Source organism: Bacillus sp. PAMC28571 (assembly GCF_014250435.1).
In the GTDB taxonomy this organism is placed as follows: Bacteria; Bacillota; Bacilli; order Bacillales; family Bacillaceae; genus Bacillus; species Bacillus safensis.
Genome location: NZ_CP060191.1, coordinates 2,125,923 through 2,183,386 on the forward strand (window position 1 = coordinate 2,125,923; position 57,464 = coordinate 2,183,386).

Annotated in this window: 64 protein-coding genes, 1 pseudogene and 2 other annotated features (2 of these 67 cut by a window edge); of the genes and pseudogenes, 14 read left to right on the forward strand and 51 right to left on the reverse strand. The window is 40.9% G+C overall.

All coding sequences use genetic code 11. The annotated features are described in order from the left end of the window. Positions 1-556 carry the 3' portion of a GntR family transcriptional regulator gene (locus tag H7F25_RS10720; RefSeq protein WP_034622791.1) on the forward strand. The gene continues 533 nt to the left of window position 1, outside the view, so 556 of the gene's 1,089 nt are visible here — the last part of the coding sequence; its start codon lies off the left edge, out of view; the stop codon is at positions 554-556. A gap of 144 nt (positions 557-700) precedes the next feature. Here H7F25_RS10720 and H7F25_RS10725 read toward each other — a convergent pair whose 3' ends face one another. The 9 genes from H7F25_RS10725 to H7F25_RS10760 all read right to left on the reverse strand — a co-directional run bounded on the left by H7F25_RS10725 (position 701) and on the right by H7F25_RS10760 (position 6,714). Beyond that, positions 701-1,426 (reverse strand): DsbA family oxidoreductase, encoded by a 726-nt coding sequence (locus H7F25_RS10725; protein ID WP_185853705.1) that lies wholly within the window; start codon positions 1,424-1,426, stop codon positions 701-703. 140 nt (positions 1,427-1,566) lie between these two features. Then, positions 1,567-2,124 carry a 6-phospho-3-hexuloisomerase gene (gene hxlB, locus H7F25_RS10730; protein WP_024423079.1) on the reverse strand — a complete coding sequence of 186 codons (558 nt, stop codon included), beginning with the start codon at positions 2,122-2,124 and terminating at the stop codon, positions 1,567-1,569. After that, entirely contained in the window at positions 2,121-2,753 is a 633-nt protein-coding gene (gene hxlA / locus H7F25_RS10735) for a 3-hexulose-6-phosphate synthase (protein WP_024423080.1), read from the reverse strand. The genes hxlB and hxlA overlap by 4 nt, the downstream gene beginning before the upstream one ends. A gap of 239 nt (positions 2,754-2,992) precedes the next feature. Beyond that, a complete protein-coding gene (locus tag H7F25_RS10740) occupies positions 2,993-3,349 on the reverse strand; it encodes a transcriptional activator HxlR (RefSeq protein ID WP_029708013.1) in 357 nt (118 codons plus the stop codon). Between the two features lie 72 nt (positions 3,350-3,421). Beyond that, positions 3,422-4,291: an alpha/beta hydrolase gene (locus H7F25_RS10745; protein WP_073206409.1), complete on the reverse strand. Its 870-nt coding sequence runs from the start codon at positions 4,289-4,291 to the stop codon at positions 3,422-3,424. A 213-nt stretch (positions 4,292-4,504) separates the two neighbouring features. Then, positions 4,505-4,867 (reverse strand): YxiJ family protein, encoded by a 363-nt coding sequence (locus tag H7F25_RS10750; protein WP_185853706.1) that lies wholly within the window; start codon positions 4,865-4,867, stop codon positions 4,505-4,507. Positions 4,868-5,394: 527 nt separating this feature from the next. Continuing rightward, positions 5,395-5,682, reverse strand: a complete 288-nt coding sequence (locus tag H7F25_RS19335; RefSeq protein ID WP_240503393.1) for a hypothetical protein — start codon at positions 5,680-5,682, stop codon at positions 5,395-5,397. Positions 5,683-5,702: 20 nt separating this feature from the next. Further along, positions 5,703-6,047, reverse strand: coding sequence for a hypothetical protein (locus H7F25_RS19340; RefSeq protein ID WP_226340818.1), 345 nt, complete (start codon positions 6,045-6,047; stop codon positions 5,703-5,705). Positions 6,048-6,111: 64 nt separating this feature from the next. Beyond that, the gene (locus H7F25_RS10760; RefSeq protein ID WP_185853707.1) at positions 6,112-6,714 is read right to left on the reverse strand and encodes a TetR/AcrR family transcriptional regulator; all 603 of its coding nucleotides are present in this window, start codon (positions 6,712-6,714) and stop codon (positions 6,112-6,114) included. Positions 6,715-6,843: 129 nt separating this feature from the next. On the opposite strand from H7F25_RS10760, the gene cyoE reads away from it, so the two are divergent. Further along, positions 6,844-7,749 carry a heme o synthase gene (cyoE, locus tag H7F25_RS10765; protein ID WP_103131916.1) on the forward strand — a complete coding sequence of 302 codons (906 nt, stop codon included), beginning with the start codon at positions 6,844-6,846 and terminating at the stop codon, positions 7,747-7,749. 20 nt (positions 7,750-7,769) lie between these two features. On the opposite strand, the gene blaBPU is transcribed toward cyoE, so the two are convergent. Beyond that, complete coding sequence (blaBPU, locus tag H7F25_RS10770) at positions 7,770-8,513, reverse strand: BPU family class D beta-lactamase (RefSeq protein WP_232624210.1); 744 nt, start codon at positions 8,511-8,513, stop codon at positions 7,770-7,772. Positions 8,514-8,683: 170 nt separating this feature from the next. Next, complete coding sequence (locus H7F25_RS10775; protein WP_185853708.1) at positions 8,684-9,847, reverse strand: acyl-CoA dehydrogenase family protein; 1,164 nt, start codon at positions 9,845-9,847, stop codon at positions 8,684-8,686. Between the two features lie 144 nt (positions 9,848-9,991). Between H7F25_RS10775 and H7F25_RS10780 the strand changes: the two genes are divergently transcribed. The 4 genes from H7F25_RS10780 to H7F25_RS10795 are packed head-to-tail and all read left to right on the forward strand — an operon-like array spanning position 9,992 to position 13,034. Then, positions 9,992-10,756 (forward strand): amino acid ABC transporter ATP-binding protein, encoded by a 765-nt coding sequence (locus H7F25_RS10780; RefSeq protein WP_185853709.1) that lies wholly within the window; start codon positions 9,992-9,994, stop codon positions 10,754-10,756. Then, positions 10,753-11,613: an amino acid ABC transporter substrate-binding protein gene (locus H7F25_RS10785; RefSeq protein ID WP_185853710.1), complete on the forward strand. Its 861-nt coding sequence runs from the start codon at positions 10,753-10,755 to the stop codon at positions 11,611-11,613. The genes H7F25_RS10780 and H7F25_RS10785 overlap by 4 nt, the downstream gene beginning before the upstream one ends. Further along, a complete protein-coding gene (locus tag H7F25_RS10790; RefSeq protein WP_185853711.1) occupies positions 11,610-12,308 on the forward strand; it encodes an amino acid ABC transporter permease in 699 nt (232 codons plus the stop codon). Before H7F25_RS10785 ends, H7F25_RS10790 begins: the two co-directional genes overlap by 4 nt. A 12-nt stretch (positions 12,309-12,320) precedes the next feature. After that, on the forward strand, positions 12,321-13,034 hold the full coding sequence (locus tag H7F25_RS10795; RefSeq protein ID WP_025092843.1) for an amino acid ABC transporter permease: 714 nt from the start codon (positions 12,321-12,323) through the stop codon (positions 13,032-13,034). A 35-nt stretch (positions 13,035-13,069) separates the two neighbouring features. Here the strand turns inward: H7F25_RS10795 and H7F25_RS10800 are convergent, their stop codons facing one another. The 6 genes from H7F25_RS10800 to H7F25_RS10825 form a co-directional block, all read right to left on the reverse strand. Then, the gene (locus tag H7F25_RS10800) at positions 13,070-13,900 is read right to left on the reverse strand and encodes a manganese catalase (RefSeq protein ID WP_185853712.1); all 831 of its coding nucleotides are present in this window, start codon (positions 13,898-13,900) and stop codon (positions 13,070-13,072) included. Positions 13,901-14,025: 125 nt separating this feature from the next. After that, a complete protein-coding gene (locus H7F25_RS10805; protein WP_025092841.1) occupies positions 14,026-15,066 on the reverse strand; it encodes a 2,3-butanediol dehydrogenase in 1,041 nt (346 codons plus the stop codon). 70 nt (positions 15,067-15,136) lie between these two features. Next, positions 15,137-16,357, reverse strand: coding sequence for an MFS transporter (locus H7F25_RS10810; RefSeq protein WP_185853713.1), 1,221 nt, complete (start codon positions 16,355-16,357; stop codon positions 15,137-15,139). 52 nt (positions 16,358-16,409) lie between these two features. After that, positions 16,410-16,650 (reverse strand) — a binding site (T-box leader). Between the two features lie 78 nt (positions 16,651-16,728). After that, positions 16,729-17,478, reverse strand: a complete 750-nt coding sequence (locus tag H7F25_RS10815) for an SDR family oxidoreductase (RefSeq protein WP_185853714.1) — start codon at positions 17,476-17,478, stop codon at positions 16,729-16,731. A 129-nt stretch (positions 17,479-17,607) separates the two neighbouring features. Beyond that, a complete protein-coding gene (locus tag H7F25_RS10820) occupies positions 17,608-18,771 on the reverse strand; it encodes an iron-containing alcohol dehydrogenase (protein ID WP_185853715.1) in 1,164 nt (387 codons plus the stop codon). After that, a complete protein-coding gene (locus H7F25_RS10825) occupies positions 18,768-20,219 on the reverse strand; it encodes an alanine/glycine:cation symporter family protein (RefSeq protein WP_185853716.1) in 1,452 nt (483 codons plus the stop codon). The genes H7F25_RS10820 and H7F25_RS10825 overlap by 4 nt, the downstream gene beginning before the upstream one ends. Before the next feature lie 139 nt (positions 20,220-20,358). On the opposite strand from H7F25_RS10825, the gene H7F25_RS10830 reads away from it, so the two are divergent. After that, on the forward strand, positions 20,359-21,252 hold the full coding sequence (locus tag H7F25_RS10830) for a LysR family transcriptional regulator (RefSeq protein WP_185853717.1): 894 nt from the start codon (positions 20,359-20,361) through the stop codon (positions 21,250-21,252). A gap of 135 nt (positions 21,253-21,387) precedes the next feature. On the opposite strand, the gene H7F25_RS10835 is transcribed toward H7F25_RS10830, so the two are convergent. The 6 genes from H7F25_RS10835 to H7F25_RS10860 all read right to left on the reverse strand — a co-directional run bounded on the left by H7F25_RS10835 (position 21,388) and on the right by H7F25_RS10860 (position 28,053). Next, positions 21,388-22,509 (reverse strand): ABC transporter permease, encoded by a 1,122-nt coding sequence (locus tag H7F25_RS10835; RefSeq protein WP_185853718.1) that lies wholly within the window; start codon positions 22,507-22,509, stop codon positions 21,388-21,390. Then, complete coding sequence (locus H7F25_RS10840) at positions 22,502-23,668, reverse strand: ABC transporter permease (RefSeq protein WP_185853719.1); 1,167 nt, start codon at positions 23,666-23,668, stop codon at positions 22,502-22,504. The genes H7F25_RS10835 and H7F25_RS10840 overlap by 8 nt, the downstream gene beginning before the upstream one ends. Before the next feature lie 19 nt (positions 23,669-23,687). Beyond that, a complete protein-coding gene (locus H7F25_RS10845; protein WP_185853720.1) occupies positions 23,688-24,632 on the reverse strand; it encodes an ABC transporter ATP-binding protein in 945 nt (314 codons plus the stop codon). Positions 24,633-24,962: 330 nt separating this feature from the next. Beyond that, positions 24,963-25,736 (reverse strand): class I SAM-dependent methyltransferase, encoded by a 774-nt coding sequence (locus H7F25_RS10850; protein ID WP_056767935.1) that lies wholly within the window; start codon positions 25,734-25,736, stop codon positions 24,963-24,965. Positions 25,737-25,834: 98 nt separating this feature from the next. Continuing rightward, a complete protein-coding gene (fdhA, locus tag H7F25_RS10855) occupies positions 25,835-27,049 on the reverse strand; it encodes a formaldehyde dehydrogenase, glutathione-independent (protein WP_024423097.1) in 1,215 nt (404 codons plus the stop codon). 401 nt (positions 27,050-27,450) lie between these two features. Then, complete coding sequence (locus H7F25_RS10860; protein WP_024427897.1) at positions 27,451-28,053, reverse strand: class I SAM-dependent methyltransferase; 603 nt, start codon at positions 28,051-28,053, stop codon at positions 27,451-27,453. Positions 28,054-28,321: 268 nt separating this feature from the next. Here H7F25_RS10860 and H7F25_RS19520 point away from each other — a divergent pair, with 268 nt between their 5' ends. Further along, the gene (locus H7F25_RS19520; RefSeq protein WP_008342643.1) at positions 28,322-28,447 is read left to right on the forward strand and encodes a YjcZ family sporulation protein; all 126 of its coding nucleotides are present in this window, start codon (positions 28,322-28,324) and stop codon (positions 28,445-28,447) included. A gap of 43 nt (positions 28,448-28,490) precedes the next feature. Here H7F25_RS19520 and H7F25_RS10870 read toward each other — a convergent pair whose 3' ends face one another. From H7F25_RS10870 to H7F25_RS10900, 7 genes are all read right to left on the reverse strand, one after another. Beyond that, positions 28,491-28,652, reverse strand: a complete 162-nt coding sequence (locus H7F25_RS10870; RefSeq protein WP_155267112.1) for a hypothetical protein — start codon at positions 28,650-28,652, stop codon at positions 28,491-28,493. A gap of 159 nt (positions 28,653-28,811) precedes the next feature. Next, a complete protein-coding gene (locus H7F25_RS10875) occupies positions 28,812-28,946 on the reverse strand; it encodes a YrzI family small protein (protein WP_065214597.1) in 135 nt (44 codons plus the stop codon). Positions 28,947-29,395: 449 nt separating this feature from the next. Beyond that, positions 29,396-29,626 carry a YrhC family protein gene (locus H7F25_RS10880; RefSeq protein WP_034624035.1) on the reverse strand — a complete coding sequence of 77 codons (231 nt, stop codon included), beginning with the start codon at positions 29,624-29,626 and terminating at the stop codon, positions 29,396-29,398. Positions 29,627-29,698: 72 nt separating this feature from the next. Further along, positions 29,699-30,847, reverse strand: coding sequence for a bifunctional cystathionine gamma-lyase/homocysteine desulfhydrase (locus tag H7F25_RS10885; protein WP_024423100.1), 1,149 nt, complete (start codon positions 30,845-30,847; stop codon positions 29,699-29,701). Between the two features lies 1 nt (position 30,848). After that, positions 30,849-31,772 (reverse strand): PLP-dependent cysteine synthase family protein, encoded by a 924-nt coding sequence (locus H7F25_RS10890; protein WP_024427895.1) that lies wholly within the window; start codon positions 31,770-31,772, stop codon positions 30,849-30,851. A 46-nt stretch (positions 31,773-31,818) separates the two neighbouring features. Beyond that, on the reverse strand, positions 31,819-32,514 hold the full coding sequence (gene mtnN, locus H7F25_RS10895) for a 5'-methylthioadenosine/S-adenosylhomocysteine nucleosidase (protein ID WP_024423101.1): 696 nt from the start codon (positions 32,512-32,514) through the stop codon (positions 31,819-31,821). A gap of 15 nt (positions 32,515-32,529) precedes the next feature. Beyond that, positions 32,530-33,171, reverse strand: a complete 642-nt coding sequence (locus H7F25_RS10900; RefSeq protein WP_056767938.1) for a class I SAM-dependent DNA methyltransferase — start codon at positions 33,169-33,171, stop codon at positions 32,530-32,532. 186 nt (positions 33,172-33,357) lie between these two features. Between H7F25_RS10900 and H7F25_RS10905 the strand changes: the two genes are divergently transcribed. Beyond that, a complete protein-coding gene (locus H7F25_RS10905; protein ID WP_039183233.1) occupies positions 33,358-33,561 on the forward strand; it encodes a DUF2536 family protein in 204 nt (67 codons plus the stop codon). Between the two features lie 218 nt (positions 33,562-33,779). Here H7F25_RS10905 and H7F25_RS10910 read toward each other — a convergent pair whose 3' ends face one another. The 3 genes from H7F25_RS10910 to greA form a co-directional block, all read right to left on the reverse strand. Further along, on the reverse strand, positions 33,780-34,445 hold the full coding sequence (locus tag H7F25_RS10910) for a YrrS family protein (RefSeq protein WP_025092411.1): 666 nt from the start codon (positions 34,443-34,445) through the stop codon (positions 33,780-33,782). A 67-nt stretch (positions 34,446-34,512) separates the two neighbouring features. Beyond that, positions 34,513-36,255 (reverse strand): peptidoglycan D,D-transpeptidase FtsI family protein, encoded by a 1,743-nt coding sequence (locus H7F25_RS10915; RefSeq protein ID WP_171464539.1) that lies wholly within the window; start codon positions 36,253-36,255, stop codon positions 34,513-34,515. Between the two features lie 50 nt (positions 36,256-36,305). Then, positions 36,306-36,779, reverse strand: a complete 474-nt coding sequence (gene greA / locus H7F25_RS10920) for a transcription elongation factor GreA (protein WP_008358505.1) — start codon at positions 36,777-36,779, stop codon at positions 36,306-36,308. 525 nt (positions 36,780-37,304) lie between these two features. On the opposite strand from greA, the pseudogene H7F25_RS10925 reads away from it, so the two are divergent. After that, positions 37,305-37,466, forward strand: a pseudogene (locus tag H7F25_RS10925) (Ig-like domain-containing protein); the annotation flags it as partial. 52 nt (positions 37,467-37,518) lie between these two features. On the opposite strand, the gene udk reads toward H7F25_RS10925, so the two are convergent. The 13 genes from udk to H7F25_RS10990 form a co-directional block, all read right to left on the reverse strand. Continuing rightward, the gene (gene udk, locus H7F25_RS10930) at positions 37,519-38,151 is read right to left on the reverse strand and encodes a uridine kinase (protein ID WP_024423106.1); all 633 of its coding nucleotides are present in this window, start codon (positions 38,149-38,151) and stop codon (positions 37,519-37,521) included. Positions 38,152-38,158: 7 nt separating this feature from the next. Next, positions 38,159-39,427, reverse strand: coding sequence for a peptidase U32 family protein (locus tag H7F25_RS10935; RefSeq protein WP_056767949.1), 1,269 nt, complete (start codon positions 39,425-39,427; stop codon positions 38,159-38,161). 20 nt (positions 39,428-39,447) lie between these two features. After that, complete coding sequence (locus H7F25_RS10940; RefSeq protein WP_034622436.1) at positions 39,448-40,377, reverse strand: peptidase U32 family protein; 930 nt, start codon at positions 40,375-40,377, stop codon at positions 39,448-39,450. Beyond that, entirely contained in the window at positions 40,374-41,039 is a 666-nt protein-coding gene (locus H7F25_RS10945; protein ID WP_024423109.1) for an O-methyltransferase, read from the reverse strand. The genes H7F25_RS10940 and H7F25_RS10945 overlap by 4 nt, the downstream gene beginning before the upstream one ends. Before the next feature lie 211 nt (positions 41,040-41,250). Next, complete coding sequence (mltG, locus tag H7F25_RS10950) at positions 41,251-42,333, reverse strand: endolytic transglycosylase MltG (protein WP_044331713.1); 1,083 nt, start codon at positions 42,331-42,333, stop codon at positions 41,251-41,253. Between the two features lie 73 nt (positions 42,334-42,406). After that, positions 42,407-43,495: an acetyl-CoA C-acyltransferase gene (locus tag H7F25_RS10955; RefSeq protein WP_044331711.1), complete on the reverse strand. Its 1,089-nt coding sequence runs from the start codon at positions 43,493-43,495 to the stop codon at positions 42,407-42,409. After that, positions 43,483-44,943 carry an acyl-CoA synthetase gene (locus H7F25_RS10960; protein ID WP_185854542.1) on the reverse strand — a complete coding sequence of 487 codons (1,461 nt, stop codon included), beginning with the start codon at positions 44,941-44,943 and terminating at the stop codon, positions 43,483-43,485. The genes H7F25_RS10955 and H7F25_RS10960 overlap by 13 nt, the downstream gene beginning before the upstream one ends. Further along, positions 44,943-45,509, reverse strand: coding sequence for a biotin transporter BioY (locus H7F25_RS10965; protein ID WP_041107025.1), 567 nt, complete (start codon positions 45,507-45,509; stop codon positions 44,943-44,945). The genes H7F25_RS10960 and H7F25_RS10965 overlap by 1 nt, the downstream gene beginning before the upstream one ends. Before the next feature lie 154 nt (positions 45,510-45,663). Then, positions 45,664-45,945 carry a DUF1292 domain-containing protein gene (locus H7F25_RS10970; RefSeq protein ID WP_024423112.1) on the reverse strand — a complete coding sequence of 94 codons (282 nt, stop codon included), beginning with the start codon at positions 45,943-45,945 and terminating at the stop codon, positions 45,664-45,666. 15 nt (positions 45,946-45,960) lie between these two features. After that, positions 45,961-46,377 carry a Holliday junction resolvase RuvX gene (ruvX, locus tag H7F25_RS10975; protein ID WP_025092420.1) on the reverse strand — a complete coding sequence of 139 codons (417 nt, stop codon included), beginning with the start codon at positions 46,375-46,377 and terminating at the stop codon, positions 45,961-45,963. A gap of 3 nt (positions 46,378-46,380) precedes the next feature. Then, positions 46,381-46,647: an IreB family regulatory phosphoprotein gene (locus H7F25_RS10980; RefSeq protein ID WP_008358522.1), complete on the reverse strand. Its 267-nt coding sequence runs from the start codon at positions 46,645-46,647 to the stop codon at positions 46,381-46,383. An 89-nt stretch (positions 46,648-46,736) separates the two neighbouring features. Continuing rightward, positions 46,737-49,373 carry an alanine--tRNA ligase gene (gene alaS / locus H7F25_RS10985; RefSeq protein WP_185853721.1) on the reverse strand — a complete coding sequence of 879 codons (2,637 nt, stop codon included), beginning with the start codon at positions 49,371-49,373 and terminating at the stop codon, positions 46,737-46,739. Positions 49,374-49,453: 80 nt separating this feature from the next. Further along, positions 49,454-49,661 (reverse strand) — a binding site (T-box leader). 44 nt (positions 49,662-49,705) lie between these two features. After that, on the reverse strand, positions 49,706-50,770 hold the full coding sequence (locus tag H7F25_RS10990; RefSeq protein WP_024423115.1) for an AI-2E family transporter: 1,065 nt from the start codon (positions 50,768-50,770) through the stop codon (positions 49,706-49,708). A 230-nt stretch (positions 50,771-51,000) separates the two neighbouring features. Here H7F25_RS10990 and H7F25_RS10995 point away from each other — a divergent pair, with 230 nt between their 5' ends. The 4 genes from H7F25_RS10995 to H7F25_RS11010 all read left to right on the forward strand — a co-directional run bounded on the left by H7F25_RS10995 (position 51,001) and on the right by H7F25_RS11010 (position 53,951). Beyond that, on the forward strand, positions 51,001-51,729 hold the full coding sequence (locus tag H7F25_RS10995) for an amino acid ABC transporter ATP-binding protein (RefSeq protein ID WP_024423116.1): 729 nt from the start codon (positions 51,001-51,003) through the stop codon (positions 51,727-51,729). A 13-nt stretch (positions 51,730-51,742) separates the two neighbouring features. Further along, positions 51,743-52,552, forward strand: coding sequence for a transporter substrate-binding domain-containing protein (locus tag H7F25_RS11000; RefSeq protein WP_281237027.1), 810 nt, complete (start codon positions 51,743-51,745; stop codon positions 52,550-52,552). A gap of 79 nt (positions 52,553-52,631) precedes the next feature. Next, positions 52,632-53,285 (forward strand): amino acid ABC transporter permease, encoded by a 654-nt coding sequence (locus H7F25_RS11005; protein ID WP_024423118.1) that lies wholly within the window; start codon positions 52,632-52,634, stop codon positions 53,283-53,285. Between the two features lie 15 nt (positions 53,286-53,300). Beyond that, the gene (locus tag H7F25_RS11010; protein ID WP_024427867.1) at positions 53,301-53,951 is read left to right on the forward strand and encodes an amino acid ABC transporter permease; all 651 of its coding nucleotides are present in this window, start codon (positions 53,301-53,303) and stop codon (positions 53,949-53,951) included. Between the two features lie 103 nt (positions 53,952-54,054). Here the strand turns inward: H7F25_RS11010 and H7F25_RS11015 are convergent, their stop codons facing one another. The 5 genes from H7F25_RS11015 to H7F25_RS11035 all read right to left on the reverse strand — a co-directional run. Beyond that, complete coding sequence (locus H7F25_RS11015) at positions 54,055-54,186, reverse strand: YrzQ family protein (protein WP_003216198.1); 132 nt, start codon at positions 54,184-54,186, stop codon at positions 54,055-54,057. 20 nt (positions 54,187-54,206) lie between these two features. Next, positions 54,207-54,398: a hypothetical protein gene (locus tag H7F25_RS11020; RefSeq protein WP_003216308.1), complete on the reverse strand. Its 192-nt coding sequence runs from the start codon at positions 54,396-54,398 to the stop codon at positions 54,207-54,209. A 13-nt stretch (positions 54,399-54,411) separates the two neighbouring features. Next, positions 54,412-54,930, reverse strand: coding sequence for a PRC-barrel domain-containing protein (locus H7F25_RS11025; protein ID WP_185853723.1), 519 nt, complete (start codon positions 54,928-54,930; stop codon positions 54,412-54,414). Between the two features lie 73 nt (positions 54,931-55,003). Then, complete coding sequence (locus H7F25_RS11030; protein ID WP_133744249.1) at positions 55,004-57,388, reverse strand: SF1B family DNA helicase RecD2; 2,385 nt, start codon at positions 57,386-57,388, stop codon at positions 55,004-55,006. A 19-nt stretch (positions 57,389-57,407) separates the two neighbouring features. Beyond that, positions 57,408-57,464, reverse strand: partial view of a tetratricopeptide repeat protein gene (locus H7F25_RS11035; protein WP_056767976.1) — the 3' portion only. It continues 597 nt past the right edge of the window; the window shows 57 of its 654 coding nt (coding positions 598-654); its start codon lies beyond the right edge, outside the window — the gene reads right to left on this strand; it ends in the stop codon at positions 57,408-57,410.

Here is a 57,464-nt window from a genome sequence, read left to right on the forward strand (position 1 = left end):
AGAGGTTCCTTTTCTCTGTTTGGATGATGTAAAATCCAGCTATTTAGCCACAAAAGAGCTGATCACCTCGGGCCATCAACAAATTGGGCTTATTTCAAAAACAGATGATTTACAGGGAAAATATCGGATGAAGGGCTATATTCAAGCGCTAGGTGAAGCTAAGCTTAATTTCCTGCCTGAGCATGTGCTCTTTTTCGATACAGAATCAAAGCAGCATTTGGGGGAGCAAATTAACACATTTCTAATGGCGCACCAGCATGAGCTGACTGCCCTTGTTTGCTATAACGATGAGGTGGGATTAGAAGTCGCCAATGTATGCAGCGAAATCGGGCTGTCCATTCCAGATGATCTCTCGATTATTGGACAGGATAATTCGTATATCGCCCAGAAAAATGCCCATGTGAAGCTGACAACACTGACCCATCCACAGGAGCAAATGGGCCGTGATGCAGCAGACTGGATGATTAAAAAAGTACAAGGAAAAAAGAATCTCCCTGATCAAACGTTTTACGAGCCTGAATTGGTTCCAGGTGAAACGATCAAACGAATAAAATGAGCCCCTACTCCAAGTGGCTCATTTTATTTTAGATTCCAGCATAAGGCGTGAATGGGTCGGATCGCTGAAATGAAAGACATGGGTTTCCCCTCATCCTTAAACAATAAAAATCCCCATCTTATAAAAAGATAGGGAACATATCTATTACGCCTCTTCTTTAGGGGAAGGCACCGCACATACGTCATCTGCACATGCCGCTTCAAACGCATTGTCAGGAGCTTTCTCTGCTTGAGCTGCTTCCTCTTTCCAAGCTGTTTCAAGTGCACCCAGGAACGTATCGGCTGGCTGCGCACCTGCAACTGAATACTTGTCATTGATCAAGAAAAACGGAACAGCATTGATCCCAAGCTGTCTCGCTTCTTGTTCATCTTTTCGGACATGATCGCCAAATGCTTCGCTGCCCAAAACTTGCTGTACTTCCTTCACATCAAGACCTGCTTTTTCTGCAATCTCTAAAAGGGTTTGACGGTCCCCAACATGCTTTCCATCTGTAAAATACGCTTGAAACAGCTCTCCCATAACGAAATCGCCTTTCCCCATTTGACCAGCATATTGTGCCAATCGATGAGCATCAAAGGTGTTTGTCAACACGAGCGGATCAAATTGAAAATCGATTCCTTTCTCTTTGCCGGCCTGCTTCACCTGCTCATTCATCGCCATGGCCTGGCTGCGGCTCATGCCATATTTTTTGACGAGCATATCATGAACGTCATGATCGACATCAACAGGTGCGTGGGGATCAAGCTCAAAGCTTTTAAACTCTATCTCTACCTGATCCTTCTCTGGGAATTGTTCTAGCGCTGTTTCCAGCTGTTTTTTTCCTATATAACAAAAAGGACAGGCGATATCTGACCAAATTTGTACTTTCATGTTCATCTTCCTTCCGTGTTTACGCTTTTTCTTCAACGATGTAACAATTATAGTTACACCAAATAGAAGATGTCAAGATTCTGATCTTGGTTGAAATGAAAAAGCCTCTCCTTCTAAGAAAGGAAAGGCTTTGAAAATGACTATTCTAAATTTGCATGGTGACCGTACATTGTATGTGTGTCGAGCTCTTTTATTTCCATTAACCTTAAAATGACCGCATCGTATGTCAGAAGAAGCGACTGCTCAAATAGTGAACCCATTGGCTGAATGGTATGATGGTTTCCATCCTGTTGATCCTTCGGTGCACCCGACAATAAGATGACTTCATCCGATAGATCAGCTAAAGGTGACTCAGCAGAAAGCGTGAACGCTGCCACTTTTCCGCCAATTGCTTTTGCCTTTTTTGCAAGGACCAGTAAAGACTCTGTACGGCCAGAGCCGCTCCCCACAATCAAAAGATCCTCTTCTGTAAAGGAAGGCGTATTCGTTTCTCCAATTACATATGCCTTGACGCCAATATGCGTAAGTCTCATCGCAAACGATTTTCCCATCAAGCCAGATCTGCCTGCACCTGTCACAAAGACTTTTTGTGCAGATAAAATACTTGTGACCAGGCGCTCTGCTTGTTCGTCTTGAATGGCAGACGAATGATCAGAAAGCTCATTTAAAATGGCTTTCACATAGTCGCTGGTTTTCATGATTGTGCGATCAGCTGCTTCATTTGTGCAGCCACTTCTGCTTTATTGTCCTGGCTTGCGATACCGCCGCCTACAATGATTAAATCAGGGTTTAATTTCACGACTTCAGGTAACGTATCAAGCTTAATTCCACCTGCAATCGCTGTTTTTGCCTGCTTGACAACTTGTTTAATCGTCATAAGATCGGCAAATGAGTTTTGACCAACCGCTTGCAGATCATAGCCTGTATGCACACAAATGTAATCGACTCCAAGCGCATCCAGCTCTTTTGCACGGCCTGCGATATCTTTGATACCAATCATATCAACTAGAATTTGTTTTCCTCTTGCTTTCGCTTCTTTCACCGCTCCTTGAATGGACATATCTTCTGCCGCTGCAAGAATGGTGACGATATCTGCTCCTGCTTCGGAGGCCTGCTGCACTTCATAACCGGCAGCATCCATAATTTTCAGATCAGCGAGTACACGTAAATTCGGAAAAGCCTGCTTGACTTCTTTTACAGCACGAAGCCCTTCGTTAATCACAACAGGTGTCCCAATTTCGACCACATCAATGGATGCTTCTACTTCTTTGATCAGCTCAATCGCTTCTGGTATATTCACTAAATCTAATGCTAATTGTAATTTCATCAACTTTCACTCCCGTTTATCATCTCATCTTCAAGAGCTCCGCGGATGATGCATCTTGAACGATGAAATGAGTATAACAACAGGAATAACGCAATCCAAGTACGCACTTTTTTTTTACATACTATACTTTTCCGCATATGGTTACAAAAAAGATACTGTCTTTTGGCCAGTATCTCAGGGTAAAGGCAAAGGGCTAAAATAAAGTTATTTTAGCCCTTTGCCTACAATCGGTCATCTTTCTATTTATCATCTTTTAAGAAATTGCTGTCGAGATATTGTTTTCCCCAATCATACATCGCCTCTAAAATCGGCATTAAGCTTTCTCCTAGTTCTGTGAGAGAATACTCAACCTTTGGCGGGACGACAGGATAAACCTCCCGGTGCACAATGTGATCTTCCTCTAATTCTCTTAGCTGATTGACAAGCATTCTTTGCGTAATCCCAGGCATTAACGACTTTAACTCACCAAAACGTTTTGTCCCTTCTCTGCCTAGATGCCATAAAATCAGCATTTTCCACTTACCGCCGATAATATTCAGCGTCAGCTCTTTTTCGCAGTTGAACACTTTATTTTCCATTCGTGATGACAACAACATACACTCCTTTAATTTCAAACCACTTTATCATTATACTGCGGCAAAAAGAATTGCCCGAGCATACGGTCTTCGTTATTGATTTTGTTTTTTGACAAAAGCCATCACAGCCTCTGTCATTTTTTGTGCTTCTTTTGGCGCTCTGTCTGATCCAAACCATTTGTTCAGGTCACTATGGCTTAGCGTATGAACCCGAAAAACAAACCGAGAGCCTTTATCATGATTTAGTTTTTCTGCAAATCGGTACACCTCAGGATTTTCCCAGCCCGTCACCAAATAGACAGGCGGTACATTCGCTTGATTCATATAAGTGACAGGTGATGCCTTTGTCCAGTTCTTCTCTTGTTTGCCAAAGACTTTTTTGTACGATGGGATGGCTTGTATAAATTGATTGAGGTTTAACGGCCCATCTAAAATCACGATGGAATTGATCGCTTTTGGCGACAGCCCCACACGTTTTAAGTAGGTCGAATCTGTGGCAACCAGCGCCGTCAAATGACCGCCCGCTGAGTGACCCATGACATTGATTTTTGATGAATCAATTTGATATTCATCCGCATGATCCTTCACCCATTTAATGGCGTTTGCTGTATCATCTGCCATCTGCTCGTAATTAGCATCAGGGTGAAGCCTGTAATTCATCGAAACAAACACATACCCTTGACCTGTAAAATAATCAGCCTTTGAAGCGACTCTATTCTTATCGCCGCCTGTCCAGCCTCCGCCATGGAGATAGATCATCACAGGATGCTTCTTCTTTTTGTCTTCATCTTTGCCCTTTGGCATGTACATATCGAGTGTTTGCTGTTTATTTTGTGTGTCTGCATAATGGATATTGGTTGTCGGCTTAGGCTGGTTGAAACGGAACACAAAGAATGCGCATACCAATAAACCAGCGATGACCGCCACAAATAAGAGCCATTTCATGATTCGATTCAATGTCATTGCACCTTTCTGTGTTGGGATGGGGGAGCATGAGTAGCAGATATGTAGAGAAACTAGCACGATTCAATCAATACTAAATTCATATGGGATGTGCACGTGCAAAACAATTGGTCAAGTCGTAATATTTATTATACTCCTTAAAGTGGTGAAATTCATTGATTTGCTCTAAAGGGTTGACATCGAAATCGGGAATTAGATTCTGGATTTTTCCATCTAAAAATCAATGTCATAGCTTATAAATGCAATGATTCGTTTTCTTGTTTCTTCATGGTACTGAATATAGGAATGTAATAAAGGATACGATTCAAGGATGTGTTGAAATGATTTGATTTGAGGGTATTGCTCTTCAAATGACTGACGCAGCACGTTTAACTGTTTTTTTGGTATGCGTTTATGATCGATCACATAACTTAAGCTGCCTGTCACAAGAGTGAAAAATTCATAAAAATCATCGGACCACAGACCAGTTTCCTCCTCAAAAGATAGGATCTCTTCAGGGTAATCTGAATGAAAACAATATTGATAGCGCTGCTTCAAATCATTGATTAATGCTGTTTTATCTTGGCTGATGTTCATGGATCTTTACACCTTTCTCTCAATGCTTTTAAGATAATCAGTCTTTCAATTTTTTTTATAAAGTATGAATATCGTTAGTTTACATTCAAATGTATTGTTGATTCCAGTTCTTTTTTAATTTACATTAATTACCTTCTCTCTAAAACAGAATGACGAAAAATCAACTTTTTCTTATATTTTCTCCAATATTTGAGCGAACTATAGAATTTATATTTGATAATTTCCTCCATTAACATACCTTTAAAATATAAAGAAAAAATGCTTTCAATAGTGTATTTGCTAAATCTACCATCAGGTTAAAAAATTTAGTCATTTTTGGATCAGTAACCTCTAAGACCATAAAGAGACATGCTCAGTAACCTCCTAGAATTACATTCATCATTGGTTATCATTTATTTCTTTAATTGATTAACTAAAAATATGCCTTATATTGAATATCATAATATAAGGCACATTTCCAATAATACTTATTTGTATTTTTCACAATTACACCCTGAATTTTCCCCTCGACTTCTACACGGTCTTTCCTATAATCGTATACTTGTATAAACTGTTTTATGTGCACGTTTGAAAAGTGCCACTTCATTATCCGTTAGCCACTTAAACTCTCGCATATGATACGAAATTTCTTCTAAGTAGGTATCGGTTTCAGCAATTAATTTTTTATCTAAGATATTTCTTTTATTGTCTTCAACTACAAGATAAAGAGTAAACTGCTTTAAATCTAATTCAATAAGTGGGTAAGCTTTCTTTTTTTTATCGGTACTCAGTTTTGTTTTGCCTTTAATTTCCGATTTATATTCCTTCTCTTTCATTTTCTTAAATGTAGCTTTGACTAGCTGACTATCCCATTTTTTAATTCACACAGATATAGCAACGATTTTTCCAAAGTATCAGCTAAGATTTTTTTCTTATTGGTTGCATTTTCAAATTCACTATAACTAAAGGGTACTTCCAGCTCGTACGTATTTTTTAAAAATAAGATGTCAGGTTCATCTTTTGAAGTACTAATTAATTTGTAGTCTTTAAAAGATCCACAAATCAAAACAATAGCCTCACAATCTTTCGTTTGAAATTTCTTTTCTAATTCGTATAAAAACATTTCAGTAATACAAAGGGATTGGCTAGCTAAAATTCCACGATCGTCATCTGACATTAATTGTAAATTTTCCAAATACACTTCTTAAAATCCCCCTTTCTAGAATCACTATCTCCACCACATTCAAACTAAGGAAATTTAATTTCTATTTAGAGGAAATTATTCTTTTTAAAGATTTTTCTAATAAATCATGTGGTATATGGTCTTGACTAATAAAGTGAAATATTGCTATTCCATTTTCCAATGAAAGAATTGTCCATGCCATTTCCTCAGATGAAAGAGTAGATGTAAGGTTCTCTTTATTTATTAAATTCTCAATGGATTGAGAGATTTGTTTTACCGATTGTAAGATCATATTTGACCACTGACGCCTTGCTTCCTCATTTCTCATTGAATACAAAAGAAATTCCATATTTAGCAGGCTCCACGTCCGATTTTCTTCACGTCTTTGAATAGACTGTTGATTCATTTTTTCAGGAAAGTGCAAAAGAGAAGGCTGTTCTGCTAATAAAGCATTGATTTTTTCTACATGTAATTGCATTTGTTGTTCCAATAGAGCCAAAAAGATCTCTTCCTTTGAATGAAAATGCGCATAAAAGGCCCCTTTGCTAAATCCCGCACATTCTGCCAATTTATCAATGGAGACCCCATGAAAACCATACTTGGCGAAATTCTCAACTGCTGAATTTATGAGTAATTTTCGTGTTTCATCTTTCCTTTCACTTTGCCTTTTTCTTTGTATAATCATTCCTTAACCTCCTTATATTGACAATCACGCCATATAGAATTAATATACCAATTAGTATATAAGTTCAACAAGGTATATATCTTGCTGTACAGCATAAATAATTAATCGCTATTAAAAAGGAGCAAAACAATGCGAAAGATGGGGAAAAAAATTCACAAAACCAAAATGGACATAATAGCTCAAACAGTTAAATCAGGAATCATTAAATCAAATTTAATCCCAATGTGTGCTGGCTTAACCTTGGCATTATACACTTATCAAATTGACATCCTTCATAAATCTATTGAGATACTATTTGCATTTGCAGGTTCAATTTTATTAATTGGTGCTGCTGGAGCTTTAAACAATTTGTATGATAGGGACATAGATTCCGTGATGAATAGAACAAAAAACAGACCTACTGTAACAGAAGAAGTCAATCTTAAAAAAGTTCTATGGCTTAGTATCTTAATGTCTATTTTAGGATTGGTTTTTTTAGCATTTACAACCTATGTAGCAGCTATTATAGGATTGATTGGTTTACTTTTTTATATTTTCCCTTATACAATGTGGAGTAAAAGAAAAACCGTTTACAACACAGAAATTGGTAGCATTTCTGGGGCAATGCCGCCTCTCATTGGTTGGACGGCTATTTCACCAGACATCTCACACCCAGCTATTCTGGGGTTATTTTTCATTACAATTATTTGGCAGATGCCGCATTTTTACTCAATAGCTATTAGAAAGCAAAATGAATACAAGGCAGCAAACATTCCCATGTTACCTGTTGTAAAAGGAATGAAAAGAACATACTTGCAAACGAATCTTTATATCTTAGCAATTACCTTAAGCAGTTTTCTTTTCCGTTCTTTAAGCATAGGGCTTGTGATTTTGTCTTTTTTCTTAGGCCTTATATGGATTTGTTTAAGTATTATTGGTTACAAGCGAATGAATTCCGAGAAGTGGGCATCATTTATGTTTGTCTATTCACTAATTTATATGACAACTCTTTATTCAACTATCATTATCTATACTCTTACTCGTCAAATTTTTTGATTTATGAAAACAAAAACATCCTAAACGGATGCTTCAATCAAATGATATTTTTTCAAAATACGATAGGTGATTTCTTTTGCTTCTAGACCGGTGCCTTCGATATTTGTGGCGAAGATGTAGGTTTTGTTTTCATGTTTGATGAAGCCTGCGTACCAGCCGATGCCTGAGCCGGAGCCTGTTTTTCCGTATAGGGTGGCATGTTTCTCTTCTTCTTGGATCATCATTCGTTTGACCTTTCTCATGACAGATAGGTCAAATGGAAGACTTTCTTCATATAACCGTTTAAGGAAATGGACTTGTTCTACTGGAGAAATGCGCAATGAACTACTTAACCAAAATTGATCGATTCCGCCAGATATGTCTTCATTCCCATAATGAATGGCTTTCACCCAATGATTCATGCGTTCTTCTCCGATGTCACGCGCCATGGCTTGATAGTACCAGACGACTGAATCTCTCATACCAGAGCCCAGTGTATGATCCTTATTCCAGTTATCAATTTCTCTATTTACTCCGTCCCAATATTTGATGTCATATTCATCTCTCACTGCGCCTGTTTGGAGTCCGATGAGGGCATTTGCCACTTTAAATGTCGATTGTGGGGCAAAGCGCTTGTTCGCTCTTTTTTTGTTATACACCCATGGCGATTTTTCTTTTACTTCTTGGATGACAAATGTGCCTTCCCGGTCTTTCATGAATTCATCTACTGACCAAGCTGGTGATGTTCCCTCACTTGATGAAGGTTGGCCGATACAAAGTGCCATCAACATGAAGCCTGAAAACAGCCATTTTATATGCTTTTTCTTCAAAGAAACCGCTCCTTTTCCTATGATTTGTATCGATTGTAGCATGCCTGAGTGATGAGACATAAGGTACGCTTGTCCTCTTTTCTGCCAAATAAAAAAAGCCGGTTTCATCCGGCTTTCTGATCAGATTAGCTTTCTTTTTTCTCTTCTATGGCCTGCCTCGCGATTTTTGAAATCGTCATATCATCCATTGGCGGGTTATGGAGCCCAGCACGAATATCTCGATAGTAACGCTGAAGCGGACAGCCAAGGCTCAAGCTTTTTGCACCGACTAAACGCATGGCTTTATCAACCACTTGCAGACTATGATTAACGACTGTATGCTTCACAGCACCGAATTCATTGATTAACAGTGCTCTTTTCTCAGGCTTTTCATACAATGTTGTCGTTGAATACATGACGTGGCGTGCTTGCTTTAATAGCAAATCAATTTCGCCAATCAGTGTTTGGACATTTGGCAGTTCGCTAATCGTTCCGCTGATACTGTTCGGTGAATGGGTGATGGCATACTGAACTGCATAATCTCTTGCCGCTTGCGCAATCCCCAAATAACAGGAAGGGATATGTGCGATCCAAGGGTTTAACGTACCGCCCCGAGGTCCTTTTTGCACTTCAACAAGCATGTCATCTGAAACCACAACTTGATCTAAGATTAAATCATGGCTTTCTGTTCCTCTCATGCCAACAACATCCCATGTTTCTTCTATAGAAACACCTTCTGTATCACGGTGAATTAAGAAGAAGCCCATCGCCTCTTTTTCTTCAATCCATACGCCGACTAAAAAGTATGTGAGAGCTGGTGACATCGTAGTGAAAATTTTACGTCCGTTGATCACCCAGCGATCACCTGATTTCATCGCTGTTGTCCCAGGCTTCCCGCCTCTTGTTGGACTGCCTGTCTGCGCCTCACTTACAGCGCGGTTGACAAGGGCGCCCTTCTTCACTTCTTCCGCAAAGAATTGCAGCTGCTTCTCATTCCATAGTTTCTTTTCATAAATTTCACCAACAACTCCTTGGTGCCAGCCAATTGATAAGGCAGTCGCTCCGTCCATGCTGCCAAGCGTTTCTTGAAATAGAACCATATCCGTTACAGATTGACCCCCGCCTCCATATTCAGCGGGAAGAGACAGGGTTGTATATCCCATGTTTACTAATGATTCGATATTCTGTTTAGGAAAATAAGCGCCTTCATCATGTTTTTTTGCGTTTTGTTCGATCGTTTCACGAAGAGATTCCAGCTGATTGAGCCATGTTTTTTGAAAATCGGTATCGACAAATAATGCTTTAGACAAAACGTATCCAACTCCTCTGTTTCTCACAATCTATGATATCTCATTTTTCCAATCGGAATAAATAAAACACACTTTACTTATAGGATTTAATGTGTTAAATTTTATCAATATTAAGTACATCTGTCAAAGGAACGTGATGCTTTTATGATCTCAGCTACTAATCTACATAAATCTTATGGGCAGACCCATGTGTTAAAAGGCATTGATATCACCGTACAAGAAGGTGAAGTGGTCGCAATTATTGGACCGAGCGGATCAGGAAAAACAACACTTCTCCGCAGTTTAAACAGCCTCGATATTCCAGACAAAGGAGAGCTGACTGTTGGAGAAGCCACGATTCAATTTGAACGATATCATAAAAAAGATCTTTTAAAACTAAGGCAGCAATCTTCCATGGTATTTCAGCATTATCATTTGTTTCAAAATAAACGAGCACTTGAAAATATTACAGAGGGATTGATTGTGTCCCAAAACATGTCTAAGAAAGAAGCAGAAAAGGTTGGAGAGCAATTTTTATCGCGGATTGGACTGCTAAATAAAAAGGATGCATTTCCAAGTGAATTATCTGGCGGTCAGCAGCAGCGGATTGGAATTGCCCGCGCTCTTGCGATGAATCCTGCGGTGCTTTTGTTTGATGAACCAACGTCCGCACTGGACCCAGAGATGGTCGGAGAAATCCTTGAAATGATCAAAGATATTGCGAGCCAAGGGATGACGATGGTCATTGTGACGCATGAAATTTCGTTTGCAAAAGACGTAGCGGATACGGTGATCTTTATGGCAGATGGAGAAATCGTTGAAAAAGGCTCACCAGAAGACGTCCTCTTGAAGCCTCAGCATGAACGAACAAAACAATTTTTATCCAGGATTCATCGCGGAATGTGGCAAGGATCGGAGGAAGACATATGAAGCAAAAGACAGCATTCATGACAGCTGGTGTCCTTCTGATTCTCCTCTCTCTGATTGGCTGCAGCAGTGTGAAAACAACAACAGATGATGGAAAACAAATTGTAAAAGTCGCACTGAGCGCAGAGGTCAATCCACCCTTTTTAGCCACAAATGACCAAAACGAACCGATTGGCTATAACATTGATTATTTAAATGAAGTGAAAAAAAGACTCCCACACATACATTTTGATTACATATTTGGCGAGGAAGAATCCAATTTAATTGGTGTTGGCGCAGGGAAGTTTGAAATGGCAGCTAATTGGTTTTTCAGTAACCCTGAACGTGAAAAACGGTTTCTTTACCCTCAAGTTCCATACGGCTATTCGATGACAGGATTAATTGTGAATGAATCAAACCGGGATATTCAATCGCTTGACGATATGACATCTAAAAAGCTGGCTCCTGTCAGTCCTAGCGGTGGATTACGTTCCATTTTAAATCAATATAATGAAGAACATGATCCAGATATTCCTTTGACAACCATTGAAAGCCCTTCAAATGAACTCAACTTAAAGCGCGTTGAAAGCGGACGATCCGATGCGGCTTTTATGAATATATCGACCTTCGATACCATTCAAAAGCATCTGAACCTGAAGGTCAAAGTGGGCGGGATTGTGTCAAAGGAGCCGATCTATCTTGTCTTACAGCCAAGTGAGAAGCAGCTTGCAGCAGATTTGGACCGGGTTACACAAGAGATGATTGATGATGGAACATTGCCTAAGATTGCGAAAAAGTGGTTTGGGGTTGATTTCTTTCAAGATATTGACTACATCTCAGAGCAAGGCTATCAATATGAAGAAAGGAAGGAAGCGTCATGACGTTTACAGCTGGAGATTGGCTGCGAATTTTTTTACAGGTGCTTGAACGCCTGCCACTCACTTTTCTCATTATTGCGGTGTCATTGTTTTTCGCCATCATAATAGGGCTCTTATTTGCATGCATTCGTATAAAACAAATCCCAGTGCTGAAGCAATTGGATGTTATCTATTTATCTTTTACACGAAGTACGCCATTAATTGTTCAGTTATTCTTAATTTATTTTGGACTTCCTCAGCTTTTACTTGTGGCAGGAATTCAAATCAATCATTGGGATCGTGTGTTATTTGTGATGATGACGTTCTCTTTACATACGGGGGCTTATTTATCTGAAGTTTTTCGCAGTGCGTATTCGTCTGTTGGGAAGGATCAGCTGGAAGCCGCCTACATTGTGGGGATGACAGATACACAGGCCTTGATCAGGATCATTATCCCGCAGGCCTTTCTCATTGCCCTGCCAAACCTCGGAAATTACACCATTGATCTTGTGAAAGACACGGCGATTGCCTTCACGATCGGACTCATCGATATTATGGGACAGGTGAAGATCATCTTAGGAAATAACTATGGAATCGGCATGTTTGAAGTGTATGTGATCATTGCGATTGTGTACTGGCTCATTTGTATGAGCATTGAACTAGTCACCATGCTGCTTGAAAAGAAATTCGTAAAAGGCCGTACCAGTCTGTCACGTTAAGGAGGCGATTTGATGCAAACCATTGATATTCCATTTGCGATTGACCAAGTACCACATATTCTAAAAGGTGTTCCTTTCACCTTATTAATTGCTCTTGTTTCCATGGCTGTGAGTCTTGTGATCGGATCTGTTTTTGCTTTCATTCGCCTCTTTCGCATCCCTGTACTCAGACAGCTCGTTACGCTCTACGTCTCCTTTTTTAGAGGAACGCCGCTTATTGTTCAACTGTTCGCTTTCTTTTATGGGCTCCCTTTTCTTCTAACCAGTATGAACGGCACATTCGGACTGACCTTTCATCCGGATATGGTCTCCCCTTTAGCTGTGGCTCTTATTACCTTCAGCCTGCATTCAGCCGCTCATTTAACAGAGGTGGTCCGAAGTGCACTTCTGGCAGTAGACAAAGGGCAGCTTGAAGCGGCAAAAATTGTAGGTATGACCACACGTCAGGCGATGATACGCATTATTTTGCCGCAGGCATTTGTTGTGGCCTTACCAAACCTAGGCAATCAGCTCGTTCAGTTATTAAAAGCGACATCTCTTGCGTTTACAATTGGGGTACTCGAAATCATGGGTATTTCCCGGATCATTGCAAATGACGGCTATCAGTTTTTAGAAACTTATCTCGTCTCTGCTTTGATCTATTGGCTGCTGAGCATTGTCTTTGAATTAGCCTTTGCATTATTAGAGAAACGTGTCAGCGTATACGGAAGAACTCTCGGACGTTAAAAAGTCGATCAGGCACAAAAACCTGATCGACTTTTTTATTCACCCTTTTTTGGTGTGTTAAACAGTTCTTTTGGTGCGGGTTTGAGCTTTGGTGCAGAGCCGAACACGACAGGTGCAGAAATGTATCTGAACTCTCCTTTTCCATCCATGCTGCGGCCATGTGCCCATCTGCCTTGCTTACTTTCTTCCCCTCTTGAGAAGTTAAACAAGTCATAGGATACTTGCTGTTTTTCTAGTGAACGAGGGAAGGTGGTTGGTACGACGACATCCCCTTCTCGCTCTTCTAATTCTTTAATTGCAGCAAGCCACATATTTTGATGGTATGTATCACGAGCAATGAGGAAGGAGAGCATATCTTTGACGCCGCGGTCATCTGTCATTTCGTAAAGTCTTGTCACCTGAAGACGGCCCTGTGATTCTGCATTTAAATTGGCCCTGAAATCAGCCATTAAATTTCCGCTTGCAATGATATACTTGGCATTCCAAGGATACCCTTGACTATCCGCTGCCATCGCCCCTAAACCGGCAACAATTGCATGCTGCGGATTCATTCCGCCCATAACAGCTGCAAGTGCTGGATCACTTTGATACGCCTGTTCCTGTTCTTTTACCGGTGCTTTATCAAGTAGACGTGCGATCATTGTCGCCAGCATTTCGACATGACCAATTTCCTCGGTTCCAACATCAAATAACAGATCTCTATATTTTTGGTCTGCCCGGCAATTAAAGCCTTGAAATAAATATTGCATCATTACACTGATTTCACCATATTGACCGCCTAATACTTCTTGTAATTTCTTTGCATACACCGGATCAGGCTTTGAGGGCTTTGCTTCATATTGCAATTCTTTGATGTGATAAAACATGATGTCATCTCCCTTATCAAAAACATCTTTTCACTTATCACTATTCGACCGCAGCTCCCTTTATGAAAAAGATCTGAATACATAAAAAAAGAGAACGGCTTATGCCATCCTCTTTGTTATCTTACTTATTCAGCACTGACTAAAATTTTCACTTGATCTTTTTCATTGATTAATGCATGGAAGCCATCCTCGATCACATCGTCCAGCTTGATTTTTTTCGTGACGAGTGTGTCTGCAGAGAAATAGCCTTTTCTCATTAAGTTTAATACAGATGGGAATACGTCTCTGTAGCCGATAATTCCTTTTACTGTACGTTCTTTAATGACAATGTCATTCGGCATAATTTCAGCACCTTTTTCCCAAATGCTTACAATGACTGTTTCGCCTGAAATTCTAGTTGATTGGATTGCTTGCTTCAATACAACAGGTACACCTGTCACTTCAAAAGAAACATCGACGCCACCGTTTGTGCGGCTAGCAATTTCTTGAACAACATCTTCATACTGAGAAGGATCTACAATGATCGCTCCAAGCTCTTTTGCTTTCTCTTGACGTTCTTTTGATAATTCAACTGCATAAATATCAGTAGCACCAGCTGCTTTTAATGCTTCAATGACAAGTAAACCAATTGGTCCGCAGCCAAACACAGCCGCTGTATCCCCAGCTTGTACTTTACTAGAACGAACCGCATATAAAGCAACCGCAGAAGGCTCGACAAGCGCGCCTTGCTCATATGAGATTTCGTCTGGTAATAAATGAAGTAATTCTTCATCGACTGATACATATTCAGAGAATCCACCGCCGCCTCCGGCAAGCCCTAAAAAGCCCATGTTTTCATCTAAGTTATAAGCACCTTGATGGCCGTGAGTTGCAAAAATAGGTTCAACAACCACTCGGTCGCCTACTTTATAATTGCTCACGCCTTCTCCTACTTCAACAACTTCACCAGAGAACTCGTGTCCCAGTGTAATTGGTGCTTTTTCTTTTGTAAGTGGATGAGGTTCATTCACAGGAATGAAGATCGGTCCGCCTAAATATTCATGTAAATCACTACCGCAAATGCCGCACCATTTTACTTTCAGTTTCACTTTTCCTGGAGCAACTGTTGGTTCATCAATTTCCTCTAGTCGAATGTCCTTTTGATCGTGCCAGCGTAGTGCTTTCATTTGTAAGACTCCTTTTCTCATCAATTTAATTAACTTACTTAAATAATGATAACATAATTTTTTTAATTTTCTAAGTAGGATGCACTATTTTTTTGACAGTCAATGGACGAAAGATGACAAAACATAACAATAGACAGATTAGAAGCATACATATACACCCAATGATGACGGAGATTCTGATCGATAAAATATGAGCGAGTCCGCCAAATATTCCTGTCATGGCCATCGTCAGAATGGCTTCAACCAAAGCATAAAAGCTGGCTACCCTCCCCATCACCTCTACAGGAATATTCGTTTGATAGAACGTCATAAAGCCTGTGTTCGCAAATGCTAAAAAGAAGGCTAATATAAAAAATCCACCGGCGGCTGCAACTAGGCTGTTGGAAAATGCATAAATAAGATAGCCAAACGCCACAAACAAACTGCCGATTCCAAGCATCAGCGAAACTGACAGCCTTTCAACAATGACCGAATTAAGACTTGCTCCTGCGATAATACCCGCTCCAGCTATACTGACAAGAAGGCCATATTGTGTATCAGTCAGCATCAATACTTCTTTTGCAAAGGCTGTTTCAAGTGAGTCTATGGCCGTAGGAAGGACCGTTATCGCCGCACTAAATAATAAATATACCGTCATGATCTGGCGTGACGTCAGACTAAAACGCAGAACAAGCTTTGCATCCTCTTTTAACATTGAAAGGGAAAACCGCTTTTGGGCAGCATCTGTTTTGAGCAAATTCGGTAAACACATCGTTAACAGAGCAGATATCAACAGGCAGATGGCATTTACATAAATTGAAAGAACAGGAGTCCCAATGAGAAAGAGCAGACCTGCTGCTGCGGGCCCAAGTAAAAATCCACCAGATTGTAATAAAGAGCGAATGGCATTAAACCGTTTTCGGTTATCCGCCGGGATGAGTCCTGTCATATACACCATCGACGCTGGATGAAACATCGCTTGTGCCATCTGTATGAAAAACACCATGACATACAGAATGAGCAGATGTCCTGAAAATAAGGCAAAAGGGATGCATGCAATGAGCAGAGCACGGGTAATATCTAAACTGATCATCACATTCCGCTGATTCAGCCTATCAATCAAACTGCCGGACCAGCTATTGGTCAAAAGAGCAGCAGCCGGTCTTAGCAAATAAACTGCTGTTACAGCAAGTACAGAGCCCGTTTCTTGAAAAATAAGCAGATGGAGGGCAATCATATAAATCCATTCTCCTATGTTCGCGATCCCGATGGCTCCAAGTAAAATACTCATATCCCGCCAATGTTTTTTCATCATTGTCCCCCCTATTTGTCATAAAAAAATCCCGCCCCCAAGACATGTCTGTCTTGAGGACGGGATTTACTCCGCGTTGCCACCTCAGTTTATTCATCTGTTGCCAGATGAACCTTAGCGGGTGATCATTCACCCTTCTCTGTAACGGGAGAAGTTCGCTGCACCACCATCCGAGGGAATCCGGTGCAGAGCTAAGAGGCTTGGTTCCATCATGCTTCCCAGCTCCTTCTCAGCTTCACGGAGTTCTCTGTGTGGGGCAGCTATGATGTACTCTTCTCTATTTGCGCTTTGTCTTTTTTTCATCACGATCTTCAGCTGAATTGTTACATATTGTACTGCGCCTCGATCAAAGCGTCAATGTTTTTTTCATGTTAATCCGCATAAATCATTTTCCTAGTCATGCCGCCATCAACAACCAAATCTGTGCCGGTCACAAATTGATTGTCTTCATCTGTTAAATAAAAACAGGCTTTCACAATATCCTTTGGCGTGCCGACTCGATTGGAAAGATGCTGCTGATGGTCAATTTCTCGAAGACTTTTCTCATCTTTCGTTTCAATCCATCCAGGGGAAATGCTATTTACCGTAATGTGATCCTGACTAAAAGAAACTGCCAAGGCATGAGTAAGCGCGGAAATGCCGCCTTTTGATGCAGCATATGCTTCTGTATAGGGCTCTGACATGGTCGCACGGGTAGATGAAATGTTCACAATGGAACCGCCGTTTGGATTCTCTTTGATGTAACGTGCTGCTTCTCTAGCGCATAAAAAAGTCCCTCTTACATTTGTATGCAGCACATGATCCCACTCATCGACCGTTAACTCATAAGGCGATGCTGTGCACATGACGCCGGCATTATTAATAAGAATATCAATTGTTTTGCAGTGCTCCACCGCAAACGACATTAAGCGCTGAATATCCTTCTCCTGTTTCACATCTGTTTTAATGAAATAAACTTCAAAGGACTCTTTTCTCAGCTGCTCCTCCAAACGCTTCCCCTTCTCTTCATCTATATCCGCAAGCACCACACGCGCCCCTTCTTTTGCATAACCGCAGGCGATCGCTTCACCAATACCATTGGCTGCGCCTGTGATGATGACGGTTTTATTGTGAAAGTTCATCGTTTATCCAATCCTTTCTCCATCAGATGTTGTCATCATACCACTCTTATATAGACGATACATAGTCACATGAAACATAAAAGAACACCCTCCAAGTGATCGTGTCATAGGAGGATGTTTCTTTGGACTTCATTGATCAAAAGCAGCTTTTAAAATGTCTAAGTAGTCGGCTTTCGTAACGGTACGAACATTGCTTGATGTAGAGCCGTTTTGTTCTGCTAATTCAGCCATTTTTTCAAAATCTTCTTCTTTTACATAAGATAAATCTTTTAGTGCTGGAATACCTAAATTTTTTGTAAAAGTATACATGCCATCAATTAATTTTTGAATCGCCACATCATCTGAATCCGTTTTATCTGCAAAGCTCATTATTTTGGCAAGCTCTGCGTGTAACATCTTGTTTTCAGCTGCATTGAATTGCATGACATAAGGCAAAAATACCGCGTTTGCGATACCATGAGGTGTATCATAAAGACTGCCAAGAGCTTCTGCTAAGCAATGAACGGCCGCGACATCAGCTGAACCGAAGCATAAGCCGGCTAGTAAACTACCTTCTTGCATTTTGTATCTTGCTTCTAGATCAGAGCCATCTTCATATGCTGCTGGTAAGTATTTTACAATGGTCTCCATTGCACTTGCACCCATTGCTTTTGAAATAGGATTTGTTACTTTACAAGAATAGCCTTCAATAGCATGTACCAATGCATCAACGCCTGTTGCGGCTGTTATGCTTTTTGGCACCGTTAATGTAAGAGCTGGGTCTAAAATCGAAATGGTTGGCCGAAGCAAGGCATGTTTTAATGTGATTTTTTTATGTGAAGCAGCTAACGTGATGACAGATGAACGTGTTACCTCAGAGCCAGTACCAGCCGTTGTTGGAATACAAATTAGTGGAGATAGATTAGCATATGCCTTCTTCCCTGATATATAATCTTCAGGAATGCCGCCATTTGGACCTAATAAAGCAATTGCTTTCGCCGTATCCATTGGACTTCCGCCACCAATCGCAATAACCGCTGATGCTTGTTCTTTTCTAAAGAGCTCTGCACCAGCTAGACATTCATTATCTCTAGGGTTTGGAGATACTTGATCAAATACAAATACAGAATAACCTGCTTCCTGCAAATACGCTTCAATAGGCTGAACGAGCCCTGCGTTTCTCACACCAGAATCTGTCACAATCATCACTTTGGCACCTGGCAATAAAAGATCCTCCACTATAGATCCAATTTCTTTTGACTGATCAGTCCCCATCATTATGTTTGTTTGGCAATGATATTCAAAATTCCTCATGATTTTTCTACTCCTTCATTTAAGTTTGTTGAGTGAACCGTTTGTTTTTCTGCTCCCCACCACTCTATTTCTTTTAAACCTGGTATGCTAGATGCATAAAAGACTGGATTTTTGCCTAACAGCCTTTGTTGAATATAATCATCTAAAGCGGCAAAAGCATATTTTCCTAGGATAGCAATTGCAATCAAATTGACGATTGCCATAATGGCCATCGACAAGTCGGCCAACGTCCAAACGATTTGTAAGTTGGCCACAGCTCCAAACATGATCATCAATAATACCATGATTCGATACGTCAATAACGCTGTTACACTATTATGGATAAAACCGATATTGGCTTCACCATAATAGTAGCCTCCTACAATAGAACTAAAAGCAAAAGTAAATATAGCAAATGCTAAGAAAATACTAGCCCAAGATCCAAAATGCTGTGCCATTGCGGCTTGTGTAATTTCGATACCAGATAATTCACCTGCTGTTTCTACTGTCGATAGCATAATAATAAAGGCTGTACAGCTACAAACCACTAATGTGTCAAAAAATACACCTAACAATTGAACAAATCCTTGTTTTACTGGATGCGTAACATTGGCGGCAGCAGCAGCGTTTGGTGCACTACCCATTCCTGCTTCATTTGAAAAGAGCCCCCGTTTTACACCGTTCATTATCGCAGCGCCAATGCCGCCTCCAACGATTTGTTCTAATCCAAATGCACTTTTCATAATACTTGCTAATGCTGCGGGTACAGCACCGATATTAGTGACAATCACATAAAGTGCTAAAATGATATAAAATGCCGACATAATTGGCACAATGATTTGTGTAAAATTAGCGATTCGCTTCACACCACCAAAAATAATGCAAGCTGTAAAAATTGTGACAAATAGCCCCATGGCAATCGGACTGACCCCAAATGAATACTGAAAGGCATTAGTAATTGTATTCGTTTGTACAGCGTTAAAAATTAAGCCGAAACTAAGAATAACAGAAAAGGCAAAAATCCTACTTGGCCATTTCAATCCGAATTGCTTTTTAATATAGTAACCAGGGCCTCCTTTAAATCCGTCATTTGTTCTCACCTTATAAATTTGTGCCAGTGTACTTTCGACAAATGCAGAGGCTCCTCCTAAAACGGCTGCAAACCACATCCAGAAAATAGCTCCAGGACCACCAACAGTGATAGCAATCGCAACGCCTGCCATATTTCCAGTACCAATTCTTGTAGCAGCTCCAATAAAAAAAGCTTGCATAGATGAAATTTCAGGACTTCCCTTTTTGGTTTTGGGTGCTTTTTCAAAAATAGAACGGAAAATCTCTTTTAGTAAGACAATTTGCATAAATTTCATTCTCACTGTAAAGTAGATTCCTATGCCTATTAACATGAATACTAAAATATATGTCCATAAAAAATCATTGACTGAATTAACAATCACTTCAAACAAAGCCATCTCCCCTTTGTAAATCTGAATATTTGAAATAACAAAAGATTGCAAGCGCTTACTTTTATGATAGTGAAAATGTTATGATCTATCTATAGAAGTTTTCTGATTGTATCAATCGGCTCATCCGATTTAGGGAGGTTTGAAGTTGGAAATCAAACAACTGATGATGTTCCAAACAGCATCAAAAGTATTAAACTTTACAAAAACTGCACAAATGCTTGGTTATGCTCAATCTAGCATCACAGCAAATATTGTGGCATTGGAAGAAGAGCTAGGAACGCCTCTATTTGAAAGGCTTGGAAAAAGGGTGATCTTAACAGAAGCTGGCAGACAATTTCAACATTATACAGATGAAATTTTAGGCTTAACAGGGGAAGCATTAGAGGCTGTTGGTGGGATGAATGAGCCAAGCGGCATTTTGAGAATATGTGCATCTGAAACACAATGTACCTACCGGCTTCCTCATATTTTAACGGACTTTCAAACCAAGTATCCAAAAGTGGAACTGATCTTCCGCCCAGGAATAGCGGAAAAGGATGTCTTAACTCTATTACTTGAAGGACAAATTGATGTCGCCTTATTATCCATGAATCCTGTAGTATCCTCACATTTACTTGTAAAAGAATTAAAAGATGAACCGATGGCCATTGTATGCTGCCCAACAAATCCTTTGAGCAAAAGACAAAAAGTATATCCCATTGATTTAAACGAGCAACGATTGTTGTTAACTGAAGAATGTGATTATCGCTACGCCTTCGAACACTCATTAACACAGGCAGATGCAAAACCAAGAAGTAAACTAGAATTAGCAGATGTAGAAGCCATAAAAAAATGTGTAATGGCAGGCTTAGGAATCGCTGTACTTCCTGAAATTTCTGTAAAAAAAGAAATAACAGAAGGCAATATCATCAAAATCAACTGGATGGAACCCTGTTTCTCAACGAAGATTCAACTATTTTGGCATAAAAACAAATGGATGTCCCCTGCTTTAAAGGCATTTGTGGATTTAACAGAGGATTATATCCTTTTAAACGGGTAATATGAGCATTTTTCTATTCCTTTCATTGCCGCGCCTCCAGAAAATACTGAAGAGTTATTGTATACAAAATCCCTCTATAGCTATATAGAGGGAATTAGGCTTTTTAAAAGGTAAAAGTAATTTCTTACAAAGAGATTAATAGGATCGGATATTTTTCAAACCAATCACCATAAAAACAATCGTAAAAGCAGCTAAAACTGTTATGTCTAATAATAAGATAGTGTGATTGACAGTACCGCTCATGATCTCACCAAAACCAGACATCATCCACGTTTGCGGTATAGCCAAAGAGATCTTCTTCATCATGTCTGGAACGATATCTAAAGGCCAATAAATACCGCCTAGCATGCAAGTTCCTACTATGATAATCGCACTAAATACTTCAGCTTGCTTTTTTGTATGAGATAAGGTTGCAATCATAAAACCTAAACTCACAACAAGACCAATAACGAATGATCCAAACACTAAAATGAGCATAAAGTTTCCTAAGTATACATTGAAAAATATTGATAAGATGGTCAGAAGGATACCCAGTTGTATCCATCCAAGAAGAAAATAAGCTGTGAAATACCCCAATAACACAGATATTTTATGAATGGGACTCGAAAGCAATCTTTGCCAAGTATAATCTTTATACTCTAAATGAATGGATGATACAGAGCTTGAAATCGCAAACATCATAAACATAATAGTAAAGCCAAGCGGTATTAAATTCGGTTGCTGGCTTGCCTCACCATCTTGATTTTTTTCAACCAATGAAATGGTGCCAGATTCATTTAACTTGTTCAATGCATTAGTGAGAGAAACACTTTTCTGCTCTTTCACACCCTGATTGATTTGATAAATGATGGTAGCTGTCTCTTTTAAATAAGGAGATAAGACTGCATATTCTTCAGTTTTCTTATAAACTGTCACATCAAAAATTTCTTTATTTTCTTTTAGATGGGACTTTAATTGGTTTGCGACTTTCACAGACGCCACTACCTTTTCTTCAGATACTAAATCTTTTGCGTCCCTTTCAGTCGCCTTTACCCAGAGAAATTTGGTGTTTTTTTCGAGAATTTGGAAAATTTCTTGATCCAGTTTCCCTTGACTAGGCTCTAGAATAAAAGCAACTGTAGGTTTCTTTGAATCAGATGCGGTACTTCCAAAGATAAAACTAAATACGATTGGCATAACAAATAAAAAAATGAGGGTCAATGGGGACTTTAATGTTTCTTTTAACTTTAACGTTATAATGGCTAATATTTTATGCATAACGATGCTTCCTTTCAAAAGACATTCTTAATAAAGCAATGATGAAGAAAGCTAGTCCCATCCCACAGCTAAGTAATAATCCGCTTTGAATTTCACTAAAATCAGCACCTGCCATACTTTTCAAAAACATTTGAAGTGCAAGAGAATTAGGTAAAAAATAGCTGATATCAATTACCCATTGCGGGAATAAGTATAAGGGCACCATACTCCCACCTAAAGCAGCTAACACTTGAGTTCCTAAAATCCCCACACTGTTAAACGTTTTTTCTCTATTGATAAAAGAACCAATCAGCACCCCGAAACCCGCAGCATTTAATATAAAACTACATCCGATCATCACAACAGTAAAAGGCTCTCCCCAGTTCACCTTAAAGACAAAACTAGTAAATAAAATAATGACCGCAAGTTGAATCATACTCATCAAAACAATACCTAATAACTTCCCAACGATGTAACTAGTATTGCTTAATTTTGATACAATCAGCCTTTTATAAACATCTTCCTCTTTTTCCTCTATCATACTTCCAACTAGAAAAACAACAGTCATTAATAAAAAAAGCACACCCATCCCGCCTGCGTAGTATTGGAAGGATGTAATCGGCTGGCTGTTGATATGAATATTTCTCTCGTTCACTAGGTCTTTTTTCAGTTGATCAGACACGATCTCCATTTCTTTACCTTGATTCAACGGCACCAGAATACGATTCATATGATAATTTTGAAAGAATTGCAAAACCACATTTTCCAGAACCATTTCCTGTAAGTTTGAATTAGGCCCTTTCAAAATATTCAATTGCACATGATCATGATTCAATAGGCTTTTTTCAAAATTCGGCTTGATGATTATCCCCATTGTAATGTCTCTACTATTTAAATCTTTCTCTAGCTGATTTTTCGAGGTGACCTTCACATCAAATATGTCACTTAGTTCACTCTTAGACACTGTTGAAAGAAACATTTTACTTGTAGCGGACTTATCTTGATCTGTTATTCCTACTCGAAATGAATTGATCCTGATTTCACTATCTTTCTTCATGTTATCTCCAAATGCTGCACCTAAAATAGCAATTAATATGATAGGCATAAAAAAAAGTGTAAAAAAGCTTTTCTTATCCCTAAAAAACAATAATAGATCTTTCAGTACAACCCAAATGCTCATATGCTCACCTCCAAACAGCCTAATCCCTCAATTTTTTACTAGTTAAATATAAAAAAACATTTTCTAAGTTTGGTTCTACGATTTCTGCTGAAATAATTTGAACATTTAATGCAGTCACACCTTGAATGAGACGACTTAATAGCTGCTGAGGATGTTGATCAAATATTTTAATTTGATTTCCATGAATCACGATTTCCTTTAACGGATCTTCATCATGTATGTATTGGCACACACGATCTATTTCGCTCTGTCCATGTTCACGTTTAATAGTAAAAATAATTTCCCTTTGATTGCCGACAAGCTCACTTAATTCATGTTGATCCCCCATTGCAATGATCGATCCGTGGTCCAAAATAGCCATTCTTTCACATAAATATTCGACTTCTTCCATGTAATGACTAGTATATATAATTGTCATCCCTTCATTATTTAACATTTTTACTGTTTCTAGTATGTGATTTCTTGATTGTGGATCTATACCTACAGTCGGTTCATCCATGATTAATAGTATCGGTTGATGCAAAATCGAGCATCCGATATTCACTCTTCTTTTCATTCCTCCAGAGAATACTTTCACTTTGTCATTTGCTCTATCTTCAAGACCAATTAACTGAAGTGTTTCTTGTACTCTGCTTTTTAACTCCTTTCCTTTGAGTCCGTACATTCTCCCCCAAAATATTAAATTTTCTTTTGCTGTCAAATGTAAATATAACGCGATCTCTTGCGGGACAATACCAATCATTTGCTGTGCTCTATTTGATTCTTTGTTTAAATCTAAACCTTCAATCGTTACAGAGCCACTAGTTGCTCGGATAAGCCCTGTCAAGATGCCAATTAATGTGGATTTCCCAGCACCATTCGGTCCCAATAGACCAAATGATTCTCCTTTTTTTAAGTGAAAGGTTACCCCTTTTAATACCTGCTGATTCTCATAATTTTTCTTAATGTCATGTACTTTTAGCAACCTATCTCTCTCCTCTATTCGGCATATCGTTCTCTCACATAAAAAACCTAAAATTATTTACCATCCAATCAAATTATAATATATGGTATAAAATTCTACTAAATATTAATATTTCCAATCCGTTCATTTTAACATGTTACGGAATGCAGGAGAATAGTACAGGCTTTTATAAATGTTGAAAACACAAAAAAACTTACAAAGGGTTCTTGTAAGTTTTTTAATCAATATATGCGGATCAAATACTAATTTCAGTCATATTACATCACAGGAGGAGGATCACCACTCACAAATGTTTGATCCTGCTTTTTCCACAAAGTTTAATCGACATTTTTATTCTTTCCTGAAAAGAGCAATCCAGTCATCCACCTCTATTGATTCTATTTGATCTTCTGTCATGTTCAATCTATAATATTGCTTTATTTTCTCGTTAGCATCTAACATGTATTTTGTAACGATCTCTTCTTCCTTTAAAGTTTTCGTTGTTCGCTTGACCCATTCTTGAAAAGGGTAACGTTTTTTTCGTTCCATTGATCTTACTTCTTTTATTCCCTCTTTATAAAACAATTCCCGCCATTGTTCTGTAGATAGACAGGACACATGACTTGGGTCTCTCAATCTTTCCAGCTCATTGATAAATAGTGCAAGCTCTTCATCATTTGGTGAAACATTATCAATAAAGAAAAACAGACCATTTGACTTTAATACGCGAGATGCCTCTTTGGCAAACTGTTCAGGGTGCGGGAAATGGTGTGCTGCAATTCGGCATGTGACCATATCAAATGTGCCATCTAAAAAAGGAAGGCTTTCTGCATCCGCTACTACATAAAAAATTTGTGGATACGCTTTTAAATGAAGTGATGTATGCGAAAGCATCTCTTTCGTTAAATCCGTCGCAAATACTTGATTCACATATGGAGCCAATGCTTTTGCGGTATGCCCGCCACCAGTTGCTATATCGAGGACGATCCAGCTTTCTTTTGGAGCTGTCCATTCAACGATTAGATCCAGGTCTGCTCCCTTTGCATGAGTTTGACTCGTCACATACTTTTCTGCATTTCTCCCAAATTGTTCTACAACCCTTCTTTTGGCTTGATCTGAATTCATCTAATTCCTCCCCCTTGAAATGGATTTGTATATTCTATGTGATTTTCCACAATAAAGAGCCGTCCCATTTTATTGAGCGGCTCCTTTCATGTTAAAAATTATCGAGAAAGCATCCCGTGCGGGTCAATGACAAATTTCTTCGCCACACCCGAATCAAAGTCACTATATCCTTTAGGGGCTTGATCAAGGTCAATGACGGTCGCATTGACGGCTTTAGCGATCTGTGCTCTGCCGCTTAAAATGGATTTCATTAGACTGCGATGATATTGCATAACAGGGGTTTGACCTGTCACAAAGGTATGAGCTTTCGCCCAGCCAAGTCCAATTCGCACTTTCAGAGAACCGACTTTTGCATCGGCATCCACTGCTCCTGGATCTTCTGTGACATAAAGCCCTGGAATTCCAAGCTTGCCGCCAACTTTAGTAATATCCATAATCGTATTTAAAACAGTTGCTGGTGCTTCTCCCTGGTCCCCATGACCCGAAGCTTCAAAGCCGACACAATCGACGGCACAATCAACTTCTGGCTCCCCTAAAATATTCGTAATTTGTTCGCCGATTCGATCATGTTTTCGTAGATTGATCGTCTCACAGCCGAAGCTTCTTGCCTGTTCCAGTCTTTGCTCATTCAGATCTCCAACAATCACAGCAGATGCGCCAAGAAGCTGAGCCGAATGTGCTGCTGCAAGACCTACTGGCCCAGCACCTGCAATATATACGGTCGAACCAGGCTTTACTCCAGCCGTATAAGCACCATGAAAACCTGTCGGGAAAATATCGGAAAGCATCGTGAGATCAAGTATTTTTTCCATCGCTTGATCTTTGTCTGGAAATTTGAGCAGTTGAAAATCTGCATATGGAACCATGACATACTCGGATTGGCCGCCAACCCATCCGCCCATATCTACATATCCATAGGCAGACCCTGGGCGGTCCGGGTTTACATTTAAGCACACATGGGTTTTTTGTTCCTTACACATGACGCAGCGTCCGCATGCAATATTAAACGGAACGGACACGAGATCTCCTTTTTGAATAAACTCCACATCTCGCCCAACTTCCACGACTTCACCTGTAATTTCATGACCAAGGACAAGTCCTTCAGGTGCAGTCGTACGCCCTCTCACCATGTGCTGATCACTTCCGCAAATATTCGTCGTCACTACTTTTAAAATGACGCCATGCTCACATTTGCGCCCCACATTGGCTTTAGGTACACCCGGGCCGTCTTTTAAGACCAAATCAGGGTATCCAATATCCTCAACTGCTACTTTTCCTGCTCCTTTATAAACGACACCTTTGTTTCCCGACATGATTTCATTCCTCCCTTTTGTTTAAAAATGAAGTCTCTACAATTTTCTCTATTTCTTAAGCAATTTCCTTCTTCAAACAGCACATTATGTGAAAAAGAGGGAGTCACATGTCTATGTGAGAAAGAAAAATGTGTCTTTCAGCGAAATAAAAAAGAAAATATTGAAAAAAAAGCTAAACTTTTGCAGAACGGTGTCGATATAAGAAATAAGCCAGACAGGTATCCTTAATCGACAAACAAATTCCTTATATATACTATCATTCCTTACACACCTGGCTGGCGCCTATATCACATACAAAAGGCTCTTCTGATGAAGAACCTTTTTTTATTGCAGGCAAAGAGGCTCCTCTGACGAAGAGCCTCTTTTTTGAGTGCTTGTTCATTACCTGGGAAATATTTTCATCATTTTAAGGCTTTGATACAGATGTATGTATCATAGTGATAAACCGAGACTTCTCTAAAGTGATATGCTGAAAACAGACGGCTGATCTCTTCTTCACTGTACGATGAAAAAGATGTTGACCGTTTTTGTTCGTTGATCAGCTCCTGCTTTTGGAAAGATAAAAATACTTCTCCATCCACTTGAAGGACGCGGTACACTTCCTTCATGACTTGCTCAATATCCTTCAAGTAATAGATCGTCTGCACCGTAAATAATTTATTGAATGATCTGTCTTCAAAAGGTAATTGCTCAGCCTTACCAAGCGTAATGACGGCTTTGTCCTGTTCCGCAAGCTTCTTATGTTTTCTTTTTGCATATTTAATCATATGGCGAGAGGCATCCACTCCATATACTTTTCCGCGGTCAAGTTTTTCAGCTACCTTTGATAAGGTGATGCCTCTTCCAGTCCCAATTTCTAAAATTCGGTCATTTTCTTGTATATTTAAGAGTTGAATCGTCCATTCATTGATATTATGATGATTTTTTTCCATATAGCGGGCAACCCATTTTGAGAACAAGCCTTTTGGTTCCCTCATTTGTTTTCCAATCCAGCTTTGAATCAATGTTAACACCTGCTTTTCACCAGTAAATAAAACTATTTACAAATTTCCTTACTTTTCATATCGGCTCTCACCTTACAAAAATTAAGACCTAGTCCTAATTTATTTGTCTCTTATAAGACGCTCCTTTTCAGAAAATGTTTCGCAGAAAGTGAAAATTTTTTTAACCTGAATAGGCGTTTTCATTATTTGTGCTCAGATTGATTTCGTTTTCTGCATGAGCTGCATAATTTATAAATGTATCTTGATTAGATAAAGGTGGTGCTAGATTATGGGCTTTGGCGGTTATTCTGGAGGCTACTGCGGTGGCTACGGTGGCGGTTTTGCAGGCGGATTCGCATTGCTTGTTGTACTGTTCATTTTGTTGATCATCATTGGTGCAAGCTGGATTTGCTAACGTAAAAGGAGCAGGAAACGTCATGGTTTCCTGCTCCTTTTCTTTAATACCAATAAGTCCGGTACTGATACATATAACGTCTGAGCATTTCCTCTTGCTCTCTTTGCATGCGGTATGGATTGCCGTATCCGTGCTTTAAGGAATGCGGAATAGATGCATACCCGTGCCCCACAGACGGAAATCTCATATATGGTGACATCGACATTCATTGATCACCTCACAATCACCTTTTACGGTATCATATGTGCAGGTGATCAATGTGGAGCGTGTCTAAACCTGATCCTTCTCCATCGTATAACAATCAAGCATGGCAAGCATCATAAACATGTCAATCTCCTCCTTTTCACATTTTTCATTTCCTGTTTTAGTTCATATACTTTAGTTGTTTCTGTTTCATTTCTTCATAAATTGTTTCGACTTCTTGTTCGTAAAGAACGGTCTCAATGTCCTTGTATTTCCGCTTAATCGTCAAAGTAATAAAAAATAAATGGATTGTCATATACGCTCACCTCCCTTCAGTTCGCAGCACGCGAAATAGCCCGCAGATCTTCTTTATCAGTTGACCTGCGGGCACACAAAAATGCAGATCAAAAGACAGTGTCTTCCAACCTGCAATGGATGATACGTGTGAAATCCTCGTTTACTTAAACAGTTTTGAAGCGTGCACCGTATAAGGCAAAGGAAGGACACGAACTCTTCCACAGGCTGATGACATGATGAAATTGTTGGTTGAATTGATCACAAGTAGATACGAATAACATATTCTTCAGCCTCCTTTACGTTTTTTTTAATTACTTTGTAAGTATATCCAGCAAGCACCATTTTGTAAACCTGTTTTTAGTAATATAGATGAATTTTGTGTTTTTGACTAAATTTCTACAGTTATTCTTGTCCGATTATCCAATACAATAAAAAAAGCCTCCTCAGGCAAATGAGGAGGCTTTCGAATTAATCTTCATCTAATTCTTGCAGTTTCTTTTGAAAGAAAATCGCGCGTTTAACACAAATAAAAGCTGCTAATAAGAAAACACAATCTATTCCCATCATCAGCATTTTTGGAGATGCTTCGATGTGCTGGTTCGGTAAGATCGTACCAATATATAAAAAGGTGCTGACAGCAAGCAAAATAAAAGCGTACTGCTTGTAATCTGTCACTAAATCACTCCACTTTTTCTTCACTTGTTTCACCTTCCAGTTATCAATGTCTATTCATAGCTTAACATAGTGAGAGAAAGCGAGGAGCATGTAAATCTATCCATTCGCCAGTGCGCTTAGTCCTTGCTTGATATCATGTAGTAAATCATCCACATCTTCAATTCCGACGGAAATACGAATTAAACCATCTGTGATGCCAAGCTCCTCCCGGCGGTCTTTTGGAATGGACGCATGGGTCATCCGGGCAGGGACAGAAATTAAGCTTTCAACCGCTCCAAGGCTTTCTGCGATTGTAAACAGCTTAAGCTGGCTTAAAAATACATCGACATGTTCTTCTTTTCCAATATCAAAAGAGATCATGCCGCCGAAGCCGGATGCTTGTGTTTTCGCAAGTTCATGTCCAGGGTGAGTATCGAGACCTGGATAATAAACACGTGTGACGGCTGCATGTTGCTTTAAAAACTCAGCGATTTTCTGTGCATTTTGTTGATGTGCTTCCATTCGTAGTCCAAGCGTTTTCATCCCTCTCATGAGAAGCCATGAATCCTGCGGTCCAAGAATTCCGCCTGTCGAGTTTTGAACAAAGTGCAGTTCTTCTCCAAGCTCTTTCGTCGCTGTGACGACAAGCCCGCCTACAACATCACTATGGCCGCCTAAATACTTAGTCGCACTGTGCAAGACAATGTCTGCGCCATATTCAATCGGCTTTTGGAAATACGGTGTGAAAAATGTATTGTCGACAATCATCAAGATGTTGGCTTCCTTTGTCAATTCGCCGATGGCTTTTAGATCCGTCATTTTGAGTAAAGGATTGGTTGGCGATTCAATGTAAACGGCTTTTGTTTCAGGTAAAATGGCTTTTTTCACTGCTTCAGGATCACTTGTGTCAACAAAGGTTGCAGTAATGCCAATACGGTTTAGCACCTTTGTGATGACGCGGTAGGTTCCGCCGTACACGTCATCTGTCAGCACAATATGATCTCCGCTGTTAAACAGCATCATCACAGCCGTAATGGCTGCCATCCCTGAACCAAATGCGTAGCCGCTTGCTCCTCCTTCAAGATCACGAATGACTGTTTCCAGGGCAGTTCTTGTTGGATTTGCTGTTCTGGAGTATTCATACCCCGTATGTTCGCCTGCTTTCGGCTGCTTATAAGTACTCACTTGGTAAATCGGTACAGACACGGCGCCTGTTCTTTCATCACCCGTTGTTCCGCTGTGAATCATCATTGTTTTTGGTTTCATGCTATTTTCCTCCCTCATAAATTCCTTTACTTAAATATCGCTCACTGCTGTCAGGAAAAATGGTGACAATGACTGTCCCAGGTGCTGCTTTCTTTGCTTCCTCTAAAGCGGCAAATAAAGCGGAACCAGAAGAGCTGCCGATGAGAACACCTTCTTTTTCAGCTGCTTCTTTCACCATTCGAAACGCATCATCATCACTGACAGTGTAAATCTCATCAAATAAAGCCTGCTCCATATAATCTGGGATAAATTCAAGGCCAATTCCTTCCGTTCTATGCGGACCCGGATCCCCTCCATTTAAAATTGATCCTTCAGGCTCCACAACCACTGTTTTTAACGCCTGATTCTGCTCTTTTAAATAGGCGGCACAACCTTGAAAAGTTCCGCCAGATCCTGCTCCCGCCACGAATACATCGATATTCCCTTTTAAGTCGGACCATAATTCGGGACCGAGCGTTCTGTAGTAAGTCAATGGATTTACTTGGTTTTTAAATTGTAAAACACAATAGGCATTGTCAAGGCTTGCCTCTAATTCAAGGGCTCGATCAATCGCACCCTTCATGCCTTCTTTTCTGGGTGTATGAATAATCTCTGCACCGAGCGCCTTCATCAGTTGTTGTTTTTCTTGACTAAAATGTTCTGGTACACAAAAAATGGTTTGCAATTGATGCTTTCTTGCACTTAGGGCAAGCCCAATTCCTGTGTTTCCAGCAGTTGCTTCAATAATAGTTCCGCCTGGACGCAGTTTGCCAGATGCTAATGCTTCTCTGATGAGCATGTCACCTAAACGATCCTTAATACTTCCACCTGGATTCATCATCTCAAGCTTTGCATACACCTCAACGCCTTCTGGGACGCCAATCCCTGACAGCTTTAAAAGCGGTGTGCGGCCAATTAATTCAGTAATATCCTTTATGACAGCCATATGATTCCCTTCCTTTGTATGGAAAAGAAGGGGGGAACCCCTTCTTTTATTGTGTTTGCTTTATCATACGCAAGACAAGGTCGGTTGAGTGAATCGCTGCTTGCTCAAGGAATTGATCAAAGGAGATATTGGATTCTTTCCCTGCAATATCTGATAGCGCTCGAACGACAACAAATGGCGTACCAAAGAGCTGGCAGACCTGTGCAACGGCTGCGGCTTCCATTTCCACCGCATATAACTCTGGAAACTTCTCTCTCACAAACGCTACACGATCCGGATCATTCATAAACGAATCTCCTGTTGCAATCGTTCCTTTTGCCACTTGAATATGATCAATTTCTAAAGCAGATTCTTCTGCCAGCTTCACAAGCTTTTCATCTGCAATGAAAGCAGCTGGAAGTCCCGGCACTTGTCCATATTCGTAATCAAAGATGGTCACATCTACATCATGATGTCTCACATCAGTAGAGATGACAATATCACCTACATTTAATGAGTGATGGAAACCGCCAGCAGATCCTGTATTGATCACATAATCTGGCTGAAAGCGGTCAAGCAGTAATGTTGTGCTGACCGCTGCATTTACTTTTCCAATTCCTGATTTTAATAAAATCACTTCTTTATCTTCATAAACACCTGTTGTAAATTCACACCCAGCGATGTTTTCTTGTGTAGCATTTTTTAGTTGATCTCTTAAAATCGTCACTTCTTCTTCCATTGCACCTATAACTGCGATTTTCAAATCAAAAACATCCTTTCATTCCCTTTTCTTCGCTTCTACGATCCAAACAAAATCATTCATTTGATGAAAGGACGTGCTAAAACCTTCTTCTTCAAAGATTTGCTTTAGCACATCAATGGATGGATAATATTCCGTTTCTAAATCCTCTGCAAGCTGATCGAACCCTGCGGCTCTCGCTTTGTCGATCTGAGCTTGATGTGCTGCTTGATTTTGAAACATTGTATCAGCAAAAACTATTTTACCATCTGAGTGAAGGATGTTGCTATAGGTGTGAATGGCTTGTTTTTTTTCTTCATCCGTTAAATGGTGGAATGCATATGAGCTGACGATCGTATCTGGCTCAAATGGCGGCGCTGGAAATGATAAAAAATCCCCATCATGAAATAGATCTGGCAGTCCTTTTTGAAGAGCCGCTTTCTTCATGGCATCTGATGGTTCAACACCATACACGTTTTTATCAGCTGCAAGGAGCAGCGCTGTTAGATTCCCCGTACCGCTTCCAAACTCAAGAACGTCTTGGCCTGAAAGGCGGACAATCTCTTTTAAAATAGCCGGATACCGGCGAAACACTTCTTTATACTGCTCGTCATGACCACTTACCGTGTCGTCATAAGAGTCAGCCCAATGATCAAATAAAGAAAGAAATTCACGTCCCATTTTCTTTCCCTCCACTTTATCTATTTATTCCTATGCGTATAGTATGTTTTATTCCGTCGAACAGTTCCTATCCTACCACAACTTCTGTTTCTTTCCTACTAAAAAATACTGGGAGAGACCGAAAAACATTTGCCCTTCTGAGGGAGAGAGATTAAGATGAATGAAGAGTATAGAGAGGTGAATCAAATGGATTTTCAGCTGGATTTTTTAAAGGATAAAATAGAATTTTTTGAAGCAACATCTTTAAAAGAACTTGAACAAAAGATCCAAAAACAAATTGAACATAATCAGGCGATTCTGCTGACTGTTCATTCTGTCAGTCATCAAACGACTGTGATCGATGAGCAGATTTTGTATACAGCAGTTGTTCATTTTAAAGCGAATGTTTAAACAAAAAAGATAGCAGATCTGCTATCTCAGCGTGTAGACAAACCCTCGCATTCGTTGTCAGTTCTGCGTGCCGGTGCTCACGAATGTCAAATTCGCTCCGCTCCGGTACTCGTCCTTCCTAGACTGCAAAGGTTTTCTATCACGCTGAAAAGAAGACAAAGGGCTAAAATAAACATCATTTTAGCCCTTTGTCAACAATCTGCTATCTTTTTTCGTGTTTATCTTAATTTTTCAACCTTCACAGGTTTCCAGCCTTTTTCATCTACCCACGTAATTTCCACGCGGTAGCGTTCACCTGTTGATTTATCACGGATGGTTCCTTTTGCATCTTGAGGACCTCCGTTATTTCCTAACCAAAGAACGGTCATTTGATCTTCTGAAATTCCTGTCGCATAGGACATGGCTTTGATCATTTCTTTCCAGTCTTTTGAGCTGGAATCATAGGTTGCTGTATGTGAACCGGATTGCTCTGTTCCTACAGGCTCCCAGTCATCATTTTCGTATGTTTTGTCTACATCACTCGTTTTGCCGCCATCTGTTTCTTTGGCGTCTTTTAACGCATCTTTATTAGGTTTTTCTTCATCATCTGTCTTCTTCGTTTCGTCGTCTTGATCAGATGAATCATCTTTTTTTGCATCTGAATCATCGGATGTGTCTTTCTTTGGATCTTTCACATCTTCTTGTGAGTTTTGTTTATTTTCACTTGTTGCAGGTGCCGTTTTTGATGGCGCATCCGCTACATCAGGATCTTTCGGCTTATTAAAAATTAACAAACTCGATGCGACAACCAAAATAAGCACCACAACGATACCAATTAATATGTTAAGCACCATATTTGCCTTTCTGCGCTTATCACGATGTTCAAATCGAGAATTTCTACTCAAAATCTCTGCACTCCTTTGCCTCTGTTCCCTAAGTCGTTACTATTCTAACATGTCATGAAGGGATGTTCTATGTCTGTTTCTTTTCAATTTCATTGACCTTTTTTACAATATCATAAAACGCATCATTTGTCTTAGCCCGGCCACTTGTCTCATCAAGGTGAACAACAACAAGGGCGTATTTTGGTTTTTCTACCGGAAAGTATCCAGCAAACCACTTATGATAAAGCGGATTCCCCTTTTTGTCTTGACTGCCGGTTTGGGCAGTACCTGATTTTCCCGCTACATCGTATGGCAAATCTTGAAACCTTCTTCCGGTTCCCTTGTCAGAGGTCACCACCTGCCTTAAGAATTTTTGCAGCTTTTGAGCTGTATAGCGGTCTATGCTGCCCCCTTCAGGCCGTTTGTTTTGAAAGGACAGCATCGTTGTTCCGTTTTGATACAGCACTTTTTCTGCAATTTTCACTTCTTTTCGTTCTCCTCCTCTTGCGATCGCAGCCATCATATTCGCGATTTGCAGAGGCGTCGTTTTGACATTTTTTTGTCCTATTGCGGTTTGTGCAATGGCTTTTTTGACATGCTTGTCTCTTTTATCTCCCCACACACTGCCTGTTTCTTCACGATCAAACTGTTTGAAGTGCTGCTTATGATAGACATCCCCTTCCCAGCCAGCTCGATCTATGAGTCCAAGCTTAGAAGCCGTCTTTTCGATGATTTGATCATCTGTTTGAATGAGCCTTTCAGCAAGTGTCGCAAAGGTATAATTGCAGCTCTGCGAGAAACTATCAGTCAGATTCAGCACTTCTTGTTTTCCTTCAGGCTCTCCATATAAATTCTTTCGACAGTCATACATGGTTTGTGGCTGGTCAAGATTTTTTTCGATTGCTGCGGCAAGTACAGCCGTTTTAAAGACAGAGCCTGGTGCAATCGCTGTCAGCATGTAATTTCTTGCCTCATGCCGGTTTTTACTTGTGACATTTGGGGTACTCGCCATCGCGAGTACACTGCTGCTTTCAATGTCGAGCAGAACGGCACCGCCTTTTTCAACGCCTTGTTCTTTGAGCACCTTCTCCATTTCAGCCTGCATGTCTTCATCTATTGTTGTCTGTACCTGAAGTGGATAAAAGGAATGAGCTTCTGCTGTATATTTGACGTCCATACCGAACAAAGGGTTTCCCCTTCCATCCACATGATATAACAATTTTGTGTCTTGCTCGGGTAATAGAAATTCGTCAAAGGTGCTTTCCAGCCCAAATGTGCCGATTTCAGTACGTATGGAAAGCTCTTTTTTGTCAGGATAACGCTTTCTCAATAGTTCTGGATTTTCGCTTGTGAAGCCTAGTGTGTGGAGGGCAAGTCTTTTTTTGTCCTTCTCTTTCATATATACGCCGTACACACCTGAATATTTCATATCATTGATGTCTTTCAGCTTTTTTTTCGTGATGTCATCTTTTAAAATGAGAGGTTTTTTCGTTTCTGTTAACTGTTTTTTGAGTTCATCCTCTTCCATCTCAAGAATAGAGGCGGTTTGCTGTAAGCGTGGAAGATCATATTGCAGGAAAGGAAATAAGATAACCGCAGGCTGTTCTTTTGTAAGAAGTGCTTGGCCGTTTCGATCTAAAAACTCACCGCGCCCGTCTGAAATAACGACTTCTTCTGTTCGCTGTTTGACACTTTCTTGTATTAAATTGATATCAAGCTTTGAAAACGATTCTGTAAAGAACAGCTGAATTTCTGCCAGTCTCATCAGAAGACCGAGCAATAGTATAAAAATAATCGCACCTGTCCATTGAATTCTTCTTTTTTTGCGCATAAAAACACCTCGTCCCTATTGTGGACGAGGTGTTTACCTGATAAACGTGATTAAGAAATTTTTACAATTTGGACGAACATTTCTCCGCCAGGTGTTTGAACGGTTACTTTGTCGTCTACTTGTTTACCTAAAAGGCTTTTTGCAATAGGTGAATCGTTTGAAATCTTGCCTTCGAACGGGTCAGCTTCTGCACTTCCAACAATTGTGTAAGACTCTTCTTCCCCGTCTGGTAATTCAACGAATGTCACCGTTTTACCAAGTGAAACCACATTTGAGTTTCCTTCATCTTCGATAATTTTAGCATTACGAATCATATTATCAAGCGTTGTAATACGGCCTTCTACAAACGCCTGCTCTTCTTTAGCAGAATCATACTCCGAGTTTTCAGAGAGGTCTCCAAAGCTTCTAGCGATTTTAATACGCTCTACAACCTCTTTACGTTTAACCGTTTTCAAATATTCAAGCTCTTCTTCTAATTTACGTTTTCCTTCTTCTGTCATTGGAAATACTTTCTCTTGTGCCATGAATCATTCACTCCTTCTATTAATCCTCACCATACAAACTTTCTGCACGTGAGTGACGACTGAAATATACAAGAATGAGGACATGTTCAGGCCCTCATTCCTTCTGTACCATATTCGTAAAAGTCCATCTTACATGGCGTCCCTTTTAGATGCAACTATTATGCCTTTTATTAGACAGGACCACTCGCAGCGGTCTAAAATCGCACAAACTGTGGAAAGGCACAGGAAGCTCCTGTACCTCGTTCGGCCATTTCGATCATATGTAGAAGAATAGCTTATCCATTCTCCATCTTCCAATACTAATATGGTCAGTGTACGATATGTCTATGCTATATTATTACAAAATTGCATTTTGATCAAGAATTGTTTGAAAATTTGTGATGATTTGTTTGTCGTTTTTTTAATATACTTTTTTCAACTTCATTCTTTCGCTATGTGGTAGTGATTTCTCCATCTCTTCTTTTCTTCATTGTTTTCTTATCATATCAAACCCTTAAGATTTTTTCCGAGAATGCTGCTCTAATAACAGTCTATAATGCTGCAGCAACACGTTATTGGACAGATAACCAGAGTGTTGCTTCTGTTAGCTCTAATGGGCTAGTGACCGCTCATTCACGTGGCGATGCCACTATCACTCTTTATAAAGGGACGTCTGTCTTAGGACAAGTTTTTGTGAGAGTTTGGTAAGATGATGCTGAAAAGACCTTTACACTGTAAAGGTCTTTTTCTTCTCCACCATTTACTCTGCTCGGTTTTGAAGAATGGTTTGAATTTTTGTCACCATTAAGTCGATCGCCACATGGTTTTGGCCGCCTTCTGGGATGATGATATCGGCGTATCGTTTCGTCGGTTCAATGAATTGATTATGCATCGGTCTGACCACAGATACATATTGTTCAATCACCGAATCGATCGACCGGCCTCTTTCCTTCGTATCGCGTAAAATGCGGCGGATGATGCGAAGGTCTGCATCTGTATCAACATACAGTTTAATATCCATTAAGTCTCTCAAACGTTCGTCTTCGAGCGCAAAGATACCTTCAACGATAATGACATCCTTCGGCTCAACATGAACCGTCTCTTCTGAACGTGTGTTTAGTTTAAAATCGTATATTGGTTTTTCAATGGATTCGTATCTTAGGAGCTGTTCCAAATGCTCAAACATCAGGTCATTGTCGAATGCAAGCGGATGATCATAGTTCGTGAGCAGGCGCTCTTCAAATGGCATATGACTTTGATTTTTGTAATATAGATCTTGCTGAAGCATGAGGATGGAATGTCCTTTAAATTTTTCATAGATTGAATTGGTGACGCTCGTTTTACCCGAACCCGAGCCGCCAGCAATACCAATGACAACTGGTTTACTCCTCATGTGGCTGTTATTTCCCCTTTCTCATCATGTTGCTAGGGTATACTTTTTGATCAAGCTTGAATTTGACGATTTGCAGCGGATGACGAGCGGCATCTAGTTCATTTCCTTTTTCATCCCAAATCGTCTCAATTTTGCATGTGAAATTCTCAATTTCTGGTCCGAAGAATTCGACTTCGTCGCCTTGCTTAAAGAAGTTACGCTGCTGCAATGTCACGATTTTTTCTTTTTCATCATAATGAAGAACAAGACCTGCGAAATCAAATGTCGTTTTCTTCCCATGGATGCCAAACATTTGTTCATCCGTTCCTGGTATGCCTTCGAAAAAGGCTGGTGCTGTGTCACGGTTTGCGCATTTATCTAATTCATCTAACCATTCCTGCTGAATGACAAAATTGTCTGGGTCAGCACAATACGCATCAATGACTTTGCGATATACACTTACAACAGTGGCAACATAATGAATGGATTTCATCCGTCCTTCGATTTTTAAGCTGTCAATTCCCATTTCGATCATTTGAGGAATGGATTCGACAAGCTTCAAATCTTTTGGACTCATTGCAAATGGCGCATCTTCCTCACCAAATAAAGGCGCTTCCTCAGAACCTTCTAGTTTATAAAGATCATAATCCCAGCGGCAGGACTGGCAGCAGCCTCCGCGGTTAGAATCTCTTGCCGTCATATGGTTACTGAGCACGCAGCGGCCAGAGTATGCGATACACATCGCACCGTGAATAAATGTTTCGATTTCAATATCGACCTTTTCTTTCATTTCTCTAATTTCTAACGCACTAGTTTCACGTGCGAGCACCACACGCTCAAGCCCTTCTTCCTTCCAAAACTGAACAGCTTTCCAATTTGAAAGAGACTGCTGTGTGCTTAAATGGACTTCAAGCTTCGGTGCAACACGTTTACATGTTTCAATGATCAGTGGATCAGCTACGATAATGCCTGCTACTCCAGCGCCTTCGATCCCTTGAAGGTATTCCTCCAGCCCGTCCATGTTTTCATTGTGGGCGAAGATATTTGTTGTCACATAAATGCGTGCGCCATATTTGTTTGCAAATGCGACACCTTCTGCCATTTCTTCAATTGAAAAGTTATCTGCATTTGAGCGAAGTCCAAATTCTTTCCCGCCAATAAAAACAGCGTCAGCTCCGTAATGTACAGCAATTTTCAGTTTTTCCAAGTTTCCTGCGGGTGCAAGCAGTTCTGGTTTTTTTGTAATGACACGTTTCCCATCAATCATTTCAGAAATACCATCTTTCAATAATGCCATTTCCTCTGCCTCCTCTTATCTTAATAAACCGTTTCTTTAAAGAAGAATCCTGTATCAATCGAACGATTCACTGGCTGAATCTCTTCAATCCGCTTCACCCAGTCCTCTTTCTGATCTTCATACGCGTCTTTGTCAGTCGTTAGTAAATCAATTGCTTTTCTATAAAGTGATGTCACCTCTGTCATATAAGAAAGTGACTTTAAAATTCCGTCAATTTTAAATGAGTCAATGCCTGCGTCAACAAACTCTTCTAATTCGTCAATCATACACACATCATTTGGACTCATAATATGTGTTCCGTTTGCATCCTCGAAAATAGGATATTTGTTTTGACGCTCTTGGTCATGCAGGAATAGCCCTTCCTCCATGTTTCTGCCTACGACATCCATTTGTTTGCCCTGGTATTCAAAGTAGTTGCCGATGAGCGTACGTTTCGATTGAAACATACATGTCATGCCATGGACTTGAATTTCAATCTCCACTTCAGCATTTTCTTTGATGTCGATCACACTGTCCATATTCAGCTCTTTTGCAAGAACAGCACGCGATGCGCCTTTTCTGCCCCAGTAGTTACAAGTGTAATAGTTTGTCCCAGTCGTTTCTGTACTCCAGTGAAGATTCAGGTTCACTCCTGTTTCCTTTGCTGCCATGATCACGGCTGGGTCTCCAAAGACGACGCCGTCCACGCTTAATGAATCGAGAAAGGTTAAATAATCTCCAAGCAGCTGCACGCGGTCATTATGAAAAATCGCATTCATCGCTACATACACTTTTTTGTGATGGGCATGTGCAAGCAGAGCCGTTTGTTTCACATCTTCTCTTGAAAACTCACCTGCAAGACGAATACCGTATGTTTGTTCGCCTATTAAGAATGCATCAGCTCCTGCCTCAATTAATGGCAGTACGTCTGACACGCTGCTTGGCGTCACAAGCAATTCTGGTTTCTTCATGATTGGTCACCTCTTTTTGTACTAATGGCGATCCCGTCTCCAACTGGAATAATGCACGTTTGGAAATCAGGGTTTGACATGAGCCATTGATTGTATCGATCAATTTTTCCAATTAATTGTTTTTTTCGTTTATCTTCAATTTCTTCTTCATAATTCGTTGCCACTAAGCCTTTAAATAATACATTGTCTGTGATAATCATTCCGTCGTGAGCGAGCATCGGTTCAAACAATTCAAAGAAACGCTTGTACTGCCCTTTTGCGGCATCAATAAAGATCACATCATAGGGCGCCATCGTTTGGACCGTTTTAGCCGATTCCATCGCATCACCAAAAAACACGTGTATTCTTTCTTTTAACTTTAATTCCTCAATGTTCCGTGTTGCTTCTTCATAGCGCTTTGCATTTCGCTCAATCGTATAAATCTCAGCATCTGGAAGAGCTGTTGCCATTCGAATAGCGGAATAGCCAATCGCTGTCCCAACCTCCAGAATTTTCTTCGGCTGTTTCATCGAAAGCAGCTGCAATAAAAGCTCGATGCTCACCTTTTCCATAATTGGTACATGATGCTCTTTTGCATAGATCTCTAATTGAGCGATTGCATCAGGACTTGGGTGAATTAAATGTTCAATATAATCATTTATTCGATCATCTTCGATAGTCATTATCTGTCTAGCTCCTTCATGACCTGAAAAAGAAGAGTCCTGCCTATTGCAGCTCTCTTTCTCGTCAATCTTTCGTTCATCTAAGTAAAAACAACCCGATATATTTTACCACAAAGAAGTAGCAATTGCGAACCTATAAAATGGAGATGCCAACGAAAAAAACTGCAGGCAATCTCGTATTGTCTACAGTCTTTTTCGATTCACTTGTCCATTAATTGCTGCCTGTGATGTATTTCGCTTTTGCTTTATTATGCTCATTTAACGTTTTCGTAAATACGACTTCTCCATTTTTCTTCGCAAGGAAGTAAACGTAATCCGTTTTCTCTGGATGCAGTGCGGCTTTCCAAGAGGATTCACCCGCATTTGCAATAGGTCCAGGCGGCAGCCCTTTGTTGTTATACGTGTTATAAGGAGATTTCACTTTTAGGTCTTTGTAATAAACGCGGGATTTATGCTCACCAAGTGCATAAAGAACGGTTGGATCAGTTTGAAGCGGCATGTCTTTTTTCAACCGGTTATAGAATACACTTGAGATTTTTGCCCGATCTGTCTTTTCTGTTGCTTCCATTTCAATCAGTGAAGCCATTGTTAACACATCATGTATGGACATGTTTCTCTTTTTCATGTCTTTTTCATACGTTTTCACGTATTGATCTGTTTGTTTAATCATCGTTTCAATGATCATTTCGAGCGATTCATCCTCACGATAAAATGGATACGTAGCAGGGAATAAATAACCCTCCAACGGATGTTTCACCTGTTTTCCATTCACCTGTGATGTCACGGTTTTCGGATATTTTTTCATTAACGTTTGAATAAAAGCAGGATCATCCAGCTTCGCTTCAACTTCCTTCGCTGAAAAATTCGTCTGATTTGCAATAATGGCTGCAATATCAGACAGCTGTCTTCCCTCTGGAATCACAAGCTGAAAGGCGTAATCTGTCCCGCCAGATGTCAGCTTTTTGATCAGCGTGTCTGCGTCCATTGTTTGTTTTAAATGGAAATATCCCGCTTTAAAGCCGGACGCCTTTTTGTATTTTGCATAATAAGTGAAAATCGTGTCATTCGAAATGAGCCCATTTTCTTTTAAAATGCCCGCAATTTCGCGGACAGATGTCCCATTTGGAATATGAATATTAATGGTTTGTTTGCTTTTTTGATCGACCGGTCCGAGTGCTGATTTAACATATAAAAAGCCTGATAATGCTGCAATGATGATGACAGCAAGGACAGATAACAGGACGATCCCCATTTTTCTCTTGAAGAATGGTCGTTTCTTTTGTTCTGAAAACATGCATGGCCCTCCTCACATCTAGCTTTTATAGTACATGATTCGACGGAGTTCGGCAATTCCTTGCTTATGCATGTCATGACAGAACTTGACATAACACGGCTAAACCAATGCCGCCACCACTTCCAATAGCAGCCATGACATAGCTTCCATTCGGTAAGGCGCGCCCTTCATAAAATAATCTCACCATCATAGCAGCTCCTGACGCGCTGTAAGGATGCCCAAGACAAAGTGCACCACCTCTTCTATTGATCCGCTCATATGGTATACCCAGCGTCCGGGCAATAAGTGCTGGTTTCAGCGCAAACGCTTCATTGATTTCAAATAGCGCCACTTCCTCTGCCTTGATGTTCTCTTGATGTAAAAGCTTCTTGATCGCATCAATTGGTGAAGCAGCTGGAAAATGAGGATGTATCGCTGTCACAGCACTTCCGGCATACCGTAGCATCACCTTATATCCACTTGCTTCCGCTAGCGATCTTTCCATCACAGCGACGGCGGCTGCTCCGTCTGCTTCCTTACAGCTATTGGCGGCGGTCACAGTTCCTTTTCCCGGTAAAAATACAGGCTTTGCCCGCTTGATCAGCTTTGCCATCGGTCTTATTTTAGCAGCCGCTTCATCTATGTTCATCCCGTCAATCGAAACGATTTCTTCTGAATATGTACCATGTGTGAATGCCGCTAAACTTCTTTCCCAGCTTAAAAGGGCATAGTCATCTTGTTCTTTTCTCGTGACAGAAAATGCCGACGCGGTCAGCTCTGCTGCTTCTCCCATATGCGGATCTCCTATCCGCTCCGGTGAAAAGCGTGCTCTCTCTTTCATTGGTGAGCTGGAAATGCTCTCAGTCCCGCCAGCGATATACATCGTGCCCTCCCCCGATTGAACCATGACGCAAGCTGTTCGGATCGCTTCAAGACCAGAGGCACACTGCCTGTCAATTGTCATACCAGGAACGTGTAAAGGAAGACCTGCTTCTAATGAGGACAGACGGGCCATATTTCCACCGCCTCCGACGACATTGCCTAATATGACGTCATCCGGTGTCATGATCTGAGACAAATGCCGAATAAGGGGAGCGGCTAATTGCTCTGGGCGATAATTTTTCAGCATCCCATTTTTGTCACCGAAGGGTGTTCGTTTTGCTTCTACGATCACTGCTTGCATGACAATTGCTCCTCCGCCCACTTTTTCATGCTCGCGCGGGCTATTTTTCCGCCGGATGTTTCAATCATTTGATCAATCACAAGCCATTTTTTTGGTACCTTGTAGGCCGCCAGCTTTTCTTTAACAGCTTGTCGAACCGCCTTTATTTGCGGCTCTTGCTCCAGTATGGCAACAGGGATTTCACCCCAATATGGGTCAGGAACGCCAACCACAATCGACCGTTTTACCTCTGGCTGTTCATTTAGCACACGCTCAATTTCCTCTGGGAAAATATTCAGTCCTCCATAGACAATCATGCCATTCTCACGACCGCTCATATACAGATAACCGTCTTCATCCAGCCATCCCATATCGTAAACTGTCAGCCACTCCTCCGGCGGTTTCTGCTCATGCAAGTAACCTGAAAACGTCATTGGGCTCTTCACATAAATCCTCCCTGTTTCATTTGGCTGGCAGACAGATTGATCAGGCCGCCTTACTTCTACTTGAATGGAGGAGAAAGGCCGTCCAACAGAAGAAGGTTTTTGCATAAAGTCATTTGAAGACAAATAAGAGACAAAACTTAACTCTGATGTGCCATAAAAATCAAAAAAAGTGACATGTGGATAATTGGTGACGAGCTGTTCTTTTGAAGAGCTGCTCCAATCTGCTCCCGATGACATGACAAGAAGCGGATTGTCTTCTCTAAAAGCTTCGATTTGCAGTAACGTTTCTGTCATTGTTGGGACAGTATACATCACGGTGATATCACCTGTCTCTAAGGCTTTCTTCGCTTTTACTGGCACAAATTTTTCTAAAAGCGTCACTGTGCCGCCAAAGTATAATGTACTGATGGCACCATATAAAAAGTGAGAGGATAAAAGTGTACCTAATATAAGAGCATGATCTTGATGAGTGATTCCAAATGAAGCGGTGGTCATTCGAAAGCTCTCGATCCAAGACTGCTGACGCCTAATAAAGGCTTTCGGTGAGCCTGTTGATCCTGACGTAAATCCCATATAAAAGACAGGATCCTTCTCGGTATCGCAGCTGTTATCTGGACTGTCTGTGAGAAGGCTCATTCTTTCCTTCCATTCAGATAAAGAAATAATCGGTATGTCTACGCTGCTTTGTTCAAATCTTTTCATCAATCGATCCTCTATAATGGCGAGATCCGCCTCACTTAACAAGAGCTTTTCAACACATTCTTCATGACTCCATCTCGGATCAAGCGGAACGGCTGTCCACCCTGCACAAGCAGCGCCCGCAAATAGTTGCAAAAAAGAAGCACCATTTGATAATAAAAAAGCGATTCTTTTTTGCTGATGAGCCGTTCCTTGTAACCACTGCGCTGATCTCTGTACACGTTCGTACCAATCTTGATATGTAATGCTTTCTTGCTCATCTATGATGGCAATCTGATCTGGTTTCATTTCTGCATGTACTGCATAGCTTTCCGTTATTCTGATCAAACCGCACGCCTCCCTTTATGCAGATCCCTTTTTCGATATGACATGGCCTGTATGATTTTAACCGTAAAGACAGCACACATTCCCGCTTTGATGAGATCACCTGGAAGATAAATCAAACTAAGGAAAGCGGCCTGCGACACCTTAATATGCATCATCATGGCTTGAAAGGGGATGCCGCACATATACAAAATCACAATACTGCAAACCGCATAGATCACAAAAAGACGCAGTGCGGTTACTTTTTTCAGCCGGTTCACCCATAAGCTGATCATGAAGGCAGCAACAGGATAAGCAAGAAGAAAACCACCGCTTGGACCAAAGAAGACCCCTATCCCGCCTCTCCCGCCTGACAAAAGAGGTGCGCCTGCTGCCACAACCAAAAGAAAAAGACATAAACTGATCAGTGCTTGTTTTGGCTTTAACAGCCCCCCAGCAAGCAAAAGACCTGCGGTTTGCAATGTAATCGGTACAGGTGTAAATGTAAGTAAAATCGGCGGGATCAAGCCTAACATCCCGATGACCGCTGTCATTAACGCTATTTGCATCATATCTTGTATTTTCAATCTCCATGCCCCTCACTCAATTTATTGTTAAAAACAGAGTAAAAGGTACAATTCATTATGTCAACATAAAATAAAATTAAGTTAACATATTGATCGTAAAAAAAGACCTGTGAAGAAAGATCAAGAAGATCTGTTCACAGGCCTTTTATTTGTTCTATTCTTCGTCTTCTTGATCTAAGAACGTATTTAACGTTTCTTCAATCATGTCCCATTCTTCATCTGTTTCAATCGGCTCTAGCTCGCCATCTTCACCGTCTTCATTCGGTGTAAAGCTTGATGCATGAATTTCAATTTCCTCATTGTCTTGTTCAGAAATTGGGTAGTAAAGGACATACGATTTGTTAAAATGGTCGCTTTCAAAAGTAAATAGTACTTCGCAAAGCTGTTCATTTCCATTATCATCAACGATTGTAATTTGCTTTTCTCCGTGTTCCATTTGATTCACCTCATTTTAATTTAAGCTGTCTAAATATCCTTGCAGGATCATGACAGCCGCCATTTTATCAATGACTTTTTTACGCTTTTGTCTGCTCACATCTGCAGAGATGAGCATTTTTTCCGCTGCCATTGTTGACAGACGCTCGTCCCAAAGCACAACAGGAACATTGTACGTGTTTTCTAGCACTTTCGCAAATGATTGGCTGGCTTCGCCTCTAGGACCGACCGTACCGTTCATATTTTTTGGAAAGCCAAGTACAATTTTATCCGCTCCGTATTCCGCTATGATCTCAGACAGGCGGCTGAGACCAAAGTCTCCGCCTGCTTCATCAATTTTAATTGTTTCAACCCCTTGCGCTGTCCATCCCATTTCATCACTGATCGCAACACCAAGGGTTTTCGTGCCTAAATCTAAGCCCAAAATTCTCATGTTTTACGCCTCTTTATGTGTCTCTAAGTACGATTTAACCAATTCCTCAATTAATTCGTCTCGTTCTAGTTTACGAATTAGGTTGCGTGCATCCTGATGTCTTGGAATATAAGCAGGGTCGCCTGACAGCAAGTATCCGACAATTTGATTGATCGGGTTGTATCCTTTTTCTTGGAGTGCGTCATGAACTGTAATGAGCACTTCATTCACATTGGTTTCAGCTGAATCATCAGAGAAGTTAAACTTCATTGTCTTATCAAATGAACTCACTGCTTCTTGCACCTCTCTTCCAACATTCTACTAGCAAGCTTTTTTCTAACCGCTCATCTAATACCATTATTCTACACTACATTGCCTGATTATAAAACGGATTTGACAGATTCTTCGACAGTTGCCAGTGCTTCTTCAAGCTTTTCTGGTTGTTTTCCGCCTGCTTGTGCCATGTCTGGACGTCCGCCTCCGCCTCCGCCGCAGATTTCAGCTGCCTGCTTCACAAGCTTCCCTGCATGCAGACCTTTTTCGATCACGTCTTTTGTTACTCCTGCTGAAATGTTTACTTTTCCGTTTTGAACGGCTCCAAGGACGATGACAGCTGATCCTAATTTAACTTTTAAGTCATCAACCATTGTTCTTAAATGGTTCATGTCTTTAGCATTTACTTTTTCAGTTAATACTTTCACTCCGCCAACTTCTGTCACTTTCTCTAAAATAGAGCCAGCTTCTGCTTGGCTTAATTTCCCAAGGAGAGATTCGTTTTCTCTTTGAGCCTCTTTTAAATCTGCCTGTAATGAAGCAATCCGTTTTGGTACATCCTTCGTATTTGACTTCAGCTCACTTGCTGCCTGTTCTAAAATCGCCAGCTGGTCATTTAATTCTTCATAAGCGCCTTTACCAGTCACAGCTTCAATACGGCGTGTTCCAGCACCAATACCCGACTCAGATGCAATTTTAAACAAACCGATTTCCGCAGTGTTTTGCACGTGACAGCCGCCGCATAGCTCGATGCTGTAATCGCCCACTTGGACAACACGGACAATATCGCCATACTTCTCGCCAAAGAGCGCCATTGCACCCATTTCTTTTGCTTCAGCAATTGGTTTCAAGTCAATGGCAACAGAGATACCTTCCCAAATTTTTTCGTTGACGATTTTTTCAATTTGAGACAATTCTTCTTTCGTCACTTGTCCAAAGTGAGAGAAATCAAAGCGAAGTCTGTTTTCATTTACCAATGAACCTGCTTGGTTTACGTGGCTTCCTAATACATCTTTGAGCGCCTGATGCAGAAGGTGTGTCGCTGTATGGTTTTTGACAATCCCTTTTCGAAGAGCCGATTCCACTTCTGCAGTGACCTCGAGACCTTTTTGAGCCGTACCGCTTACAACGACTCCTTCATGGACATGCTGACCGTTTGGCGCTTTTTTCACATCTTTGATCTCAATGATGGCTTCTGCACTTTTTAGTGTTCCTTTATCCGCTACTTGTCCGCCGCTTTCCGCATAGAAAGGCGTTTCATCTAACAAGATTTGCACCGTGTCTCCTTCATGTGCTTCAGAGACAAGTTCACCATTTTGAAGCAATTCGATAATGCGAGTTTCCGCAGTTAAATTTTCGTAGCCAACAAAGGTACTTTCCACTTTAATATCGCCTAAAGCGCCGCCTTGAACCTGCATACTGCCGACATCTTGTCTCGCATTTCTTGCCCGTTCACGCTGCTTCTCCATTTCCGCTTGGAAGCCTTCTCGATCAACTGTCATGTTTTCATCTTCTGCGTATTCTTCTGTCAGCTCGACAGGGAATCCATACGTGTCATACAGCTTAAATACATCTTCACCTGAAATCTGTGAGCTGCCTTTGTCTCTTTCTTTTTTGATCACTTCTGACAAAATAGCTAACCCTTCGTTCAGTGTTTCGTGGAAACGTTCCTCTTCGTTTTTGATGACTTTCGCAATAAATTCTTCTTTTGCTTGTACATCTGGGTAGAAATCCTTCATGATCTCAGCAACAACTGGCACTAAATCATACATAAACGGACGGTGGATATGGATCGTTTTTGCATAACGCACAGCTCGGCGCAGCAAACGTCTTAATACATATCCGCGGCCTTCATTGGAAGGAAGCGCACCGTCACTTACAGCAAAGGCAACTGTCCGGATATGGTCAGCAATGACTTTAAATGCTGTATCTTTTTCCTTCGCCAAACCATAGCTTTCTCCAGAAATGGTTTCGACTGCACGAATAATCGGCATGAAAAGGTCTGTATCGAAGTTCGTTGGCACATTTTGAATGACAGATACCATTCGTTCAAGGCCCATCCCTGTATCAATGTTTTTCTTCGGCAGTGGGGTGTATGATCCATCTGGATTATGGTTGAATTCAGAGAACACGAGATTCCATACTTCTAGATAACGCTCGTTTTCTCCGCCTGGATATAGTTCTGGATCGTTCATGTCGTCACCGTATGATTCACCGCGGTCATAGAAAATTTCTGTATTCGGTCCGCTTGGGCCCTCGCCAATATCCCAGAAGTTGCCTTCAAGACGGATAATACGTTCTTCAGGCACACCAATTTTATCTCTCCAAAGGATATATGCTTCTTCGTCCTCTGGGTGGACTGTCACAGATAACAAATTCGGATCAAAGCCAATCCACTCTTCACTTGTGAGGAATTCCCACGCCCATTCAATGGCCTCTTCTTTAAAATAATCACCGATAGAGAAGTTGCCAAGCATTTCAAAGAACGTGTGATGACGTGCTGTCTTCCCTACATTTTCAATATCATTCGTACGAATCGATTTTTGCGCGTTGCAAATACGCGGATTGTCAGGTACGACGCGGCCATCAAAGTATTTTTTTAATGTTGCCACCCCACTGTTGATCCATAAAAGTGTCGGATCGTCATGCGGTACAAGTGACGCACTCGGTTCTACAGCATGTCCTTTTTCTTTAAAAAAGTCTAAAAACATTTGACGTACTTGAGCTGAAGTTAAAGTTTTCATTCAAAAATCCTCCCTTATCATTCATCAATCTCCACACAAACGAAAAAACATCCCGCCCTATGCAAGCACAAAACGACTTACACAGGGACGAGATGTTCTCGCGGTACCACCCTGATTATAGACACATTCGTCTATCACCTTCACATCCGATAACGCCGGAAGAGAGCGGCAGTGTTTATCTGCACTCGGGACTAGCTTCCGTTAAAGGTCTGATAAGGCTTTTCTCAGCAAATAAAGCCTCTCTCTGCAACAGCTTTTTAACGTACTCGGGTCCGTCATTGAATTTCAATATGTATGAATCGAAATTATTATAGACAACTCGGCTCGTCTTGTCAATGAACGCTTCGTCTCATCAGGATATATTGCACAATGATCACCCTGATAATCGCAGCTGCTGGAACGGCTAAAATCATCCCAATTAAGCCAAACAGCTCCCCTCCTGCAAGCAAGACAAGCATAATGACGACAGGATGCATATGAAGACTTCGTCCTACAATGATCGGGCTGAGGACATTGCTCTCTAAAAATTGCAGCACCGCTACTGTGATCAATACGATGATGACCGATTTCACTGAGATGGTAAACGCAATAAAGATGGCAGGAACTGCGCCAATTATCGGTCCAAAATACGGAATCACGTTCGTTGCTCCTATCAGCATGCCAAGAACGAGCGGATACGGGATATGAAAAAGCCAGAGCACAATGGCTGCTGCACCCCCGATTAAAGAACAGACAAGCAGCTGCCCTCGAATATAATCACCAAGCGATTCATCCACTGCTTTGACAAAGGCATGCCCCCTCTTCCTAAATGACGGCGGCGTTAAATACCATGCCGCCCGTTTCATCGTATTCATGTCTTTTACCATATAAAAAACAAGAAAAGGAATAAGTGCAGCGACTAATGCGTAATCAAATAAAACTTTACAGCTAAGAATCATCCGCTCAGCGCTATTGGCTGCATATGTCTCCGATTGAACAATGAAGCGGTCCAAGCGGTCATGAAGTCCGTCAGGCCAGTGGCTCGTATGATGATGAATATGTGATAAAGCGCCATTATACGTTTCAGCGATGACAGGAATTTGTTCTGACAGCTCATTTAACTGTGCAATCATAACAGGCGCTCCTTTATATACCGCAAAACCAATCCCGCCAAAAAACAGGACATAGATGAGTAAGAGACTGACTGTTCTCGGCAGCCCTCGTGCATGCAGTCTTTCCACAATCGGATAAAGCAGATAAGAAATAAAAATAGCGATGAGAAGCGGAATGAGAACCGCCTTCAGCAATAAAAAAACAGGCATCCATAACTCGTCGAGCTGCAGTAAAATGAGCAAGGATGCAAGGACAAGCAGAACCCCTGCAGCATATATCAGAAATTGGATCGGACGTTTCTTCACCTTTTTCACCTCTTTTCTTATTGTTTAACCATCTTCTGCAATTATCCACGTAAATAAAATTTGTCCTAACTTTGTTAAAAATGAATACACATGAAACATACAGCTCCATCCAAAGTCACTGTTTGCTGTAAAATCTCGTCATAAAATATTCCATTATTTACTTCTTTTTGCACAAGTTGTGCTAGAATCCACTTTAGCTTTAGCCAATGAAACACAAGAGGAGGTTCTTCATGATCACATTCGAAGAAGTCAACAAGCATTATGGCCAGTTCCATGTACTTAAGGACATTAACCTACATATTCAAAAAGGGGAGGTTGTTGTGATCATCGGTCCTTCAGGGTCTGGTAAAAGCACGATGCTCAGGTGTATCAATCGTCTTGAAAGCATTGATGCGGGAAAAGTTCTCGTCAACCAAGTGTCTGTTCAGCATCCGAAGACCAACATCAATCTTGTCAGGCAAAATATCGGAATGGTCTTTCAGCATTTTCACCTCTATCCGCATAAGACGGTGCTTGAAAACATTATGCTTGCGCCGATGAAGGTCAAAAAAGTGAGCAAGGAAGAAGCAAAGGAAACAGCTGAATTTTATTTAAATAAAGTCGGCATTCCTGAAAAGGCAGACACCTACCCTTCACGACTCTCGGGCGGACAGCAGCAGCGCGTTGCCATTGCAAGAGGGCTTGCGATGAAGCCGGAGGTGATGCTTTTCGACGAACCGACATCTGCACTTGATCCAGAGATGATCGGCGAGGTATTAGATGTGATGAAGCAGCTGGCTCGTGAAGGCATGACCATGGTTGTCGTCACACATGAAATGGGCTTTGCCCGCGAAGTGGCTGACCGCATTGTCTTTATTGATGAAGGCAGAATTCTTGAAGAATCAACACCGGCTGCATTTTATGAAAAACCGCAAGAGAAACGTGCTCAATTATTTTTAAGCCGTATATTAAATCACTAGGGGGAATGGTTTGATGAAAAAAATGAAACGCTTTGGCCTGCTGCTCTTTATGACTTGCTGCATCGCCGCTTTGGCTGCTTGTGGATCTACTGAAAAAGGGGCAACTGATGCAAAACAAGGAAGTTCTTTAGAAGCCATTAAGAAAGACAAAAAAATCATTTTCGGTGTAAAAAATGACACACGTTTATTCGGTCTAAAAAATCCGAGCAGCGGTGATATTGAAGGATTTGATATTGACATTGCAAAAGCCATCACAAAGGAAATACTCGGCGATGAAGGAAAAGCAGAATTTAAGGAAGTGACATCTAAAACAAGAATTCCTTTGCTTCAAAAAGGGGATATCCATGCAATTGTTGCGACTATGACAATTACAGAAGAGCGTAAAAAAGAAGTCAATTTCTCAGATGTTTACTTTGAAGCAGGACAATCACTGCTTGTGAAAAAAGGAAGCGACATTCAATCCATTGATGATCTTAAAAAAGGAACGAAGGTGCTGGCCGTGAAAGGATCTACTTCTTCTCAAAATATCCGCGAGAAAGCACCTGAAGCATCCGTATTAGAATTTGAGAACTATCAGGAGGCTTTTACAGCATTAAAATCAAACCAAGGGCAAGTGCTGACAACTGATAATGCGATCTTATTTGGTATGGCAGATGAAGATTCAAATTATGAAGTGGTCGGCGGCACCTTTACAGATGAGCCTTATGGCATTGCTGTGAAAAAAGGAGATCAAGAATTAACAGATGCGATCAATAAAGCCTTAAAAACGTTAAAAGACAATGGAGAGTATGACAAGATTCTTAAAAAATGGATCAAAGAATAGCATTTGATTCGTCAAGATATCAATGCCTCAGGTGAGCCGCTCAAAGGCTCCCCTGTTGATCAGGAAGGAAGTGAACTGATTGCTGCGGTTTTCCATTCTCACTGAAAATGTTCATCTTTATTTAGAAGGCTTTAAATATACCATTGGTGCAAGTGTCATTGCTCTGATTGGAAGCTTTTTGATCGGTACACTCATTGCCATTATGAGAATTGCGCCATTTAGGCCGCTCAACTGGTTCGGAACGGCTTATGTTGAATTTATTCGGAATATTCCGTTATTATTGATCACCTTTGTTTTCTTCTTTGGTTTACCGGTGCTGGGTATTGTAGCAGATGGCTTTACTGCTGGTACGATTGCTCTTGCCATTTATACGTCTGCCTTTATTGCTGAAGCCATTCGTGCAGGGATACAAGCTGTACCGCTTGGACAAATGGAAGCAGCCCGCGCCTCAGGTCTGTCATATGGCGGGACGATGCGGTATATCATTTTGCCGCAGGCGATTAAAATCGTCATTCCCCCTCTTGGGAATCAATTTATTAACCTTGTCAAAAACTCCTCGATTTTAGGTGTCATTGCAGGGTTTGATCTTATGTATCAAGGAGACCTTATTGCATCTAGAACATTTGTGACGTTTGATGTCTACATCTTTGTTGCGATGTTCTATCTGCTATTAACCATTCCGCTCAGTTTAGGTGTTGGTTATTTAGAAAGAAGATTAGCAAGAAGCCACTAGAAAGGAGGAAACATCATGGATTTTATAGGTGCCTACCAGCCTGATCATCTCGCCTTTTTACTTGAAGGATTTGCTGTCACCTTAAAAGTGGCTTTTATCTCCATCATTTTGAGCTTTATCATTGGATTAGTCGTTGGCACATTACGGTTCGCTCAAATACCGGTTTTATCGAAGGTGCTTGCGGTAGTTGTAGAGACCATTCGAAACCTGCCGCTTTTGCTGATCATCTTTTTCACTTATTTTGCATTGCCTGAAATCGGCATCAAGCTAAGCATCACAGCCTCAGCCATTGCAGCTTTAACCGTGTTTGAATCCGCGATGCTGTCAGAAATTATTCGGAGCGGCCTTAAATCAATTGATAAGGGCCAGATCGAAGCAGCCAGGTCTTCTGGTTTAACCTATATTCAAACATTGAAAATGATTATTATGCCGCAGGCCCTGCGCCGAATGGTGCCGCCAATTGTCAGTCAATTCATATCTCTTTTAAAAGATACGTCGCTTGCCGTCGTCATTGCGCTTCCAGAATTATTACATCACGCACAAATATTAAACGGTCAAAGCCAATCCTATTTACTGCCGATTTTCCTATTGGCGGCTATGATGTATTTTGTCGTCAATTTCAGCTTATCCATTCTTGCAAGACGATTAGAATACAGGCAGGCATAAAAAGGACATCCGCTTTTGGCGGATGCCTCAGCGTATAGACCGGCTGGCTATCACGCTGAAAAAAACAAAGGGCTAAAATGAAGATCATTTTAGCCCTTTTTGTTTACATCATTCTCATAACACGTTTTCTTAGCTTTTTCATATCCCGCTTTGATGGCATATCATATCGGCTTGCAAAGTGATATGCGAGTGCACCTGCACCAAGCGTTAATAGTGAAGAAGTCATTTTGCCCATTCGAAATTCCCCCTTAACACTTATAGTTGAATTGAACGTTCATCGTCACTAAACAGATCATCTAAGCTGCTTAGTGTCCCATCTTCCTCCACTTGGTGTGTAGATATTTTGCCTTTTGACAGCGTCAATTCAATAAAACAGCCCCAGCAATAATATTGATTGACCCCAATTTTTCCGATGTCTTTACATTTGCAATTTGGGCAAATGAGCATAATCAGCACCTCTTTACGTTCGGTTTAGAACCAGTGCTTCCTTTTGAACGTTCATCAAGGTTCCGGCAGCCTGCAGCTGTTTCCGAATCCCTGATAGCTCTGTAAAGAAGCCGTCCGAGAGTTCATATGCTACGATTGTGCCCGAATTTGAGCAAAAGTATACATCTTCCAAAATGCCTAAATTTTCACCATCAGGCGACTGCATCATTTTCTTTTTTAATTTCGAAAATAACAAGGATGGAGCAGAGGAATCCATGCCTATTCCCTCCTGGCAGCTCACATATAAACCTTTGTCTGTCAGCTGATCAAAAGCAGAGAATGGAATGAGGGCACAGTCTTTCTTTTTCCCCTCTAACACATATCCTCCGCAGCTGCCTCCGGCTAAAAAGCAAATATCTTTTATGGAACCAAGTGATTGGGACAGCTCATCTGTATAGATCGTCATTCCTTCAAGTTCTCGGCATGTTCTCAAAATGTGCTCAACCACCTTTTGCGGAACAGTCTTATCGTGTGCGTTTGCTTCATGACTCATACGAAGAAATGGCTTCCATGAACGGAATGGGAGAAACTCTTTTCACGCTAAAAGGCTTCCATATGGAAGCCTTCTACTCATGCATAAAATCGAACGGAGTGATTCCCTCCATGCCAATATTTGCGTCATGTACGCTAAACGGAAGCTGTTTTTGGAGCGCTTCAAGTTCTGCATCCATGATTTGTTCGGTTTGCACTAGCCGCATCGTTAAGGACGTTTGTCTGAGGGAATCCTCATTGTTTTTCACGCCCCACTCCAGCGCTGATTCCTCGCCGCACAGTATTAAAAACTTTTTACTGCGTGTAATGGCTGTGTACAGCAGATTCCGCCGAAGCATTCGGTAGTAGCTCCTCACGACTGGCAGCACAACAATCGGGAATTCACTTCCTTGTGATTTGTGAATGGAGCAGCAATAAGCATGTGTAAATTGATGAAAATCTTTTTTTGTAAAGGTGATTTCATTTCCATCAAAGGAGATCACAGCCATGTCTTCTTTTTCTGTATTTTCTTTTGCATAAAAAATCGAGACAATTTCACCGATATCGCCGTTAAAAATGTTGTTCTCCGGCTGATTCACAAGCTGAAGCACCTTATCACCTGTCCGGTACACCACATCACCAAACGGGATTTCCCTGCCCTTTGGTTTTTTAGGATTCAAAATGTGCTGCAGCATTTTGTTGAGCTCATTGATGCCTGCTTTTCCTTTATACATCGGTGCCAGCACTTGAATATCCTTTGCCGAAAACCCTTTTTGAGCAGCATTGCTGACAACTTTCTCAATGACTTCTTTCATTTGATCGGCTGAACACTGAATGAAGGACCGATCCTTTGAGCGTGCAGTGATATCCTTTGGCAGCACACCATTTTTCATATCATGTGCAAGTTCAACAATGGTTGAGCCGTCTGCCTGCCGGTAAATATCTGTCAAGGTAACAGCCGGCACGGCTTTTGAGGCAAGTAAATCCCGTAAAACTTGGCCTGGTCCGACAGATGGCAGCTGATGTTCATCCCCTACCATAATCACTTGGATATGATCAGGAATCGCTTTAAACAAATGATTCGCCAGCCAAATATCCAGCATACTTGATTCATCAATAATGACAAGCTTGCCTTCAATCGGCTGTTCCTCATCATGAGAGAAGCCCTCCGAACCATTCCAGCCTAGCAGCCGGTGAATGGTGACAGCTGGAAGCCCTGTTGATTCTGTCATCCGTTTAGCCGCCCGTCCAGTTGGTGCCGCAAGCACAAATGGGAAGGATTCATCTTTTTTATAATCACTCGGATCAAGAGAAACACCGTGAAGATCACTGTAAAGCTCGACAATTCCTTTAATGACCGTCGTCTTCCCTGTTCCAGGCCCGCCTGTTAAAAGCAGCATCGGGGACATGAGTGCCTTTTGAATCGCTTCCTTTTGTGTCGGTGCATATTGGACGCCTAACCGCTCCTCCAACTCGCCAAGTGCCAGCAGGAATTCTGATTCAGGAAATTGATCTGCATATTCTGTTTGGGAGACGATTTTTTGAATGCGTTTGGCGACACTTTGCTCCGCATAAAATAAGGATGGATGATAGCAGCGGTCATCTTCAATGATCATTTCTTTTCCTTCGCCAAGTGCAATGATCTGATTGGCAACATCCATTTCAGTCACTTTGTAATCATTGCCGGTTTGGTTGAGCAGCTTGCGGGTTTCGACGATCAAATCTTTCGTTTGTATGTACGTATGACCGTCCTGTAGACTGGCTGTCTCCACTGTATATAGCAAGGCGGCGCGAATCCGTTCTGGGTCATTTCCTGAGATGCCTGTTCTAGCCCCAAGCTCATCCGCCTTAATAAATCCGATTCCCTCAACATCCTTAACGAGCTGATAGGGATTTTCCTCGATTTTCTGCAGCGTTTCACTCTCGTATACTTGGTAAATCTTCATGCTGAGCTGCGGACCAAAGCCATACTGATTCAGGCTGATCATGATTTGTTCCAGCCCTTGATGCTCCTGAAGCGCTGCGGCAAGCTTATCCGCCTTCTTTTTTGATAAGCGCGGTACATCATACAAAACAGCTGGGTCACGCATAATCTTATGAAGCGTCTGATTGCCAAGCTGCCCCACGATTTCTTCAGCGGTCTTTTTCCCTATCCCCTCAAATAAATCACTTGAGAGATAATGTATGATTCCTTGCTTCGTTGTCGGCACTTCCTTTTGAAAATGAGTCGCCTGAAACTGTTCACCAAATTTCGGATGGCTTGTCACTTTGCCATAAAAGGTGTAGGTTTCCTCCTCATGAAGTGCTGGGAAGTAGCCTGTGACAGATGCTGTTTTTTCCTCTAAGTTTTCCGATGTTTCAATGACTTTCACCTTTAACACCGAGTATAAATTACTTTCATTATGGAAAATAACGGCTTGAATGGTCCCCTTTAAAAACGGTTCGTCCTCAAGCTTCATTTGATCTGGATGTTCCTGCACAGGTCTTCCCTCCTTCCATCTATTCTGCCTCTTGAATCAGCTTTTGCGCATGTAGTGCCAGCATATGGTCAGGCTG

Bases quoted from the DNA above. Each gene is read 5' to 3' on its own strand.
- H7F25_RS10725 (WP_185853705.1), bottom strand. From the start codon at position 1,426: ATGAAAGTACAAATTTGGTCAGATATCGCCTGTCCTTTTTGTTATATA.
- hxlB (WP_024423079.1), bottom strand. From the start codon at position 2,124: ATGAAAACCAGCGACTATGTGAAAGCCATTTTAAATGAGCTTTCTGAT.
- hxlA (WP_024423080.1), bottom strand. From the start codon at position 2,753: ATGAAATTACAATTAGCATTAGATTTAGTGAATATACCAGAAGCGATT.
- H7F25_RS10740 (WP_029708013.1), bottom strand. From the start codon at position 3,349: ATGTTGTTGTCATCACGAATGGAAAATAAAGTGTTCAACTGCGAAAAA.
- H7F25_RS10745 (WP_073206409.1), bottom strand. From the start codon at position 4,291: ATGACATTGAATCGAATCATGAAATGGCTCTTATTTGTGGCGGTCATC.
- H7F25_RS10750 (WP_185853706.1), bottom strand. From the start codon at position 4,867: ATGAACATCAGCCAAGATAAAACAGCATTAATCAATGATTTGAAGCAG.
- H7F25_RS19335 (WP_240503393.1), bottom strand. From the start codon at position 5,682: ATGAAAGAGAAGGAATATAAATCGGAAATTAAAGGCAAAACAAAACTG.
- H7F25_RS10760 (WP_185853707.1), bottom strand. From the start codon at position 6,714: ATGATTATACAAAGAAAAAGGCAAAGTGAAAGGAAAGATGAAACACGA.
- cyoE (WP_103131916.1), top strand. From the start codon at position 6,844: ATGCGAAAGATGGGGAAAAAAATTCACAAAACCAAAATGGACATAATA.
- blaBPU (WP_232624210.1), bottom strand. From the start codon at position 8,513: ATGGCACTTTGTATCGGCCAACCTTCATCAAGTGAGGGAACATCACCA.
- H7F25_RS10780 (WP_185853709.1), top strand. From the start codon at position 9,992: ATGATCTCAGCTACTAATCTACATAAATCTTATGGGCAGACCCATGTG.
- H7F25_RS10785 (WP_185853710.1), top strand. From the start codon at position 10,753: ATGAAGCAAAAGACAGCATTCATGACAGCTGGTGTCCTTCTGATTCTC.
- H7F25_RS10790 (WP_185853711.1), top strand. From the start codon at position 11,610: ATGACGTTTACAGCTGGAGATTGGCTGCGAATTTTTTTACAGGTGCTT.
- H7F25_RS10795 (WP_025092843.1), top strand. From the start codon at position 12,321: ATGCAAACCATTGATATTCCATTTGCGATTGACCAAGTACCACATATT.
- H7F25_RS10800 (WP_185853712.1), bottom strand. From the start codon at position 13,900: ATGTTTTATCACATCAAAGAATTGCAATATGAAGCAAAGCCCTCAAAG.
- H7F25_RS10805 (WP_025092841.1), bottom strand. From the start codon at position 15,066: ATGAAAGCACTACGCTGGCACGATCAAAAGGACATTCGACTAGAGGAA.
- H7F25_RS10810 (WP_185853713.1), bottom strand. From the start codon at position 16,357: ATGAAAAAACATTGGCGGGATATGAGTATTTTACTTGGAGCCATCGGG.
- H7F25_RS10815 (WP_185853714.1), bottom strand. From the start codon at position 17,478: ATGAACTTTCACAATAAAACCGTCATCATCACAGGCGCAGCCAATGGT.
- H7F25_RS10820 (WP_185853715.1), bottom strand. From the start codon at position 18,771: ATGAGGAATTTTGAATATCATTGCCAAACAAACATAATGATGGGGACT.
- H7F25_RS10825 (WP_185853716.1), bottom strand. From the start codon at position 20,219: ATGGCTTTGTTTGAAGTGATTGTTAATTCAGTCAATGATTTTTTATGG.
- H7F25_RS10835 (WP_185853718.1), bottom strand. From the start codon at position 22,509: ATGCATAAAATATTAGCCATTATAACGTTAAAGTTAAAAGAAACATTA.
- H7F25_RS10840 (WP_185853719.1), bottom strand. From the start codon at position 23,668: ATGAGCATTTGGGTTGTACTGAAAGATCTATTATTGTTTTTTAGGGAT.
- H7F25_RS10850 (WP_056767935.1), bottom strand. From the start codon at position 25,736: ATGAATTCAGATCAAGCCAAAAGAAGGGTTGTAGAACAATTTGGGAGA.
- fdhA (WP_024423097.1), bottom strand. From the start codon at position 27,049: ATGTCGGGAAACAAAGGTGTCGTTTATAAAGGAGCAGGAAAAGTAGCA.
- H7F25_RS19520 (WP_008342643.1), top strand. From the start codon at position 28,322: ATGGGCTTTGGCGGTTATTCTGGAGGCTACTGCGGTGGCTACGGTGGC.
- H7F25_RS10870 (WP_155267112.1), bottom strand. From the start codon at position 28,652: ATGTCGATGTCACCATATATGAGATTTCCGTCTGTGGGGCACGGGTAT.
- H7F25_RS10875 (WP_065214597.1), bottom strand. From the start codon at position 28,946: ATGACAATCCATTTATTTTTTATTACTTTGACGATTAAGCGGAAATAC.
- H7F25_RS10885 (WP_024423100.1), bottom strand. From the start codon at position 30,847: ATGAAACCAAAAACAATGATGATTCACAGCGGAACAACGGGTGATGAA.
- H7F25_RS10890 (WP_024427895.1), bottom strand. From the start codon at position 31,772: ATGGCTGTCATAAAGGATATTACTGAATTAATTGGCCGCACACCGCTT.
- H7F25_RS10900 (WP_056767938.1), bottom strand. From the start codon at position 33,171: ATGGGACGTGAATTTCTTTCTTTATTTGATCATTGGGCTGACTCTTAT.
- H7F25_RS10905 (WP_039183233.1), top strand. From the start codon at position 33,358: ATGGATTTTCAGCTGGATTTTTTAAAGGATAAAATAGAATTTTTTGAA.
- H7F25_RS10915 (WP_171464539.1), bottom strand. From the start codon at position 36,255: ATGCGCAAAAAAAGAAGAATTCAATGGACAGGTGCGATTATTTTTATA.
- greA (WP_008358505.1), bottom strand. From the start codon at position 36,779: ATGGCACAAGAGAAAGTATTTCCAATGACAGAAGAAGGAAAACGTAAA.
- udk (WP_024423106.1), bottom strand. From the start codon at position 38,151: ATGAGGAGTAAACCAGTTGTCATTGGTATTGCTGGCGGCTCGGGTTCG.
- H7F25_RS10935 (WP_056767949.1), bottom strand. From the start codon at position 39,427: ATGGCATTATTGAAAGATGGTATTTCTGAAATGATTGATGGGAAACGT.
- H7F25_RS10940 (WP_034622436.1), bottom strand. From the start codon at position 40,377: ATGAAGAAACCAGAATTGCTTGTGACGCCAAGCAGCGTGTCAGACGTA.
- H7F25_RS10945 (WP_024423109.1), bottom strand. From the start codon at position 41,039: ATGACTATCGAAGATGATCGAATAAATGATTATATTGAACATTTAATT.
- mltG (WP_044331713.1), bottom strand. From the start codon at position 42,333: ATGTTTTCAGAACAAAAGAAACGACCATTCTTCAAGAGAAAAATGGGG.
- H7F25_RS10955 (WP_044331711.1), bottom strand. From the start codon at position 43,495: ATGCAAGCAGTGATCGTAGAAGCAAAACGAACACCCTTCGGTGACAAA.
- H7F25_RS10970 (WP_024423112.1), bottom strand. From the start codon at position 45,945: ATGGAACACGGAGAAAAGCAAATTACAATCGTTGATGATAATGGAAAT.
- ruvX (WP_025092420.1), bottom strand. From the start codon at position 46,377: ATGAGAATTTTGGGCTTAGATTTAGGCACGAAAACCCTTGGTGTTGCG.
- alaS (WP_185853721.1), bottom strand. From the start codon at position 49,373: ATGAAAACTTTAACTTCAGCTCAAGTACGTCAAATGTTTTTAGACTTT.
- H7F25_RS10995 (WP_024423116.1), top strand. From the start codon at position 51,001: ATGATCACATTCGAAGAAGTCAACAAGCATTATGGCCAGTTCCATGTA.
- H7F25_RS11000 (WP_281237027.1), top strand. From the start codon at position 51,743: ATGAAAAAAATGAAACGCTTTGGCCTGCTGCTCTTTATGACTTGCTGC.
- H7F25_RS11010 (WP_024427867.1), top strand. From the start codon at position 53,301: ATGGATTTTATAGGTGCCTACCAGCCTGATCATCTCGCCTTTTTACTT.
- H7F25_RS11015 (WP_003216198.1), bottom strand. From the start codon at position 54,186: ATGGGCAAAATGACTTCTTCACTATTAACGCTTGGTGCAGGTGCACTC.
- H7F25_RS11020 (WP_003216308.1), bottom strand. From the start codon at position 54,398: ATGCTCATTTGCCCAAATTGCAAATGTAAAGACATCGGAAAAATTGGG.
- H7F25_RS11025 (WP_185853723.1), bottom strand. From the start codon at position 54,930: ATGAGTCATGAAGCAAACGCACACGATAAGACTGTTCCGCAAAAGGTG.